Genomic DNA, 57,671 nt, shown 5'->3' with positions numbered 1-57,671 from the left:
TGCTGCCTCTGAGCAGGACCGTCTCGCTGGGGCTGACCGGCAGCTTTGCCCGCCAGTCAAATTACGGCAACAACACGCGGGCCTATAATGTGAAATACTACCTGGGCGATGCCGCGCTGACGGCCCACAACCAGACCCTCAACGCCGGTTATGAGCTGATGGGCGCCGATGCCAATGCGGTGGGCGGCACATGGTCGATGCAGACGCCGATGGCGACGCTTCACAAATTCGATGGCTGGGCGGATGTGTTTCTGACCACGCCCAACGCGGGCCTTGGCGACAGCTATGTCGGCCTGTCGGGCAAATTTCCCAAGGTGAAGGCGCTGCCGGGGCTCAACTACGCCGTCAGCTATCACTGGTTCGGGTCCGACGTGGGCAATGTCAAATTCGGCGATGAGGTGGACGCCTCGGTGGGCTTCCGCACGCGCAGGGTCAACTGGCTGGTGAAATATGCCAGCTATGTCGCCAAGGGCTTCGGCACCGACACGAAGAAATTCTGGCTGGAGGCTGATTACGCTTTTTGAGCCTGCCGATACCGCCTTCCTGCTGCGCTGCAAAAAAGTCCCTTGGCGGATGGCGCGGCAGGGGGTAGGATCATCGAACATCATCTGATCCGGCCGCCCAAAGGGGGGCGATTCGTCCGGTCTCAGATGTCACTTCATTCCATGCGTGGCAACGTCGCCGCCTCGGTCCAGCCTTATGGCTCGGTTCGTGGCGGTTTTTTGCGTTGTCTCGCACCCACGGGAGCATTTGCGAGCATGAACGCCCAAGGCAGCATCCATCAGCGCGAAAAGCTGGTCGTTATCGGCAACGGCATGGCCGGATGCCGCGCCGTGGAGGAAATTCTGGCGCGTGATCCTTCGCGCTATGCCATCACCATCTTCGGCGCCGAGCCGCGCGTGAATTACAACCGCATCATGCTCTCGCCCGTGCTCTCGGGCGAGAAGGCCTTCGACGATATCGTCATCAACGATGCGGCTTGGTACCTCGACAACGACATCACGCTGGTGTCGGGCGATGCGGTGGTTTCGATCGACCGCAAGGCCCAGACGGTGACGGCCCAGTCCGGTCGCGTCGAAACCTATGACCGCCTGCTGATCGCCACCGGCTCCGATCCCTTCATCATCCCGGTGCCGGGCAAGGATCTGGAGGGCGTGGTCACCTTCCGCGATCTCGATGACGTCGACAAGATGCTGACGGCGGCGCAGAAGGGCGGCCATGCCGTGGTCATCGGCGGCGGCCTGCTGGGGCTGGAGGCAGCCCATGGCCTCGCCCTGCGCGGCATGGATGTGACGGTGATCCATCTGATGCCCACGCTGATGGAGCGCCAGCTCGATGAGGCGGCAGGCTGGCTGCTGAAAAGCGAGCTGGAACGGCGCGGCCAGACGATCCTGACCGGGGCCGACACCGGCGAAATCCTCGGCCGCGACGGCAAGGTTGCGGGCGTGAAGCTGAAGGATGGCCGCGAGATCCCCGCCGATATCGTGGTGATGGCCGTGGGGATCCGCCCGGCCACCGCGCTGGCCAAGGCCGCCGGCCTTGAGGTTGAGCGCGGCATTCTGGTCGACGATCATATGCTCACCAGCGACCCGGCGATCATGGCCGTGGGCGAATGCGTGCAGCACAATGGCGCCTGCTATGGCCTTGTCGCGCCGCTGTGGGAGATGTGCCGCAGCCTGGCCGACAGCGCCACGGGCAAGCCCTCGGGCTACAGCGGTTCGGTGACCTCGACCAAGCTGAAGGTCTCTGGCATCGATCTGTTCTCGGCGGGCGATTTCAGCGGCGGCGAAGGCTGCGAGGACATCGTCATGCGCGATGCCGCCCATGGCATCTACAAGCGCGTGATCGTGAAAGACAACCGGCTGGTCGGCGCCGTGCTCTATGGCGATACGGCGGATGGCAACTGGTATTTCGACCTGCTCAAGCGCGGCGAGGACATTGCCGACATCCGTCAGGGGCTGATCTTCGGTCAGGCCTTCGCCATGGGCGGCGGCGCGTCCAGCGACCCGCATGCCGCCGTCGCGGCCCTGTCGGATGATGCCGAGATCTGCGGCTGCAACGGTGTGACCAAGGGCATGGTCGTCTCCACCATCGAGGGCGGCGCCTGTTCGCTCGATGCGGTGCGCAGCCAATGCAAGGCCAGCGCTTCCTGCGGCTCCTGCACGGGTCTGGTGGAAAGCCTGCTGGCGATCACGCTGGGCGATGAGGTGAAGTCGGGCCCCAGGACGGTCTGCAAATGCACCAGCTTTTCCCATGATGATGTCCGCCGCCTGATCCTTGAAAAGGAACTGAAGGCCATTCCGCAGGTCATGCAGGAACTGCACTGGACCACGCCCGATGGCTGCGCCTCCTGCCGCCCGGCGCTCAACTATTACCTGCTGTGCGCCTGGCCGGGCGTCTATGTCGATGACCAGAAGAGCCGCTTCGTCAACGAGCGCATGCATGCCAACATCCAGAAGGACGGCACCTATTCGGTCGTCCCGCGCATGTGGGGCGGTGTGACCACCCCCAATGAATTGCGCGCCATCGCCGACGCCGCCGACAAATATGGCGCCCGCATGGTGAAGGTGACGGGCGGCCAGCGGCTCGACCTGTTCGGCATCAAGAAGGAGGATTTGCCCCATATCTGGGCCGATCTGAACGCTGCGGGGATGGTCTCGGGCCATGCCTATGGCAAGTCGCTGCGCACGGTGAAGACCTGTGTGGGGTCTGAATGGTGCCGTTTCGGCACGCAGGATTCCACAGGGCTGGGCATCAAGACCGAGCAGATGACCTGGGGAAGCTGGATGCCTCACAAATTCAAGATCGCGGTCAGCGGCTGCCCACGCAATTGCGCCGAGGCGACGATCAAGGACTTCGGCGTGATCTGTGTCGACAGCGGCTATGAACTGCATGTCGGCGGCAATGGCGGCATCCATCTGCGCGGCACCGACCTGCTGTGCAAGGTGGCGACCGAGCAGGAGGCGCTCGATGTCTGCGCCGCCTTCATCCAGCTTTACCGCGAGCAGGCCTGGTATCTGGAACGCACCGCGCCATGGATCGAGCGTGTCGGGCTCGATCATGTGAAGGCGGGCCTGTTCGATGACCCCGATGCCATCGCCAGCCTCGCCGCCCGTTTCCGCTATTCGCAGCAATTCATGCAGGATGACCCATGGGCGCGCCGCGCCGCTGGCGAGGACTCCGAACTGCACCAGCATCTGGCGGAGTTCCGCCCCTTTCCCACCATGCAGATCAAGGAGGCCGCGGAATGATTGGCGATTGGCTCGATATCGGCCCGGTGACTCAGATCAGCGCGGGCAATGCGCGCACCCTGCCGGTACAGGGTGGCGAGGAGATTGCCATCTTCCACACGATGGGCGGCGAGTTCTTTGCGCTGGTCAACAAATGCCCGCACAAGCATGGGCCTTTGTCGCAGGGGATCGTGCATGGCACGGTCGTCACCTGCCCGCTGCATAGCTGGAACATCAGCCTGAAGACCGGCCATGCGCTGGGCGATGATGAGGGATGTGTGCCCACGATCCCGCTGCGGGTCGATGCCGGGCGCATCTATCTGCGCCGCGATGCGGTGATCGCCGCCACCGCGCCGGAGCGCGTCGCCTGATGGGCGGCGATTTCCCCTCCGGCATGGTCTGGCTGGTCGGGGCAGGCCCCGGCGATCCGGAGCTGCTGACCCGCAAGGCCGAAAGGCTGATCCGGCAGGCCGATGTCATCTTTTACGATGCGCTGGTCGGCCCCGAGGTGCTGGCGCTGGCTAAGCGGGGCACGGCGCTGGTTAGCGTCGGCAAGCGCTCGGGCCGCCACAGCAAGGCGCAGGGCGGCATCAACGATCTGCTCTTGGCGGCGGCGCTGGAGGGCAAACGCGTGGTGCGGCTGAAAGGCGGCGACCCGTCGATCTTTGGCCGCAGCGCCGAGGAGATCGACCATCTGGCCGCCGGCGGGGTGGTCTGCCGCGTCTGTCCGGGCATCACCACGGCCAGCGCGGCGGCGGCGCGGGGGCAAGCATCGCTGACGTTGCGCGGCGCGGCGCGGGGGATCACCTTTGTCACCGCTCATGTCCGTGCCGGCGAAAAGCTGAATCTAGACTGGCAGGCTCTGGCGGGTGACGCCACGCTGGGCATCTATATGGGGCGCGAGGCGGCGGGCGAGGTTGCGCGGCAGTTGATCGCGGCGGGGCGCTCTCCGGAGACGCCGGTGATGGTGGCGGTCAATGTCTCGCTGCCCAATGAGCGGTTGATCCGGGGCAATCTGGCCTCGCTGGGCTTTCTGGTGGCGACCATCAGCGACGATGACCCCACGCTGCTGCTGATCGGCGAGGCGGTGGCACCGCGCATGGCGGTGGCGCAAAGCGCCGTGGCGGTGGGCTGACGCTTCGATCAGGCTTGGGCAGAACGCGGCAGGATCATCCTGACCGCCGCCACCTCGCCCCCGCGTGCCAGACACGGGCGCATGCCCCGACCGGTCTCGACAAAGCCCAGCTTGCCCAGCACGCGGCCCGAGGCGGGATTGTCCGCGAAATAGCCCGATGTGATGGCGGGCAGGCCCAACTCTTCGAAGCCGAAGGCGATGACGGTTCTGGCCGCCTCGGTGGTTATTCCCCGCCCCCAATGGGTGGGGGACAGCCAGTAGCCCAGCTCGGCGCTATCGGCCTCCTCATCCGGTGTCAGGCCGATCCCCCCCAGCAGCGCGTTGCTCTGCAGCGTGATCGCCCAGACCCATTCGGCGGGCACGATCTGCTCCAGAAAGAAGCGGGCGTCGCCCGGCTCATAGGGATGCGGCACACGCGCCAGCCTTCGGGCGACCTCCCAGTTTCCCGCGATGCCGAGGATGGCCTCCGCATCGCCGTCGTCAGGGCGCCGCAGACGCAAGCGTTCGGTGACGAGATCGGGGCGGAACAGACCATGGCTCATCGAGCATGACTAGCCCGTGGCACGCGAAGACAGCAAGTCGCGATCCATCAGGAGGACAGATTGCGGATCAGCCCAACCAGCGCCAGCAACAGGCTGCGCTTGGCGGGTGACGGGGGCAGCCCATGCGCGCTGGCCAGCGCCCTGTCGATCGAGCGCCTGAGAGGGCCATCCGCCTCCAGCACGCCCCTTGTGCGCGCTGCCAGGCATTGCCGCCGCAGCCGCGCCCGGATGACGGTGATCTGCCGCGCCTGCCGCCCCTGCGCCCTCACGCCGACCCGCGCCAGATCGTCGAGCGCCATGCCGATCCTGATATCGCGCAGGCGATCGTCGGTCAGCGCATCATCATTGCCCAGCGCCGAGAGATGCGGGCCGAGCAGCACCATCCGGTCCAGCATGCGGCTGATCCACGCGGTTGTTTCGGGCGCGGTCTGTCCCTGTGCCTTGCGAGCCAATTCATTCCAGCCCGCGCGTGCCAGTCGGCGCGCCGCCGTGGCCGCGCCGGTGTCGCGCAGCAGTGCCAGCATCAGGCACGCCAGCAGCGAGCCCACCACTTGCGCCGCCGCCTGATTGGCGAAACTCTCGAAATTGCCGTCATAGGCAAGGTCCAGCCCCGCCAGCCCCGGAAAGGCCAGCGCCGCGCCCACGCCATAAGGCGCGCGCTCCGGGCGGGCCAGCAGCCAGCCCAGCAACAGCAGGAAAGGCGAGAGGAGCAGCGCCACCATCTCGAATGTATCGACCTGAGGCATCAGTCCGAAGGCAAGGACGCCTGCCGCCACCACGGCACCCACCGTGCCGAGGAAGACATGGCGCGCCGCCCGCAAGGGGGCGTCCAGATGGCTGAACAGCGCGCAGATGATTGCCGCGCTCACCACGGCGGCGGCGCCTTCGGGCCAGGCGGTGGCGATCCAGACGGCGCAGGCCACGATCACCGCCAGAGAGGTGGTGGCCGCCGCCCGCAGCGCCACGCGATGATCGCGGTGCAGCGCGCGCCGGCCGGCATCATCGCCGACATGGGGTTCCTCGGGGCGATGCTGTCCGCCCGCGAGCAGGCGGTCGCCCAGCGTGCGTGCGGCGACATGAGCCTCGATCAAGCCGACCAGCCGGTCGAGCAGGCTGAGGCGCAGCAGGTCGGGCCAGTCTTCCTCTCCGGCCAGCGCGGGCTCCAGTGCATGGGCCCGCTCGGTCAGGGCCTCATGCCCCTGTGCCAGGCCAGAGCGCAACCAGTGGCGCACATCCTCAATCAGTTCGGCAAGGTCGGCCTGCAGGCCGTCCCGCGTTTCGTTGAGCGCGGTGATGCGGTCCTCGACCGAACTGGCCAGCGGCAGCAGCCAGCCAAGCCGGGTCTCGGCATCGCGCAGCATCGCCGGGACCACCGCCGGGCTGGTCATGTCATAGGGCAGATGGGTGGAGAGCTGATGCAGATCGTGCAGGTCGCTCACCAGCTTGCGCCGGTCGCTCCACAACTGCGTTTCGGGGCGCGGGGGCAGGGCCAGCGCATCGCTCGACCAGCGGCAGGCATCGACGCGGATGCTGTCGAGCCGGTCGCGCAGCGGGTGCCATACCGGTCTGGGAAAAAGCAGCGCATGCACCAGCGAGACGCTCAGAATGCCGATGCCGATTTCCTGCACCCGCGCCGCGGCGACCTCGAAGAGGGCCTCGGTGTTGTCCACCGTGGGCAGGGCGACGATGATCGCGCTGTAACCGGCCAGCAGCGAGAGATAGGATTGTGGCCTGCGGTCCAGCGCGGCCAGATAGGAGCAGGCCCCCAGCCAGAGCGCCAGAGCCAGCACCAGCAGTTCGGGGGCATCGACCAGATGCGGCACCGCCAGCAGCGCCACGCCAGCGCCGATCACCGTGCCGACCAGACGGAACAGCCCTTTGGACAGCAGCGCGCCGGTCAGGGGCTGGGCCACGATGTAGCAGGTGATGATCGCCCAATAGGGCCGCTCGAGCTGGGCGGTAAGGGCGATGTAATAAGCCAGCAGCGCCGCGATCAGCGTCTTGAGCGAGAAAAAGGCATCGGTCAGCGCGTGATGACCGGCCGCCAGCCTGCGGATTGTTTCCGTCAGGCGCGGCGACCGGTCTCTCGCCATGGAGGGGATAGGCCCGGATATCCTCGGGATGGGGGGTGGGGATGCGAGAGACACCGGGCGGTCCATGGGAGATCAGTGGGCGGCGCGAGCGCGGAGCAGCAAACCGCTAAAGACGAGGGAGAGCGAGAGAATTTTCGCGTTGTGCATGCGGGGGATCCTGAGCGTGCCGATGCCGTCCCTTGCGGCGTCCGCCCGCTTCTGGCCAATATCGTCTTCCTTTGAAATTATACCAAGATGCTATAATGTTCATGCCTGTGGCGTGAAATCTGGCCGCATGGCGTCAATCGCCGTGGCAAGCTTGAGAGATCATATCGAGGCAGCATGAACATCGACATCCGCCAACTCCGCTATTTTCGCGCCGTGGCCGATGAGCGCAGCTTCACACGGGCCGCAGCCCGGCTGAACATGGCCCAGCCCCCACTCAGCCGGCGCATTCAGGAACTGGAGGCCGAGATCGGCGCTCTGCTGTTCGAGCGTGAGCAAAGGCCCTTGCGCATGACCGCCGTCGGCCATTTGCTCTATGAGCAGGCCAGCCTTGTCACCGAGGCGATGGAGCGCCTGCAGGCCGTGGTGCGGCAGGCCACCGAGCGCCCCCGGACCCGTTTCACCATCGCCATGGTGCCCTCCACGCTCTATGCGCGCTTTCCCCAGATCGTGGCGCGTTTCCGCGCGCGGTTTCCCGAGATCGAATTGCGTCTGGCCGAACTCGACAGCGCGGAGCAGGTCAGGGCGCTGGTCGAGGGGCGCATCGATCTGGGCTTCGACCGCATCGCCATCGACGATCCGCTGATCCGCCATGAGGTGATGCGCGAGGAGCCATTGTGGGCGGCGCTGCCCGAAGGCGATCCGCTGCTGGAATCAGGGCGGAAGGTGGCCTTGAAGGAGCTGGCCTCGCGCCCTTTGCTGCTGTTTCCCAAGCGCCCCCGGCCCGGCTATCCCGATCATGTGCTGAAGGCCTTCCGCGAGGCCGGTGCGGCGCCCGCTTCGGTGATCGAATTGCGAGAGCTGCAAACGGCGTTGGTGATGGCGGCGTCGGGGGCGGGGATCTGCATCGTGCCCGATGCGGTCACGCTGGCGACGCGGCCCGGCATCGGCTTTGCCCCGCTGGTCGAGGATCTGCGCGTGCCTTTGCTGATCCGCTTTCGCAAGCATGACCAGTCGCCCACACTTCGGGCGCTGATGGGCGTTTATGAGGAACTGCATCGCGAATGGGGGTGGCCTTTCCCGGAAACGCTGGCGGTTGAAGGCTTTGCGTCACCGGGGGCACCTCATCCGCCGTTGTGAGTGCCTGCTTCCTGCCCTGACAAAAGGCGATGGAGGCGCTCTATATGCGCGCGGCCCGATCGGGCTCTTTCCGCCGGAGGAAGCGTGATCCCCGCGCGCTGCATGCCGGAGAGAAAGTCGGAGAAAAGCGCGGCATCGTCGGGCGAGATGGCGGCGGTCGATCCCATCAGCAGATCCAGAACCTGGCGGCTGGTGCGCCCGCGCAGATAACGCAACTGGGGGGCAAAGGGCTGGAAGTTCGGATCGCGCGCCACGGCCAGCGCCAGTTCCTCGAAGGCCAGTCGGTTGGAGACGCTGATGTGTTCGCCCGTCAGCTTGGGAATAAGCTGTTCGAGGCTCTCTTCCGTGCCGGGAGCGGCGGTGTCCGGCTCCTTGTGATAGGGGCTGGCGGCGCGTTGGTAGATCGCCTCGAAAGCGGCCTTCACCAGATCGACGCTGGTGCGGAACCGGCTGGAGACCATGCCCAGCGTCACGCCCGCCGCTGCCGCCACCGAGCGATGCGTCAGTCGTGCAATGCCCTGATGCTCCACCACATCGGCGGCGGCCTCGGCGATGCGGCGGGTTGTCTCGTCATGGCGGGGCAGATCGGGCAGGGAGGCCAGCGCCTGCTCGCGCGCGATCGAGCGCCATGGGCAGGGGGGCACCAGCCGGCCCTGCAGCCATTGCTCCCAACTGTGGCACAGTTCCTCCAGACAGGCGCGATCCAGCGTGCGGCGCCAGCGCAGCATATGCAGCGCGGCCTCAGCCTCGAAGATGAAGCTGGTCCATTCGCCATAATCTTCCATGCCGCATAGCGCGCAGACCGCATGCCAGAAGTCGCGCCACAACCCATGCCATTCCCGGCCCGGATGCGGTTGGCCGGGATCGCGGCTGGCCAGCAGGAAGCCTTCGCGCCAGGCGAAGGCGAGGCGGCGCTGATGCTGCGCCCATTCATCGATCAGCGCGGCCATGATCGTGCCCAGCCCGCCCACCGGAAGGGGGTGGCCGGGTTGCGACAAGTGTTCCAATTGCTGCGCGCACCATTGCCGGGTCTGTGTCAGCGCCTCTTCCTGCGCCGTCAGGAACACCTGTTCCATCGAGGGGAAGCGATTGTACAGGGTCGACATCGGCAAGCCGGCATGCTGGGCCAGTGACCGCGCCGAAATGGCGGCATGGCCCTCGGTTTCCCAGAGCTGCCATAAGGCTTCCACCAGCCGCTGCTCCAGCGGGAGAGAAGTGCGGATATCCGCTATATTTTCCGAAATTCTGGTCCCCATGCCGCGCATGCCCTGCCGTATGATCCGCATTCGTGTGATCGGGGCGTTCCAGCCCCGGATGGAGCCGTCATAGCCATTTGCTGCGCCGGATACAAACGTTCCAAAAAATCGCGATGCGTCATGGGACTGAAATACAAACGTTCCATTTGGGGCTGCGAATCGCGGAGGGAACATCACCGCGATACCGATTTTCATGGGGATACATATGCTCGATCATCGCCGCGCCTGTCGCCTGTTGCTGTCATCCTCCGCTCTGGGCCTTGCGCTGTGGGCGCTGCCTGCCGCCGCGCATGAGGCCGATCCCGCGGCGACCGCTGCCGTCGCGGCCGACGCCGCCGATCAGGGCCTGACCGACATCGTCGTCACCGCCGAAAAGCGTCCTGAAAGCCTGCAGAAGACCCCGATCTCGATCTCGGTGATGAAGAGCGACGATCTGGCCAACCGCCATGTCACCTCGCTGCTCGATCTGGGCGATGGTGCGATCCCCTCGCTGCGCGTGGCGCCTTTCTTCGCGCGTCCCTCGGCGCTGATCCTGAATGTGCGCGGCATCGGCGTGCTGTCCGACAGCAATCAGCCCGCCCGCGATCAGGGCGTCGGCATCTACATCGACGGCGTCTATATGGGCCGCGCTCAAGGCCTTGGCACCGCCATGTTCGATGTCGACAGCATCGAGGTGCTGAAAGGTCCCCAAGGCACGCTGTTCGGCCGCAACACCGAAGGCGGCGCGGTGAACATCACCACCAAAAAGCCCAGCGGCAAGTTCAAGATGAGCACCACCTTCGGGCTCGGCAATTACGGCAGCTACAAGGCCGAAACCCATCTCGATCTGCCCGAATTCCACGACATCAGCGTGAAGTTCGACGGCATCGTCAGCCATCGCGATGGTCTGGTGAAGAACCCGCTGGTCGGGGCATCGGACTTCAACGCCTATGACAAGCGCGGCCTGCATGCCGAGGCCTTGTGGAAGGCGGCGCCCAATTTCACCGCCGACTATGCCTTCGATATTTCCTATGACGCGGCCACTTCGGCCTATGTGCAGGCGATCACGGCAGGCTCGCTGGCCCGCGCCCCGGCCCAGCCCTTGCAGCCCACCCGCGCCTCGGTGGCCACGGTGGGCGTGCCTCAGCTTCCCAGTGTGGGTCGCACCCATGGCCACCGCCTGACTCTGGACTGGGAGGCGGCGCCGCATCTGACCTTCAAGTCGATCAGCGCCTATCGCGAGCTGACCCAGTCGCAGTATGACAATGGCTCGGAAAACCTTTCGGTCTATGCGCCGAACGGCACCTTCAGTCGCGCCAGCCTCGCCCAGTTCCGCCAGAACCAGTTGAGCCAGGAACTCCAGATCATCGGCGAGACGCCCCGCCTGAAATTCGCCGCCGGCGCCCTGTTCTACGAGGAGCGCGTGCAGGACAATGCGCAGGCGCCCAACACCATGCAGTGGAACGCCACCGGCACCGCCGCCACTGTGCTGTCGATCGACTACAACACCGTCACCATCGACCGCGCCAGCCATGTGAAGACCGACAGCTACGGCGCCTATGCTCAGGCCACCTACACGCCGGATCTGGCGGGCGACATCCTGCATGTCACCGGCGGCCTGCGTTACAGCAACGACAAGAAGGTCGGCCAGCTCTTCACCATCAACGGCGCCACGCCGGTCAGCGTGACGGGTGTGGTCGCGCCGCTCAATCTGAACGCTTCGTGGTCGCGGGTCGATCCGATGATCAATCTGGCGGTGGATGCCTCGCGCGATGTGCATCTCTATGGCAAGTGGAGCACCGGCTACAAGTCGGGTGGCGCCAATTCGCGCTCGCTGACCTATCAGCCCTTCGCGCCCGAAACCGTCTCCATGTTCGAGGTGGGCGCCAAGACCGAGTTCTGGAACCACCGGGCGCGTTTCAATCTGGCGGGCTATGTGGGCACCTACAAGAATGTGCAGGTCGATTTCTCGGCCAGCTATCTGCAGTATGATGCCAATGGCAATCTGCAGAACAGCAACCGCACCACGCTGGAAACCACCAATGCGCCGGGCACCGGGCATCTGAAGGGCATCGAGGCGGAGCTGACGCTGAATCCGGTCGCGGGTCTGACGCTGAATGCCAGCTATGCCTACAATCACGTCACCATCCCCAACACCGCCAACCCCTATCCGGTGGTGTCGGGCGGCGTGGCCGTGATCAGCAACACGCCGGTCAAGATCTATCCGGTCTACACGCCGACCCAGTCGGCCAGCGGCTCGCTGGATTACGAAATGCCGCTGCGTGGCGCCAAGTTGCGCCTGCACCTCGATGCCAATTACGACAATGGCTTCTATGTCAGCGCCAACGATCCCACGCCCAACATCCAGCCCAAGGGCGACCCCAGCTTCATCGTCAACGGCCGCCTCGCGCTGGCTGACATCGACATGGGCGCGAGCAAACTGACCGTCTCGGCCTGGGCACGCAACCTGCTGAATGAGCAGCATATCTTCTACAAGGCCTTCAGCCAGTATCTGGGCACCTACGGCATGTTCAACGAAGCCCGCACCTATGGGCTGGAAGCCAACGTCAAATTCTGATCGGGAGAGATTTCATGACCACTCGTAATGTTCTGGCGCTGCTGGGCGCACTGACTTTTGCCGTTTCGCCTGCTTTGGTGCCGCATGCTCCGGCTCAGGCCCCCAAGGCGGAAAGCACCGCGCATCAGCGCCTGCTGCCGCTGCAGGGCGGGCGCAATTTCCGCGATCTGGGCGGCTATCGCACGCAGGATGGGCATATCGTCAAATGGGGCGTGCTGTTCCGCTCGGGCTCGATGCATGGGCTGACGCCTGCCGATTACGCCTATCTGGAAAAGCTGGGCATCCGCACCGTCTGCGATTTCCGCGACGTGAACGAGCGCGGCGCGGAACCCGCCAACTGGCCCGCCGCCCATGCGCCCAAGGTGCTGAGCGACGATTACCATATGGACATGGCCATGGCGATGCCCACCGGCGACATGGCCCACTGGACCGCCGAGCAGTCGCGCGCCGCGCTGGCGTCCAGCTATCCCCGGCTGCTGACCCAGTTCAACGGCCAGTTCCGCCGCATGTTCGGCGAGCTTCTGGCGCATCGCGTGCCGCTGGCCTTCAACTGCACCGCGGGCAAGGATCGCACCGGCATCGCCGCCGCGCTGATCCTCACCGCGCTGGGCGTGCCGCGCGAGACGGTGATCGAGGATTATCTGCTCACCAACCGCTATCTCGACGCCGCCAAGCTGATGAGCAAGGACAGCAAGGCCACCGCCAGCGCTCCCTGGGCGAAGCTGCCGCCCGAGGTCTTGAAGCCGATGATGGCCGCCGACCGCAGCTATATCGAGGCGGTGTTCAAGGTGGTGGACCAGCATCCCGGCGGCGCGGACGGCTATCTCAAGGATGAGCTGGGTCTGTCGCATGCCGATCTGATCCGCCTGCGCAGCCTCTACACGCAGTGAAATGCGCGAACCCCGCGTCGATTGGCGCGGGGTTTCCCCCAAACTGTCATGAAAGAGGCCAATAGGCGGGGGCTCAAGCTGACAAGGGTCGGATCGGGGTGGATTGAACGGCGATGGACATGGATCTGCGCAAGCCTCGTGAAACGCGACTGACCCTGTTTCAGCTTGGCGTCTTTCCCTGCCGGTCCTGACCTTTCAGGCCATCGAACTGCCCTGGCGGATCTATCTGCCGGGGTTTTTCGCGCAGGTGCTGGGCCTGCCTCTGGCGATGGTGGGCGCCCTGCTGATGGGCATACGCCTCTTCGATATGGTTCTGGACCCTTTCATCGGTTGGGCCAGCGACCGCTTCCCCACCCGTTTTGGCCTGCGCCGCCCCTGGATGGCGGTGGGCGTGCCGCTGGTGGTGATGGGCACCTGGCAGGTCTTTTTCGCGCGGAGCGGGATCGGCATGCCCGCGCTCACCGCATGGTGTCTGGTGATGCATCTCGGCTATACGCTGATGCTGACCCCGCATGGCGGTTGGGGGCTGGAAATCGCGGCGGACGCGCATCAGCGCACGCGGATCATGGGCGCCAAAGTGTGGATCGCGGCGGCGGGTATGCCGCTGATCATCGTCCTGCCCAGCCTGATGGAGCGCCTGTGGGGCGCGGGTCGCGCCGGGCAGATGGCGGCGATGGGCGTGCTGCTGATGGTGTTGGCGCCCGTGTCGGTCCTGTTGGTGTTGCGCCAGATCCCCGAGCCGCCGGTCGACCGGGTGATGGCGCGGCGCGCGGTCAACCCGCTGCGCCTGCTTGGCACCATTCTGCGTGACCGGGCACTGGTGCAGATCCTCGGCCTCTATGCGCTGGTCGGGCTGGCGGATGCTTCCAGCGCGGGCACGTTCGTGTTCTTTGTCGAGCAGGGGCTCGGTCTCAAGGGGTGGGGCAGCACGCTGGTGTTGGTGCAGGGGCTGGTGGTGATCGTCACTTTGCCTTTGTGGGCGGCGATGAGCCGTCGCATCGGTAAAAGGCGCACGCTGCTTCTGGTCTATGGCTGGCAGGCGCTGATGGCACCGCTGGCGCTGGTTTTGCCGGGCGGGCAGATGGCGCCGCTCGTGCTGTTTCTGGTGCTGCGCAATATGAGCTGGGGCGCGGACTACATGCTGCTGCGCGCGATGGTCGCCGATGTCTGCGGGCAGGAGGCGGAGCAAGGGCTGCGCCGCTCGGGCAGTTATTACGCGCTGTTCAATGTGACGATCAAGCTGGCCATGGGGATCGGGATCGGCATGGCGCTGTGGGCTTTGGAACGAGCCGGTTTTACGCCGGGCCTTGCGCCCTCCGGCCATGCCGTTCTGGCACTGAGGCTGGTCTACAGCCTGCCATCCGCGCTGGCGGGCCTTGTCGGCGTGTTGCTTCTGGCTGGAGGCGTCGGCAGCAGGATGCGCGCGGCGTCTCACCCTGGGGCGCTGGTCTCGCGATAACGCAAAGCCTCGATCAGCACCGCAAAGCCCGAGGAATGCTGCCGACGGCTCGGGTAATAGAGGTGATAGCCGGGGAAGGGCGGGCACCAGTCCTCCAGCACGCGGACAAGACGGCCCTGCGCGATCAGCGGCAGCACCTGATCCTCGGTGATGTAGGCGATGCCCAGCCCGTCCATCGCGGCCTGAAGGGCCAGCGTGGTGTCATTGACGATCATCTGCCCGTCGACCCGCGCATTGAGCGCGCGCCCATCCTTCTCGAACTCCCAGGCATAGAGCCCGCCATAGGTGGGAAAGCGCAGGTTGATGCAATTGTGGCGCGCCAGATCATGCGGTACCAGCGGCGCGGCATGCCGGGCCAGATAGTCGGGCGAGGCGGCCGCCGCCATCCGCATGTCTGGCCCGATGCGCACGGCAATCATGTCCTGCGCCACAGTCTCGCCAAGGCGCACCCCGGCGTCGAACCTTTCGGCGACGATGTCCACGAAACCGGCGTCCGCGCTCAGTTCGACTTTCAGATCCGGATATTGCGCCAGCAGCGGGATCAGCGCCGGTTCCAGAATGCTGCGCGCCGCATGAGCGCTGGTGGTGATGCGGATCGTGCCCGAGGGACGGTCGCTCAGCGCGCTCAGGCTGGCGAGTTCGGCCTCGACGCCGTCGAAGAGCGCCCCAACGCTGAGCAGCAGGCGGTCGCCCGCCTCGGTCGGCACCACCTTGCGCGTGGTGCGGTTGAGCAGGCGGATGCCCAGCCTCTCCTCCAGCCCGCGGATCGCATGGCTGAGCGCCGAGGCCGAGACGCCCATCTGCGCGGCGGCGCGGGTAAAGCTGCGCTCCACCGCCACGGCGCGGAAGGCGAGCAGGTCGTTGAGATTGCTGCGGGCCATTGTTGAATCCAGCTCATAACCTGTTGCACATTGCGCAGTCTAATGCCGATCCGCGCGCAGGCCTAGAAGCCAGTTCACCCCCCACCGCAGTTTCACAGGAAGCCACCGATCATGGCTGACACCGTCCCACCAACATCAGTGACACAGCGCTGTTCGATGATGTCTGGCAGCGCCCCGGCCTGTCCCCGCGCGACCGCAGCCTGATCTCGCTCTATCACGCGAATGAACTGCCCAGGCCTTGTGACTATGGAATCCGGTCGGATTGCTTCGACTCCCATCAGGCCATGCACACATGGCAAGCTCATTATCATTATAAAATTTTCGAACCTTTCCCCTGTTGCGATGAGGAAACGACGGCCCGCCCATCTGACGGGCCGTTTCCCGCAGCTTTAGTGCGATATGCAGACTTTTGGTTTGCCTGGGCCATATGACACACAAAGCCCCTGCGGTGCGCCCGCTCTGGACGGATCGGATGAGCCGGTCTGATTGGTCATGTCTGCGGGATCGACATCATTGTTCGACGACGCTGCCTGCACGTCATTGACGCTGCTCTGAGCGTTGCTCGCAAGCGTGTTCTGGCTGACCGTGCGCGATGCCGCATCGCTCGCGGCCGGATTGACCGTCAGCGCGATGGCATTGGCCGGTGCCTGCACGAACACATAATTGCCCGCGTTCAGGCCGGAGCCCACGATCCCGTAGAGCCCAGGCGCCGATTGCGGCGTGGCGCTGCTGGTGAAGCTCAGCGTACCGGTTGTGGCGTTGGCCAGCGTGTCCTTGAGCAGAAAACCGGACACGCTTCCGGAAAAGACCGGATTGGCGGTGTTGGCAAAGCGGGTGGCCGGATCGGCGACATAGGTCAGCGTCGCTGGCGTCACGGCCAGATTCGCTCCGGTGTAGGTCACGGTATAATTGCTGCCCGCGGCAAGACTGCCCTGACCGATCGCATAGTTGCCGACATTGGCCCCCTGAACGGCACCGGTTGCCAGCGCTCCGCTGATGCTGTCTCCGCTGACGAGGCCGGTTTGCGTGTAGAGCAGCACCGGCATGCTCGCGCCATAGACCATGGACTGCCCGCTGTTGGCCGCGATGTTGAGCGCGGCCCGGTTGACCGTGTAATTGCCCGTCAAACCGGAAAAGCTGTAATTGCCCGCATCGGCGCCGCCGATGGTCGAGACGCTTTGGATTCCGGTATAGCTTCCGGCGTTAAGATGCCCGCTGCCGCTCAGATTGCCCGTGGTGGCGATGGTCACGGCGCCTGATGTCACGGTGTCGCCCGTCACCAGATTGGCGAAACTGACGGCGCCCGGCGTCAGGGCCGCACCATAGGTCGAGGAGCCGTTTGCAAGCGTGCCGGTCAGGGCCAGCTGGTTGACGGTGTAATCACCCGTCAAGCCGGAGAAGCTGTAATTGCCCGCGTCCGCGCCGCTGATGGAGGAAACGCTCTGGATGCCGGTGTAGCTGCCCGCCTTGAGGTTGCCGCTGCCGCTAAGGTTTCCGGTCGTCGCAATGCTGACTGCGCCCGGCGTCACCGCATCCCCGGCAAGCACATTGCCGAAGCTGACCGCGCCGGGTGTCAGCGGCGAACCATAGATGGAGGAACCCGCTCCGATCGTACCGGTCAGTGCCAACTGGCTGACGGTGTAATCGCCCGTCAAACCGGCGAAGCTGTAATTGCCCGCGTCCGCGCCGCTGATGGAGGAAACGCTCTGGATGCCGGTGTAGCTGCCCGCCTTGAGGTTGCCGCTGCCGCTAAGGTTTCCGGCCGTCGCGATGGTGACCGCGCCCGGCGTCACCGCATCCCCGGCAAGCACATTGCCGAAGCTGGCCGAACCGGGTGTCAGCGGCGAACCATAGGTCGAGGTGCCCGCCCCGATCGTGCCGTTCAATGCCAACTGGCTGACGGTGTAATTGCCGGTCAGCCCCGCAAAGCTGTAGTTGACGGCATCCGCGCCGCTGATGGCAGAGATGCTCTGAAGACCGGTGTAGCTGCCTGCCTTCAGATTGCCGCTGCCGCTGGTGTTGCCGCTGGTGGCGAAGGTCACCGGGCCTGCGGTCACGGCGTCACCCGTCAGCAGATTGCTGAAACTGACCGCCCCGGCGTTCAGCGCCGAGCCATAGGTCGAGCTGCCCGCGCCCAGCGTGCCGGTCAAGGCCAGAGGGCTGACGGTGTAATCGCCCAGCAGCCCGCCGAAGCTGTAATTACCGGCATCCGCCCCGCTGATCGTCGAAAGGCTCACGATACCGGTGTAAGTTCCGACCTTGAGGTGACCGCTGCCGCTGGTGTTGCCCGTTGTGGTGATCGTGGCCGCGCCCGCGACCACCGCATCACCCGTGACGAGATTGGTGAAAGTCGCCGCCCCCGGCGTCAGGGCGGCGCCATAGACTGACGAGCCTCCGGCCAGCGTGCCGCTCAGCGCCAATTGGTTGACGGTGTAATCGCCCGTCAAACCGGCGAAGCTGTAATTGCCCGCATCCGCGCCGCCGATGGAGGCGAGGCTTTCGATGCCGGTGTAGCTGCCCGCTTTGAGGTTGCCGCTGCCGCTGAGGTTTCCGGTCGTCGCGATGGTGACCGCGCCCGATGTTACCACATCCCCGGCAAGCACATTGCCGAAGCTGGCCGCACCGGGTGTCAGCGGCGAACCATAGGTCGAGGTGCCCGTCCCGATCGTGCCGGTCAGTGCCAACTGGTTGACGGTGTAATTGCCGGTCAGCCCCGCAAAGCTGTAGTTGGCGGAATCCGCTCCGCTGATGGCAGAGATGCTCTGGAGACCGGTGTAGCTGCCTGCCTTCAGATTGCCGCTGCCGCTGGTGTTGCCGCTGGTGGCGAAGGTCACGGGGCCTGCGGTCACGACGTCACCCGTCAGCAGATTGGTGAAGCTGGTGGTGCCAGCCATCAGCGCCGAACCATAGGTCGAGGAACCGGCGCTCAGCGTGCCGCTCAGCGCCAGCGGATTGACGGTGTAATCGCCCGTCAGCGTGGCCAATGTGTAATTGCCCGCGTCCGCGCCGCTGATGGTGGAAACGCTCTGGATGCCGGTGTAGCTGCCCGCCTTGAGGTTGCCGCTGCCGCTGGTGTTGCCGCTGGTGGCAAAGGTCACGCCCCCGGCGGTGACGACATCGCCCGACATCAGACTGGTCAGGATAACCGAGCCCGGTGCCAGTGGCGAACCGTAGGTCGACATGCCTGGGGACACCGAGCCGGTCAGCAGCCTTGGCGTGACGACATAATCGCCCGTCACCCCGGCGAAGGTGTAATTGCCCGCATCCGAGCCGGTCAGGCCCGAAATGCTCTGGATGCCGAGGTAGCTGCCCGCTTTGAGATAGCCGCCGGTGCTGGTGTTGCCGCTGGTGGCCACGGCGACGGTGGCCGAGACATTGCTTGCCCCACCAACCAGATTGGTGAAGTTGACCGCGCCCGGCGCCAGCGTGGCACCATAGGCTGAGCTGCCCGTGATGATGCTGCCGGTCAGCGCCAGCTTGTTGACGGTCAGCAGGCCGACGATATTGCCGGAGCTGGCAATCGAATAATTCGCGGCAGCAGAACCGGTGAGCGCTGAAACGCCTTGATAATAGACCCCTGCGGCCAAAGTGGCGGACAGGCTGACCAGCCCTGACAGCACACCACCGAGATAGGACGTATACAGGCTGACCGTTCCACTGACATTGGCCGGGTTGCCCGACAGGGTCACCGTTCCGGTCACAGCCTGCGTGCCAAATGTGCTGGAGGCATCGCCGACGATGTAGGTCAGTGGGGTGAGGACGGCCGAGGATTGGACCAACGTCGGATAGGATCCACTGCTGGCGCGCCAGAAGGATAAGGAGAAGCCGTTGGGCAGTCCGCCATTCTGAAGCTCGGCCGTGGTCAGCGGGGTGCCCGCGCCGTGATTGACCGTGCCGATGCCGGAGCTGGTGGCATCCCAGTAACCGTTGGTCACGGTTCCCGGAGATATATTCTCGCCCACCAGACCGCCGATATAGGTGCTGGCCCCGGCCGTGACCGCCCCGGTCGCATAGACATTCGACACGGCGCCGAAGTTGACGCCGATCAGCCCGCCCGTATCGCTGCCCGCGCCGGTGCCACCCTGCAGGCCGCCGCTTCCCGAACCGCCCCGCACCGCACCGGTTGCATAGGCGTTGGTGATGGTGCTGCCGGTCTCATTGAAGCCGACCAGCCCCCCGGCCCAGCTGTTGGGGCCGATGGCGGTGACGGTGCCGCTGGCATAGGCGCCGTTGATCGTGCCCCAATTGAAGCCGACCAATCCGCCCGCTTCGGCTGCGAACTGGTTGCTCGACAGGTTGACCGACGACCAGACGTTGGTCAGCGTTCCCGAATTGCTGCCTGCCAGCGTGCCGAGAAAAATGTTGCCGACGGCGTTGTTGATGACGCTGCCGCCATCAAGGCCGAGGTTGGACACGGTTCCGATGGAATTGGGGGTCTGCTGCGTGCCGATCGCACCGAACAGGCCGATGCTGGTTTCAGAGGGGTTGGTGACATTGATCTTCAGATTCTTGATCGTGTTGTTCAACCCGTTGAAATTGCCGGTGAACACATCTGGCCCGTTGATCCAGGGCGCGATGGGGCTTTGCGTATAGGTGTTGCCGCCCATGTCGATGGGCTGGGCCAGGGCGTAATTGCCCGCCAGATTGGTGTTGATGTTGAGCAGATCGGCCACACTGTGGATCAGCGTATAGGTGGTGCTGTTGATCGACAGTGAGGCATTGCTGCCCAGCATTTGGACCCGGCCGCCGCTGTTGAAGGTCAGCATGCCGCCGCTGCTGGTGCCGTCAGCATTGTTGTTGGTGGTCAGGCTCAACCCGCCATTGCCGGAAGCGGTGACAGGTGCGTTGAAAATGATGCTGTGGAAGGCGCTGAGCGTCAGGCTGTTGCTCGAACTCCAGGTGATCGCGCTGTTGACGTAGATGTCGCCGGGGCCAACTGAGATAGGGGGAGCGCTCGAGAGTCCGCCGCCGCTTACAGAATTCGCTGCTGTTTGCAGAAAAACATTGTTGTTGGCCAGATTGTTGGAGATGTCGCTGGCGGTCGTTGCATCAATTGTAACATCGGCAGGGTCGATCAGCCATGTGCCCGTGCTGCCATGTGCCGCGCTGGTGTCGACATGGATGCCGGTGAAATCGACGGTGTTGCCGGAGGTCTCGACCAAACCACCCTTGCCAGTCGCTCCCAGGGCGCGAGCGGTCAGCGTGCCATTGGCGGTCACCTCATGGCCCAGCACCATGATGTGGCCGGCATCGCCGCTGGCGCTGTCGACATTGATCGTGCCGCTCAGCAGCACATTGCCGCTCTCGCCCGAGACATTGCGGGCATTGATGCTGCCCGGCAGGTTGACGATGTTGCGCACCGCATCGCGCGCCTGAGCGCCCGTCAGCGCCGCTGCCGCGCCATTGGTGGTCAGCGCGGCGTCGGTGGGCAGGGCGACCTGCAGAAAGCTGTCGCCATTGAGGTCGAGCGTTGCGGTGGTGCCCGCGCCGATCACCACCTGCCCGGCGGGGGCCAGGATCAGGCCCGTGTTGCTGACGCTGCCGCCCAGCAGGCCGACATAGCCGCCGGTCTTCGTGGTGATCGTGCCAGCATTGCCGATGGCGCCGCCCGTGCCGCCAAAGGCGCCCTTACCCGCCAGAAAATCGGCGTCCGCGATGTCCAGCGTGGAGGCGACGAAGCCGCGCCCGACATTGACCACGCCCGATTTGGTGATCTGGATGCCATTGGGGTTGATCAGATAGACGCTGCCATTGGCGCTGATCTGGCCCGCGATGGTCGAGGCGGTGGTGCCCGTCACGCGGTTGAGCGTGGCGCTGCCCGCGTCAGGCTGGTTGAAGGTCACGCCATGCCCGGCGGCGACGTCGAAACTTTGCCAGTTGATGATGGCCTTGGCGCTCGACTGGTTGATCGACAGGGTGCCGCCCGTGGGTACGCCGATCTGCGCCTGCCCAGAAGCGACCGTGCCGCCCACCGGTAGCGACGCCTGCGCCAGGGCCGGGCTGGAGGTCATCGTGGCCAGCAGGGCCAGGACGCTGCTGCTGGCGCCAAGTGTGAGCTTTGTGAAACGCTGCATCTGCCGCCCCCTCAATACCGAACCGTGAAGCTGAACGAGACCCGCGTGGGGTTCTGCGGCAGCGTCGTGCTGTGGCCATGGCTGACTTCGACCATGCTGAAACCGGTCAGGCCCGTGTCATAGGCCGCCACCAGCATGCGCAGGCCGCCGCCAAAGGCCCATGTGTTGATGTTCTCCGCCTCCAGCACCGTCGGGTTGCTGACATGGCCATAGCCCACCGCGCCAAAGGCATAGGGGGTGATCAGGCTGCGGTTCTGCCGCCCATAAGGCATGGCCCGCGCCAGCTCGGCGCGGCCCGTCACGCCGCTGTCGGCGTTGACCGAGCCTTGCGAGAAGCTGGAGAGCGCATCGCTGCCATCGAGCGAGAACTGGGCCGGGGCGGGGAGCACGCCCGAAAGCGAGGCCTGCCCGCGCGCGATGGTCGTCAGGCTTAAACCCTCGCCCAATTGCGTGTCGCTGCGCCAGTGGCCGCCCAGCTTGCTGAAATCAGGCTTGGCCCCCTGCCGCGTGAAGGGGATGTTGGTGGCGATGACATCGCTCAGCTTGCGTGCGCCCAGTCCGGCGATGCCTTGCGTGAACTGCGCATCGGTGGCGATCACCGTGCTGGCGGCCAGCGATCGCGACCAGTTGAGGCCAATGTTGGCCATGCGCAGCCGGTCATGGTTGAGGGTGAGGCCGAAAGCCTTGGCTTCCTCGGTTTCGGCGAGCAGATCGAAGCTGGCCGACAGGCCGAGCCTTTCCCGCCGCGTGCGGATCAGGGGATAGGCCGCCCGGAAGGACAGGCGTTCGAAATGGCCAGTGACCTGAACGCCGCCCTGCGGCACGCGCGGATTTGTATCGACCACCGTATATTCGGGGTTGAAGGTCAGCCCGTTGTCGCCCAGCGCGAAGATGGCGCCAAGGCCCAGCACGCGGCGGCGCGGCGCGCCGTCGAACAGCGTGCCGATGTCCGGCCCGGTGGTCGCCTGAGCGTAGAGCTGTTCGCCCAGCCCCAGCACCGAATTGAGCGCCACCTGTGCAGAAAGTGCCTGGTTCTCATAAGCATAGCCCAGATCGTTTTCGAGACTCAGGGAAGCCGAGATCGGGCGATATTTAGCTTCGAGGATCAGGCGGGTGGCCCCTACCGCGCTGCCCCGTATCAGGGTGGTGCGCAATTGCACCCCCGGCACATCGCCCGCCAGCAGCACGCGCCGCTCGATCTGCGCCAGGGTCAGGCCCTTGGCTCCGACCAGACTGCCCACCCGCTTGCGGACCGCCGTGCGCACGCGGGCCGGAACGCCGCTGGCATCGACATCCTCAATATAGCCATCGACGATCAGGAAGCGTACATCCCCGCCATCGACAATGCGCTGCGGCGGCAGGGTGACACGGGTCAGCACGAAACCGGCCCGCGCATAGGCGGCCTCGATCCGTCCCGCGGCGGCGTAGATTTCAGAGACCTTCACGCTGTGCCCGGCCAGCTCGGCGGTGACTTGCCGGGAGATTGCGGCGAATTCCGGGCGACCGCCTTCCACCAGAACCTGGCGCAACGTCACATTCAGCCGATCCGCGCCCGGCGGTGCATCGGCCGTGGCGTGTTCGGGCAGAGCGATGGCGCCCGTTTCATCAGCCTTCAAGGGGGCCAGACTTTCAGGTGCCACGCGGCTTGCCGAAGGCGCCGTCTGGGCGATGGCAGGCGATGCCGTAAGAAATGCAGCCGCGAACACGACAGACGCACGCCACATGGCGCGCGAATCGCGCGTTTGACATTTCTTCATTGTATAGATGCCCCTACTATAAAAAATATATTTAGGCGTGGCAATATCGACAGGCCCGCTTTCGGCGTTTCACTTACTTGTCAGATGTTACCTAATGCTGAATTTCAACATGAGGATATTTTTACGTAAGGTGCTGGATTTACTGTCAAGGCCGATGGACCAGCCGTGACAAGCATTCTTCATTTCTAAGTTTTGAGTATGCGTCAATCGCTGGAGACAGGGGCACCCGCGATCAAGGTTCTGCGTCGGAAAATAGTGTCGCCGCAACAGGTGAAAGCTCTGATGGCGGGAGAGATCGATCTCGGCATGGGGGTGCTACTGGGGCAGGAGGATGCCACCCAGCCCCGGATCCGCCTGACCATGGCCGAGGACGATGCAGGGCTGATCGAACAGGCCGGGTCGGCAACAGTGATTACCGGGTAATCGCTTTGCAGAGTAGGTCTTGCGCCGGCTTGAGCCGCGCCGCCACTGACGCGGGAATCCCATAGGTCTCCAGCATCGGCGCGACCGGATGGAAGGCCATGATGGTTCGACCATCGGCATCCTGTCTTACCAGCACACGCAGGGGTAGATCCAGAGCACTTGCCGGGGATGCCAGCATGATCATCGTACCGCCCTCGGCCTTCCCATAGATGAGGACTGTGCTCGGCGGCATCTCAAGCCCTGCCGCCCCTGCATTTGCAGCATGATCTATGACCGCGAACAACTGCATGCCGGCCTTGATGATGGCTTCGGAGAGGCGGTCCACTGTCTGGTCGAAAGCGAACGAACTCTGATGTTCGGATAACACCTTGTCATCAATGGGAAGCATACATCCCTCCAGAAAAACGCATACCGGTCAGCCTGATTTTGTTGTTCAGAGCCCTAGTCAACAAGATGGAATGAATGGCGGCTTTTAGGAAGGTAAATCGAAATGTTGGATAACCGCTTTGTCCGCGGGCGGTGGCTGAGTTTGGACTTGGGCTCCCGCAGGGCGAGGCGTGTGATGACGAAGCCACCCTGCGCCAACACCTGCACGAAATAGGCATAGTCATTGAGATCATCGCCCATCATCGTTCCCTGTATGGAACGATAAGTCTCATTTTTGCCGACTACAGCGCCAATCGTTCCGGGTTCATCTCCTCCTCACCGGCGCAACACCGCGCCGCTTCGATCAGAAGGAGCATGAACCATGGCACAGGATTTCAACAACAAGGTGGTGGTCGTGACCGGCGGCACCTCGGGCATCGGTCTGGCAACCGCGCAGGCCTTTGCGGCGGCTGGCGCATCGGTGTTCATCACCGGCCGCCGTCAGGAGGCCCTCGATGCGGCGGTCAGGGCCATCGGAGGACGGGTGACCGGCGTGCGCGGCGACATGTCCAATCTGGCCGACATCGACCGGCTCTATGATGTCGTCCAGCAGCAGCATGCGCAGATCGACGTGGTCTTCGCCAATGCCGGCGGCGGTGAATTTGCCCCCCTCGGCGCGATCAGCGAGGAGCATTACCAGAGCACCTTCGACACCAATGTGAAGGGCGTGCTCTTCACCGTGCAGAAGGCGCTTCCGCTGCTGCGCGACGGGGCCTCGGTGGTGCTCACCAGCTCGGTGACGGCGATCACCGGCACGGCGGCCTTCAGCGTCTATTCGGCCACCAAGGCGGCGGTGCGCAATTTCGCGCGCAGCTGGATCCTGGATCTGAAGGACCGCCATATCCGCGTCAATGCCGTCAGCCCCGGCCCGATCGAGACCGCCGGTCTGGTCGAGCTGGCGGGCCCCGATGCCGCCGCCCAGCAGGGCCTGCTGGACTTTATGGCGGGGCAGGTGCCGCTGGGCCGCGTCGGCCAGCCCGAGGAGATCGCCAAGGCGGTGCTGTTCCTCGCCTCGGATCAGGCCAGCTTCGTCAATGGCATCGAGCTCTTCGTCGATGGCGGCATGGCCCAGATCTGAACTGACGGGCAGCGGGCGGCGCACTGGCGCCGCCCGCCCCCATCAAGCCCCCTTTCGAAGGAGATTGATCATGATCCAGTCCACCGAGAATCCCGACCGCATCCGCACCCTGCTCACCCGCAATCTGCAGGAGGTCTTTGGCGAAGGCGACGATGCCCGCCGCCGCGCCGCCATTGCACAGCTCTGGGCGGAAGATGGCGTGCTGTATGCCCCTCCGGGCATGATTGTCGGGCATGAGGCGATTGACAGCTTTGCCGGTGCCTTGCGCGCCACCCATCCTGATTTCGTCTACACGCCCCATGGTGCCTCGCAGGTGTTGCAGGATGCCGGGCGTCTGGCCTGGGGTTCGGGGCGTCCGGGCGAGGCTCCGGCCTACACCGGTTGGGATGTGATCATCGTGAAGGACGGAAAGATCGCGGCACTCTATGTCTTTCTGGACGAAGCTTCGGATGAACATCGCCAGACTGCTTCGCGGCCCGGTCTCTGATCACACCTCTCCGGGGTTTCATATTGCTGACGCGTTGTGGATTTGGCCGCCTCATGCGTATGACGGACATATGCCGGAGCATGCTTCCTCCTATCCCGCCGCATGGCTGACGGATCTCGATCGGCAATATCGCGCCTCGCTACTGGCGTTTTTCCGTCGCCGCACCGGCAACCCGGCCGAGGCCGAGGATATGGTGCAGGAGGTCTTCGCCCGCATCTATGCCACCGCCGGGCTGGAGCGCGAGACGGCGGGGGCCTATATTTTCCGCGCCGCGGGCCAATCTTCTGCATGACCGCGCCAGACGCGAGGGCGTGCGCGCGGCCTGGCGCGAGGAGGCCATCACCCAGAATGAAATCGCGGTGGAAAGCCGCGATCCCGAGCGGGTTCTGGCCGGGCAACAGGCCTTGGGCGCGATCCAGCGGGCATTGAACAGCCTGCCCGAGCGGACGCGGGTCATCTTCGTGCTTTATCGGCTGGAAGGCATGGCCCGCAAGGATATCGCCGAAAGCTTCGGCCTCTCGGTCAGCGCGGTGGAGAAGCATATCGCCAAGGCCATGAAGCTGCTGATGGCGCTGCGCGAGGACTGGCAATGAGCCCGGCTCTCCCTGATGTCGAGGAGGTGGCCATTGGCTGGGCGCTGCGCCATGTCGAGGGCGAGATGGGCTTCGAGGAGATCGAGCGCTTTGCCGACTGGCTGCAGCAAAGCCCCGATCACGGCGAGGCCTTCGACCGCGCCATGGCCGGTTGGGCCATGCTGGAAGGCCCGCGCTTCGAGCCGGAAATCCTCGCCCTGCGCAGCGAGGCGCTCGATGCCCTGCATGCGGTGCAGAGCAGGCGTTGGCGCGCGCGCTGGCGCCTGCCTGCGGCCAAACACATGGCGCTGGCGGCGGCAGGCCTCTCGCTGGTGGTCGGCGCCGGGCTGTGGTTGTGGCTGAAGCCCGACCGCTATGAGACCGGCACCGGCGAGCGGCGCGTGGTGGCGCTGGCGGATGGCTCGCAACTGGCGATGGATGCACAGACCAAAGTCACCGTGGACTATCGCGCCGATGGGCGGCATCTGGTGCTGGAGCAGGGCAGGGCCACCTTCACCGTCGCCAAGGACCCGCTGCACCCTTTCTCGGTGGCCAGCCATGGCAGTCTGGTGGTGGCGACGGGCACGCAATTCGGCATGGAATGGCTGGGCGACCAGACCCGCGTGGTGCTCTACGAAGGCCATGTGGCGATCCTGCGCAACCAGGGCGACCGGCTGGTGCCGGGCCTGTTGGCAGGCCGCCAGCACGGCATCACCGCCGACACCATGCTGATCCCCGGTCGCGAGGCGGTGGTGCCCGAAAGCAAGGCGGCGGTCAGCGTTCATGATCTGGCCGATCCCCGTAGCGAAAGGGCGTGGGAGCAGGGGCAGATCGATGTTGCCGACGAGCCTTTGGGCGTGGTGGCGGCGCGGATGAACCGCTATCTGCCGGGGCCGCATCTGCTGGTGGCGCCCGACGCCGCGCAGGTCCGTATCAGCGGCCTGTTCAATGCCGGGGATCTTGAGGCCTTTGTGGGCGGCGTGACCCATGTGTTCCCTTTGGTGGCCGAAAGGCAGGGGGATGGAAGTTTCTGTTTGCGGGGGGCAAGCAACTCTACGGCGCCCTGTCGCTGAGGCTTTGGTGGACTGACGCGTATTCCCAAGTAGTTTGGTAGACTTCAGGGGAAAGTGGACGTGAGAAGCAGGATCAAGGCGGGGTTGAGGCTGGCAGGCTGCATGGCAGTGCTGGCCGTGGCGCAGGGATCATGGGCCGCCCCGGCCATGGCGCAGGCCGCTGCCAGCTATGAATTCGACCTTCCGGCGCAGGGCCTGGGTCAGGCCCTGCGCGCTTATGGGCGGATCACCCGCCAGCAACTGGTGTTCGATGCCGGGCAGGTGGGGCGCATCGAAACCCATGGGCTGAAAGGCCGCTTCTCCGCCGAGGCCGCGTTGGCGCAACTGCTGGCGGGCAGCCATCTCACCGCCCGGCACGGCGCCAATGGCATCATCATCATCGGCCTCCAACAGGCAGAGACTGTTCCCCCACTGACCCCCGCCGTGGCGCAGGGCGACGACATTGTGGTGACCGGCACGCGCATCAAGGGCGCGTCGGGCGGGCCGAGCCCGGTGCGCCGCGTCTCCAGTCAGGAGCTGGCCGATCTTTCGCCCCAGAGCCTGCCCGCGGGCCTCGCCAAGATCCCGGTGTTCTCGCCGATCAAGAGCAGCGACAGCGCCTCGGATGGCGGTTATCAGCCCACCGGCAACTATCTCGACCTGTGGGGCCTTGGCCCGATCCGCACGCTGGTGCTGGAGGATGGCCACCGCGTGCCGCCCACTTATTTCGACGGCACGACCGATATCAACACATTGCCGCAACTGCTGGTGAAACGTGTAGAAGTGGTGACCGGCGGCGCTTCGGCGGTCTATGGTTCGGATGCCGTTTCGGGCGTGGTGAACTTCATCCTCGACAAGGAGTTCAACGGCATCAAGGGGCAGGTGCAGGACGGCATCTCGACCTATGGCGACGGGCGCTCGATCCGGGGCAGCATCGCTCACGGGTTCAAGATCGGCGATCGCGCCCATTTCGAATGGAGCGCGGAATATTTCCACCGTGACGGCATCTCGGCCATGCCGCGACCTTTCGGCAATTCTTCGGTCTCGATCGTGGGCAGCGGCACGGCAGCAAGTCCTCTGGCGCAGGTGGCCAACACGCGGCTCAACACCTCGGCCTTCGGCGGGCTGGTGACCAATGGGCCTTTCGCGGGCCAGCAATTCCTCTCCGATGGCACGCTGGCCGCCTTCAACAAGGGCACGCCCACCAACACTGCGGGCGTTTCGGTGGGGGGTGATGGCTCCTATCGCCGCGATACCAATCTGCTGCCCTCGCTGACCACGGCGCAATTCTTCGGGCGCTTTGATTACGATGTGAGCGACCATACAAAATTCTATGTGCAGGCCAGCTATGCCAACACCGCGACCTTCTCGCATGAGCAGAATCTGATCAGCACGGCCAGCTCCACGCCGCTCACCATCTACAGCGGCAATGCCTATCTGCTGCCGCAGTATCAGGCGGCGCTGACGGCCACCAACACCTCCAGCTTCAACCTTGCCCGCTACAATGAGGATTTCGGCAACATCCTTGGCCTGCATGACCGCACCACCGCCTTTTCGGTGCGCGCGGGACTGACCGGCGCAGTGTTCAAAAATTTTGACTGGGAACTCTACTATACCTATGGGGTTGGGCGCACCTCGCAGCTCACCACGGGCAATGTGAACACCGAGAGGCTCTATGCCGCGCTGGATGCGGTGAGGGATGGCTCAGGCAACATCGTGTGCCGCGCCAGCATCGTGTCGCCCGGCGCCTTTCCGGGTTGCGCGCCGCTCAATGTGCTGGGCAATGGCAACGCCTCTGCGGCGGCGATCAACTACATCACCGGTGACACCTATTGGGCCGCCACCAATTACATGCACGATCTGGGCGGCAGTCTCAGCGGCACGCTGGCGCAGGGTTGGGCCGGGCCCATCAAGCTGGCGGCGGGCGGCGAATACCGCCACCAGATCCTGCGCGAGGTCTCGACCGTCACCGACAATACCTTCGATCCCACCGGCCTGCGCGTGGGGGCCAATGGCAGCACCGTGGCGGTGGGCACGCAATTGTGGACCAAGAATGTCTCGGCCCCGGCCTATGGCACGCAATCGGTCTATGAGGGCAATCTGGAACTGAGCGTGCCGCTGCTGCGCGATCTGCCGCTGGTGCGCCAACTGACGGCCAGCGCGGCGGGGCGCTATACCCATTACAGCACCAGCGGCTCGGCGGAGACCTGGCGTCTGGGGCTGGAATGGCAGCCCGCGCCGGGGCTGAACATCCATGCCACGCGCTCGCGCGACATTCGCGCGCCCACGCTTTATGAGCTCTATCAGGGGCAGACGGCGACGATCTCGGGCTATACCGATTACCTCACCGGCGCGAATGGCCAGATCCTGAATGTGAGCCAGGGCAATGCCGATCTCAAGCCCGAGGTGGCGCGCAATCTGACCATCGGGGGCAGCTACAGTCCGCCGGCGATCCGGGGGCTGTCGCTGTCCCTCGACTATTACGACATCAAGATCAGCAATGCGATCAGCTCGCTCTCGGGCCTGACGACATCGGTGGAGAAGATCTGCATCGCCTCGGGCGGGGCATCGCCCCTGTGTTCGCTGGTGGCGCGCCCGCTTGGGCCCATCGACAGCAGCGCCGCCAATGCGCCGACCGCCAATTACAAGGAAAACGAGAACATTGCTCAGGTCTTCTCGCGCGGCTTTGTGGTGGGCTTCGATTATGGCTTCGATCTGGAGCGTCTGTCCTCCGGCCTGGGCGGGCATAGCGGTTTGAACGTGCAATGGACGCATGAGCCGATCCTGAAAACCCAGAGCCTGCCGGGCGCGGTCATCACCAACACGGCGGGCACGGCGCTGGCGCCGGTGGACCGCATCACCGCGGTGCTGCGTTATGGCATCCAGCGTACCAATGCCGCGCTGACGCTGCGCTATTTCTCGCCGTTCCATTATAGCGCCGATCCCACGCTGATCGTGGCGGATGCGCCGTCCAAAGCCTATGTGCAGACCGACCTGAACCTGTCGCAGGGGCTCTCCATCGGGACTTATCCGGTGACAGCCTTCTTCAACATCAACAACCTCTTCAATGTGACGGGCGGCTATTACGAGGCCAGCTCCTCCAACCCCGGCCTGATCTATCCGGCGGCGCCCTTTGCCGACCAGATCGGGCGCTATTTCTCCATCGGCCTGCGTTTCGGCCATTTCTGAAGGAGGCATGCCTGATGCGAAACATGATCAAACACGGTCTTTCCGCCATCGCGCTGATGGGCGCGGTGCTGCCCGCAGCCGGATATGCGGCGGCGCCTCCGCCCGCTCTGGAGGCGGCCCAACCTGCGCCGCCCAACATCATCATGATCCTCTCGGACGACAACAGCGCTCCGCATGACGGCTGTCACACCGATGCGGATATGAAGCGGAACAACATCACCCCCAATTTTGAGGCTTTTGCCGCGCAGGGCATGTGTTTCGACCGGGCCTATGACACCAGCCCGCAATGCGCGCCCTCTCGAGGGGCGATCTTTGCCGGGCGCAACCCGGTGGCCATCGGCATCACCCGCTTTGGCGAGCCGGCGGGTCTCGATGTGCGTTATTTCTCCGATATTCTGCGCAATGGCGGCTATTGGACGGGGCTGGAGGGGCGCATCCATCATCTGGGCGGGCGTGAGGGCGATCCGCCGCATGTGAAACAGGCCCTGCTCGACAGCGGGCTGACCCGTCTGACCGACCGCTTCGATTATGTGCATGTCTTCGGCACCAAGGGCAATCCGCCCGAGCAGATCGTCGAGCGGCTGGGCAAGACCTTCGATCATATTCCGCAGGGCAAGCCGTTCTTCCTCTATTTCGGCTTCAACCAGACGCACCGGCCCTTCATCACCGATCACCACGACATCGATTCCAGCAAACTCGCGATCCCGAAAGACTGGCCCGATCTGCCCGCCGTGCGCGAGGATTATGCGGGCATGCTCTCCGATTTGCGCAATATGGATCGCCAGTTCGGGGCGATCATGGCGATGCTGAAAGCGCGGGGTTTGGACAAGAACACTCTTGTCGTTTTTATGGGCGACAATGGCGAGTCCATGTATCGCGGCAAGGGCACGCTTTACGAGCGCGGCAATCATGTGCCCCTGATCATCCGCTGGCCCGATGTGGTGAAGCCGGGCTCGCGCAGCGACGCGTTGGTCAGCAACATCGATCTGGCCGAGACCTTTGTGGAGGCCGCCCGTCTGAAGCCCGACGTCCATATGGAGGGCACCAGTCTGGTGCCGATCCTGCGCGGCGCCAATTTGCCGGGTCATGACTATGTCTTTACCGAGAGAGGCGTGCATCCCGGCTCGCTCACCGTTTCCGAAGGCGTGGATTACCAGCGCGCGATCACCGGCCGGCGTTACAAGCTGATCTACAATGCCCAGCCGGGTCAGCCCTATTCGCCGGTCGATCAGGGCGGGCGCTTCCTCGATCCCGCGCAGGACACTAGCGAAATCGGCAAGCATGAGGTGCTGCCCGCGATTTCTCGCAACGATGAGGAGCGCGCTTTGGGCCCGTGGAAGGACATCGTGCAGGCGCATCGGGCCGGAAAGCTGCCCGCGCTGTATGAGCGTATCTATTTCCAGCGCCCAAGGCCGATCTTCGAACTCTACGACCTCCAGAACGATCCTTATGAGCTGACCAATCTGGCCGGAAAGCCCGATTACAAAGCCATCGAGATCGAACTGCGGGAAAGGCTGGATACGTGGATGGTGCTGAGCCATGACTATCTGCCGATGGCCACCGATGCCTTCCGCGAAACGCCCGATCCGGCGCGCTGATCCGAAAGGGGCGTGGGCTTGTCCCGGCCCCAATCTGAGGGTGTGGCGATCATCAGGCTTCCGGATGCGCTGCACAGGGGCGAACGTTCCGGAGGCCGGGTGGGACATGCTCCACCATCATCAGCCCCGGAACGACAAGGCATGGTGGCCGGAAGGGCAGCTTGCCATGTTCCAATTCGGCTGAGCGGACCTAGGCAAAGTCCAGCTTTTGTGACGATTGTTTCCTGCCCAGAGCAAGGTTGCGAGCGGGCTCGACGCGGATGGGAAACCATCGCGCCGAGCCATCATTGAGATTTAAGGAATGACCTTCTCAGCGCGCAATTGGTGAAAGAAGGTCCGGAACATCTCCTCGCTGTCGATGCAGCCGTTGAAGTCGGCTTTGCGCACCTTTATGGTGCTGGAGACATTGTCGAAGCCGCTGCGGAAAATGAAGTCGGCAAAGTTCCAGGCGACGAGCTTCTCATAGGGGGTGTTCTGCAAGCAATATTTGGCCATGATGGATGCCCAGAGGTCGGCCTTGTCGGTCATATAAGAGGCCGGCGGCGTGGGAACCGGCTCGGCGATCTCCATATCGAACATTCTCGTGATGTGCGGCCAGATGTAATGCCAGCGGAACTGGTCGCCATTGGTCAGATTGAAAATATCATCCTGTGCGCTTTCACTCCTGCCCGCCCATACGGTGGCGTCAGCCATTAGATCGGCCGCGCTGACCTGATAGAGCGCGCGATAAGCCTCGGGCGTGCCCGGAAAGCGGAGCGGGACGCCAAGCTCCATGGAGATCGTGGCATAAACGGCGATGGCCACGCCAAGGTTCATCGGATTGCCCGATCCTAACCCGCTTCTGTTGCTGGGCCTGTACCATGTCGGTATCGTCGGATCGAAAGCTTGAATGGCCGCTCTGTCAGCCAGGCTTGTCGGCAGCAATCCAGTGCTTCGGCTGTGGTCATGGATGAGAGCTCACCATTGACAGCACACGGCTGACCGCCTCGATTGTTGCGCTGACGTCGTCATGGCTCGTGCGCCAGTTGACGACGCTGATCCGCATCGCTCGGCGGCCCTGCCACAACGTGCCGCTAAAAAAGGCGGTCCCTTCGGCATTGATCGCCGCGATCACGGCATCGGTGTGGCGGTCATGATCCGCATCCGACCGACCATGAGGATCGGGAAAGCGGATCAGCGCCTGATTCATCGTCGGCGCGGCGACCAGTTCTGCCCCTTCGAGAGCGCCGATCCCCCGCGCCAGCGCCAGAGCATGCTCACAGCAGCCGTCGATCATGGCGGCCAGGCCATCCCGCCCCAGTTCGCGCAGGGCTGCATAGACGGCGTAGCCCCTTGCGCGGCGGGTCCAGTCGGGCGTCCAGTCGATGGCATCGCGGGCGTCTCCGCCTGCCACCAGATAGTCCGCGCTCAGCGTCATGGCAGCGCGATGGGCGGCGTGGTCGCGCACGATGGCGATGCCATTGTCCTGCGGCGTGTTGAGCCATTTATGCGCATCGGTGGCCCAACTGTCAGCGCGTTCCACCCCCTCGACCAAATGCCGGTGCCGGTGGCTGGCTCGTGCCCACAGACCGAATGCGCCATCGACATGCACCCAGGCGTCCGCCGCATGCGCCACGGGGATCAGATCGCTGAAGGGATCGCAAGCACCGATGTTGAGATCGGCCGCATCGAGCACGAGGATCGTCGGCCCGCTGCCGCCCGCCAGCGCCTCGCGCAGGGCCTCGACGCCCAGGCGCCCGTCCTCGCCCGTCGCCAGCGGGATCAGTGACCTTGTGCCCAATCCCAGAAAACGCAGCGCGCGCAGGATCGAGCCATGGTGCTGCTGTGTGGCCAGAATGCGGATCGGTGGCGCTCCGGCCAAGCCGTCACGTTCGACATCCCAGCCGACGCGGGCCAGAACCGCATGGCGCGCTGCGGCAAGGCAGGTCATATGGGCCAATTGGCATCCGGTGGTGAAGGCGAATGATGCCTCACGCGGGAGGTCGAGTACCTCCTTGACCCAGCCCCCGGCGATCTCCTCGGTGACGGCGGCGGCCGGACCGCAGGCATACATCGCCGCATTGACGTCCCAGGTGGAGGCCAGCCAATCCGCCGCCAAGGCCGAGGGCAGCGCTCCGCCGATCACCCAGGCAAAGAACCGCCCGCCCGCCGAACCGAGATGGCCGCCCTCTGTCGCGGCCACCAGGTCGTCGATCACGGTTTGCGCCGGCGTGGCTGTCGCCTCAAGCGGGATGTTCAGGCGGGCACGCAGTTCGGCAAGGCTGGCTGTCGCCGCCACCGAACGGCTGTCGAGCTCTTCGAGATAGGCAACCGCGTGTTCGTAGGCGCGGTTCAGGACGGCTGCTTCGGCACGCATATCATTCCCTTTGGTATGAGGGACGATCATGGCACGAAAGCCGGTGAATGACGTTCCGTTTCTTGCTGCCAAATTCGTTCTGCCGAGACATTCGTGCAATGGTGGCGCGCCGGCGACGGTCATTCAAAGCCGTGAGCAGCGAGGTGAAGGATCGTCGGCTTATGACGGCCCTGTCTTAGGCAGAGATGGAGGTCAGGCTGAGGGTTTCAGGATGGTCTGCGCAAGAATGCGGTCATCCCCCTCATCGAATGCGGATGTACCGTGGCCGAGACTGCAAGCGTGAACGGTCAGAGCTATCAGCTTGGGGAATACCATGCCCGACAGGCCGATCAAAAAAGACTGTCCAGCGGCGGGATCTTGAAGTCCGAGAATGTGAACGAAAGGGGGATTTTCCGGCCAATGGAAAACACTTGGGAAAAGCGGCGGAAAAGCTAACTTCTCGTTAATTCCTGGAACTTACGGATGGGCAACGTGCTTCGCTCGTGCCCGTCTGGGAGCGTCGGTGCGCGGGTGTGGGGATGCGCCCGTCAATGTGTCGGCGTCGTCGATTGTGGCGGGCGCATTTCCCACCAAAATTCAGGCCCGGCGCTTGAACAGGGGCCAGAACGAAGCCGCGGCAGCGCCGAGAATCGCCATCGCCATATCCTTCTGACTGTCCCACGGATCGCCTTGCTGGCCGTTGTAGTCGTCGGCCAGACTGGCGGGCGCCAGCAGCGTGAGCTGCCATTCGAAGATTTCATAGGCTGCGCTGAAGGCGCCCACGAAGAGGAACGCCATCATCACGGCTGCCCGCCGGGGCAGGGCGGCATGGCGTTCGACCGCTTCGGCAAAGGGGGCGACCCACAGCAGGCCGAAGCTGAGATGCACCAGCCGGTCGAAATCATTGCGGGCAAGGCCGAAGGTGGTCGAAATGTCATGGCCGGTCAGGGCGCGAGACCAGGCATCGTAAGGCACATTCGAGTAGGTGTAGCGCCCCGCCAGCGTGTGCAGCAGGAAAAAGGCGGTCAGCGATGCGACGGCGCCATCCGACAGGGGAAACCGACGCAGCAGCAGCGGCGCGGCGACCAGCAGCAGCACCGTGGGGATATGCTGCAGCGGCGCGAGATCCGGATAGGGCTGGCGAATGTTGGCCAAGACCAACGCGAGGATCAGCAGGAGAAGCAGCATGAGCTGACGGGGAGGAAGGGCCTGCCATGCGCGAAAATAGGATGCCATGCCAAGGATATGGCATGGTCGAAACGGGTTTGGCAATTTGCATCCTTGCCGCAGGGGCCTTCGCCCGGATTGTTCGGGACGCTCCGGGCGAAAGCCAGACCTGCGGGCTTGAGGGAGGCTTGTTCAGTCCTGAAACAGGAAGTCCTTTGCCGTCAGGGGCTGGCCATCGATGGGAACGTGATCGGTCAGCGCAATCGCCCGAATGTCTGCGGCCAGTTGGTCGACGCGCGCGGGCTGGGCATCCCAGGCGAACATGAAACGCGCCCCGCCACCGATGAAGGTGTAAAACCGCCAGCCCAGCGCCGACAGCGCCTCCAGCACCTCTGTCGGTGCCTCGAGGAAGACCGCATTGGCCTCGACCGGAAAGATCGGGCGGACCTGCGGCAGGTCACCCAACTGCCCGAGGAGGCGCTGCGCGCAGGCATTGCCATGCTGTGCGTTGCGCAGCCACGCGCCGCTCTCCAGCAGCCCGACCCATGGGGCGGAGAGAAAGCGCATCTTGGAGGCCAACTGCCCGGCCTGTTTGCAGCGATAGCCAAAATCCTGCGCCAGATGGCGATCGAAATAGATGATGGCCTCCCCCACCGCCATGCCGTTCTTCGTGCCGCCAAAGCACAGCACATCGACGCCCGCCTTCCAGGTGATATCGGCCGGATCGCAGTCGAGCGCGGCGCAGGCATGGGCAAAACGCGCCCCGTCCATATGCAGCTTCAGCCCCAACTCGCGGCAGGTGGCGGCAATCGCCTCGATCTCGGCGATGGTGTAGACTTGGCCCGTCTCGGTCGGCTGGGTGATCGTCACCGCACGGGGCTTGGGGTAATGGATGTCCGAGCGGTTGGTCAGGGCGCGGATCGCCTCGGGCGTCAGCTTGCCGCTGTCCGACTGGGCGACCAGCAGCTTCGAGCCGTTCGAGAAGAACTCGGGCGCGCCGCATTCATCGGTCTCCACATGGGCCGAGGAGGAGCAGATCACGCTGTGATAGGACTGGCACAGCGAGGCCAGCGCCAGCGAATTGGCCGCCGTGCCGTTGAACACGAAGAACACCTCGCAATCGCTGGCGAACAGGGTGCGGAAGGCATCGGCGGCGCGGCCCGTCCATGCGTCGTCGCCATAGGCGACCGCGGAGCCGTCATTGGCCGCGGTCATGGCGGCCAGCGCTTCGGGGCAGATGCCCGCATAGTTGTCGCTGGCGAATTGCTGGGGTTCTGCGGTGGTCACTCGATGCTCCAATCTTGAACGGTCAAGCATCGGAGGCGATGTGAAATATGGCGCTGGGGTCCCGTTTTTTGCCGGTCCGGCCACATCCCTCTTCTCAGAGGCACCACCTTGCTCGGGAGCAGGTTGGTGTCGGACGCTCGCTTCCGACTCTTGATGTTGGAGCGGCCACTAGCTGGCCTTCCACAGGGGATCAAGGGTTTTTAGCAGGCGCCCGATAGCATTGGGGCGGGGAGGGTTTCCGTCAGTCGGGCAATTTGTCGGCAGCGATCATCGACTGCATGATCTGATCGGAGATCGCCTGCACCGCGCCGGGCGTATGCGAGACGAACAGCGTGTTGGCCTTGCCTGTCTCGCCGATGGCCTTGAGCGTGTCGAAATATTGCGTCACCAGCACCATCTGCATGGCATCGCGCGCGGTGGCCTCGCCCAGCGCTTTCTGGAACCCTTCGATCGAGGTGCTCAGCCCCTCGATGATGGCCCTGCGCTGGTTGGCGATGCCCTGGCCCTGCAGCGCCTTGCTTTCGGCCTCCGCCTCGGCCTTCTTGACGACGAGGATCTTCTCGGCCTCGCCGCGCGCATTGGCGGCGACCTGCTCGCGCTGGGCGGCGTTGATGTCGTTCATCGCCGATTTGACCTTCTGGTCGGGCACGATGTCGGTGACCAGCACATTGACGATCTCATAGCCGAAGGCGGCCATGTCGGTGTCCAGCTCCTTCTTGACCGCCAGAGCGATGCTCGACTGATTGGCGAAGACCTCATCGAGCGACATGCCCGGCACATGGCCCAGCACCACCTGCTCGACATAGGCCTGGATCTGCGCATTGGGGTCGGAGAGGCTGTAATAGGCTTCGAACACCTTCTCGGGCCGCACGCGCGCCTGCACGCAGACCGGGATGGTGATGAAGACATTGTCCCGCGTCTTGGTTTCCATGGTGAGGGCGATCTGCTGCACGCGCAGGCTGACGCGACCCTGCACCTTGTCGATGAAGGGCACTTTCCAGCCAAGGCCGGGCCCGGCGCTGCGCAGGAACTGGCCGAAGCGGGTGACGATGGCGACTTCGGCGGTCTGCACCGTGTAGAAACTGCCGAGCGCCGCGATCACCGCGATGAACAACAGCACCGTACCAAAGCTTGACAGGAAGGTGCCCATGTTTTCAGCCTCTCATCTTGCGGAAACTTGCCGGTTTCCACGATTTTCAGGATAGAGGCGATGAATACAATGATCCGGCAGCTTCCGCAATTGGCGCCGATCTTCAAGGCGTTGCTGCCGCCTTCGACCGGGGCCGTCGCGTAACATCCCGGCGTCCTCCTGCCGCAGGGTAAGGCGAGGCGTCCACTCCGGCGCGTGATCCCCCATCCTGCCCCGCCAGTCTGATCCGCCCGGTCATGAATATGCGCCGCGCGGTGATCAACGGCGCCTGCCGTCGAGGGTACATATGGGTCATCAAACAAGGAGTAGATAATCATGCATATGATCGACTGGAACACCTATCGTCAGCAAATCGTCGCCGGTGTCGGCGGGGTCGCCAAGCTCAGCCCGGACACGGTCAAGGGCTATGCGCAGCTCAGCCAGGCCGGCGCCAGGACCGGAACTCTCGATGCCAAGACCCGCGAACTGATCGCACTGGCCGTGGCGATCACGCTGCGTTGCGACGGCTGTATCGCGGTCCACACCGCCGAGGCGAACAAGCTGGGGGCCAGCAAGGAAGAACTCGCCGAGGCGCTGGGCGTGGCGATCAGCGTCAACGCCGGGGCGGCATTGGTCTATTCCGTGCGCACCATGGATGCCTTCGACGCAGCCGCTCAGGCCTGAGCCTCGATGAGCCAGGGTGGCTGACCGGCCACCCGGTTCTCCCGACAAAGGATCTTGCCATGACCCAATCCATACGCATGGCACATGTTTCCTTCACGGCCGCCGATCGCGCTTCACAGCCGTTCCAGCGCTCCCTGCTGGTGAGCGGCACGGTGGATGATGCCGTTGCTCACCTGCGCAATGCCATCGAGGCGGAGGGTGTCTGGGTGCTTCACGAAATCAATCCGCAGATGCTGCTCGCCCGTGGGGGCTATGCGATTGATGCGGCGCGTCAAATCCTCTTCTTTCATCCTGACCTGATGGCTCGGTTGCTGACGGCGGATTCAGCCGCGCTGATCGAGGCCCCGCTGAAATTCGCCCTGACCCAGGCCGGAGAGGGGCAGGTCATGATCCGCTGGTCCGACACCGCCGCCGCTTTCGCGCGCTATGGCAATGAGGATCTGGCGCAACTGGGGCGTGATCTGGCGGCCCTGACCGATCGTATCCTCGCGGATCTGCCGGTGGTGTGATCCACGGTGCCAAGGGGCGCGCCGCAAAAGCAGCGCTTGCGAATCGCGGGCTATCACATCATACTGAACCACATGGTTCAGTGTTCTGCCCCGCATCTCGATGCTTCCTTCGCGGCGCTTTCGGACGCTACGCGGCGCAGCATCCTTGAGCGGCTGGGGCAGGCCGATGCGTCGATCTCCGTGCTTGCGGAAAGCTTTCACATGACGCTGACGGGCATGAAAAAGCATGTCAGCGTTCTCGAACAGGCGGGGCTTGTCGCGACCGAGAAGGTCGGGCGGGTCCGTATGTGCAGGCTGGGCGGCCGAGGGCTGGAGGCGGAAGCGGCATGGATGCAGCGGCACAAGGCGCTGTGGGATGCGCGCTTTGCCGCGCTGGATCAGGTGATCGAGGACTTGCAACGAGAGGAGAGATAACATGGGCCTGAACGACAGCAATGCCGCCGGCATGACGGTGGAGCGTAGATCCGACCGCGAACTGGTGGTGACGCGCAGGGTGAATGGCCCGCCGGCTCTGGTGTTCCGGACATGGGCCGAGCCTGAGCTGTTTCGCCGGTGGTGGGCCCCGGCCTCTTTCGGTCTGACGATTATCTCCTATGAGGCCGATGTCCGCAGCGGGGGAACCTATCGGCTGGTCATGGGGCATGCATCCTCGGACCAGCCCATGGCTTTCTTCGGCAAATATATCGAGGTCGTGCCGGGCGCGCGGATCGTCTGGACCAACGACGAAGGTGATGAGGAAGGCCCGGTCACCACGGTGACCTTCGAAGAGAAGGACGGGCAGACGCTGGTCGTGGTGCACGACCTCTATCCCTCCAAGGAGGCGCTCGATGAGGCGATCGCCTCGGGCAGCACAAGCGGATGGGGCGAGCAGTTGGACCAGCTCGAAAAGCTGGTGCTGGAACCCGGCATCTCCGCGCCATCCTCGTGATGGCCGCTTTGCCCTTGGGGCCACACATGGGCCTGTGCTGACAGGCCGATCGGGTCCTCCTCATGCGGTGGCGCGGGAGGGGGACCGGACTATTCAGAGCATGCCGACATGAGGCCTGCCTATGGCTCCCCCAACCTTGCCGCAGCCATCAGCGGTGCCCCCCGTTTGATCGTTTTCATGCAGATTGTCGTGGAAAAGCGCTGCACGCCGGGCAGGCGGCTGAGATTGCCGCGCAGCAAACCGTCCAGCGCTTCGACGTCGCTGGTGACGACATGCAGCAGATAATCACCGTCGCCCGCCGTCGTGTAGCAGGTGAGGACGGCGGGATGGTCCATGATGGCGGCTTCGAAAGCGGGATGCTGGGCGAACTCGACCGAAACCTCGACAAAGGCGCTGAGCTTGAGGCCAATGGCATAGGGATCGATCGCAGCAGGATAGCCCGTAATAACGCCCTGCTGTTCAAGAGATTGCACCCGGTTCCAGCACGGCGTTTTCGACAGCCCGACCTTTTCGGCGACGGCCCCGAAACTCTGCCGGGAATCCTGTTCCAGCTCGGCCAGAATGGCGCGATCGAACCTGTCCATCTCAACACCCCTTGCTCGCTATTGGCCTGTCAGACCGCGTGGCTGCGTGGTCAATATTCCTGAAGAATGCAGTAATGGAGAACATTGTTCTCCGCAACCTGTGCGCCGACGCGGCTTAAAGGACAACATTCGCCACTGGAATGCCTAGAATGCCCGCAGAGGGAGCCAAGGCCATGACCGATCCACAAAACCGCGACACGTTTGCCGGGCCATCCGCGCGGAACCTGTTTCACCGGCCGGAAGGCGGGCCCTATCTTCTTGCCCACAGCGTTGGATGCCTCCCTCTTGCCGCCCGCGACAGCGCCGAACAGGCGTTCTTTGCGCCCTGGGAAAGCGCTGGAGGCGATGCATGGCCGCAATGGCTTGGCGCGATCGATGCTTTCCGATCCGCGCTGGTCGATCTGTTGGGCGGCGAGGCGAACCAATGGTGCCCTCAACCCGGCGTTTCCGCCGCTATCTCGCGGATCATCAGCGGTCTGCCCTGCCGCCCGGAGCGCAATGTCATCCTGATCTCACAGCAGGCGTTTCCCTCCGTGGTCTACGCGGTGGAGGGGCTTTCGCGCCTCGGCTTCCGCATGGAGCTGGTGACAGGCGACCCTTCTGACCTTGCCAGTTGGCGGCGCATCGGTGATCCCGACATCGCCGTCGTGGTGATGATGCATGTCCACTCGAACACCGGCATCCTCAGTCCGGTGGCGGAGCTGACGGCGATGGCGAAGGCCCATGGCGTCTTCTCGATTGTCGATATCGCCCAGTCGGCGGGTGTCCTGCCGATCAGCGTCGAGGCATGGGATGCCGATGCGGTCGTTGGCACCTCGGTGAAATGGCTGAGCGGCGGCCCCGGCGCCTGCTTCGCGTGGATCTCGCCTGAGGTGATCGAACGCATCATGCCGGTCGAGCGCGGATGGTTTTCGCACGCAAACCCCTTTGAGATGGATATCCGCCATTTCGCCTTCGCGCCCGATGCAAGGCGGCTCTGGGGTGGGACGCCCTCCGTGGCGCCCTTTGTGATCGCGACGGCGGGATTGCGGACGATCGCCGGGATCGGCGTCCCGGCCATTCGCGCCCATAATCTCGCTCTTTCCGGCAGGCTGTTGGCGGAGATGGACGGCAAACTCGCCGATCCCGGCGCCTTGGCCCAACGCGGCGGCACGCTGTGCCTTACCCTCGACGAGCATCATGAGGCTGCGTTGAAAGCGGGCGGTGTCCGTTTCGACCGGCGGGGCACGCGCCTGCGCCTGTCCTTCGGCATCTGGAATGACGAGGCGGATGTCGATCGGGTGGCCGATTGCCTGCTTTCGGCGACGCGCGGTTGAGGAGAGGGCGATGACACAGAACGCAGAAGCCTTTGATCGCTGGATCCGCACGGATTTCGTCGCGATGAACACCGAGCTGGAGGAATTCTATTTCGCCCGCGAGGACCGCTCCGCGGTCGAGGGGATCGGCGACGGCATCAAGCAGCATTTGTGCGAGGAGGGGCGTCTGCTGATCGCGCCGCTGCTGGCGGAGGGGCGGACCACCGATGGCTTTGGCTCGGCGTTCCATCTGCTCGGCAATGTCGGTCTCTATCTGGGGGCGCTGCGCCGCCATGAACTGACCAACCCCGATCGCGAAGAGCAGTCTCCCCACAAGGAGGCCTCCGCGCTCGCGCTCCATGTTGGCGCGGCGGCAGGCATGGCCCCGCGCTTTGCGACCGCCCATCTGGCCACGCATAATCTGGCCGTGAACGGGGTGCGCAAGAGCTTTACGGCGCTGCCTGACGAGTTCCTGTTTATCGACGAGAACACGCGCGGCATTCTGAGTTTCCAGGGCGCGGCGGACGCCTTGCGGCGACTGGTCGCCATCGGTGTGAGCAGTCCGGTCGCGGATGTGCTCTTCGAACAGGCCGGTGTCGCGCTGGAGGCGGTCATTCGCTTCAACCAGCGTCTGTTCGAGACACTGGATATCGATCGGTTCTTTTACAGCGTGCGCCCCTATTACAAGCCCTACAGGGTCGGCCGGAACGTCTATCGCGGCGCCAATGCCGGGGACTTCCCCGGCATCAACGAGATCGACCTGCTGCTTGGCCTCTGCCGGGCCAGCGATCCCTATTATTCGCAACTGCTGCTTGAGAAGATGCCCTTCATGATGCCGGGCGATCAGGCACAGTTGCGGGATTGCATGGCGACGCCCAGCATGCTCGACGCCTTCCTGCTCGCAGCCGTCAGCTATGCGGATCAGCCCTGGTTCCAGACCAACGCAAGGGCGTTCCTCAGGCTTTGCGATACGTTCGGGCGGACGGCGCGACAGCATCACGATATGCTGGTGGACCGCTTCATCACCCGCCCCGCCGCGCAGGTGAACACACGCGCCCTGGGCAGCCTTACCGCGAGCGGACCGCCGCTCGAGGTCCTGCTGCGCAGCCTGGAGCGGTTGCGGGACTATCGCTGCGCGGCACCGCGTGACGACATTCCCACCCGTCACCGGGATATCGAGCGCCTGCGCGCGCTTGTCGACATCAGGTGAGGCTGCGCACCGGCCGGGCCGGTGGGCGGTGTTGAAGACCTCGAAACGGATGCGTTCGGCCACCCTATGGCGCGGGGGCCCTTTTCGCTGATCGTCCGGATCGTCCGGCGGGGTGGCAGGCCTCTGCGATGCCAGTCACCGTCATGACGGCATGGGCCGGGGATCAGACCCGGCTCGTGCTTTCCGCATTCATCAGCACCGTGCCACCGGGCAACTCGACGGCAACAACGCTGCCTGCCGGGCTGCCGTCTTGATCTTGTCTCTGGGCTCACCCTCGTACAGGCGATCGCCTGGCTGCATCATAGGGAGATCGCGATAGGGTGGCGCGATCCCGGCACTGCTATCGTCTTGAGTTACGGCGCTTGATGGCTTTTGAAAGGGTACTCCCCTGCATAGGGCAAACTATGCAGGGGAGCGTTCCGGATCAGCGCGGGGATAGTGCGAGAATCCGGAAACTGCCGGTCACAACCGTCTTGGGCTTGCCCTTGACCCCAGGATTCAACCGGGCCGAGGGCAGATAAATCCGCCCCGTCGCCGGATCGAACGCAGCGGTACGGGCATTGGGCCCGGTGGCCACGGCGGGCTGCACATGAGCGCCGGCCTTGTCCATGGCGATAATCGAGAGCGAGCCGCTCTCGCCGCAAGGCACCAGGAAGCGATGATGCGCCGCGTCCCAGATCACGGTGTCGGGCCCCATGCCGATCGGCAGCATACGCACCACCTTGCGATGGGCGATGTCGACCAGCGCGGCCTTGCCATTGGCACAGGCGCTCAGCGCCAGCCCGCCATCGCCCATCGCAAGGCCGGTGGGGCCTTCGCAGCCGGGCAGCGGGATGGTGCCGGCCGGCTTGTTGGTGGCCAGATCGGCCAGTTCGATCTCGTTGAAATCCTCGGTGTTCACCGCCAGCAGCGTGGGGCTGGCCAGCACCGCCACTTCAAGCCCGGTCTTGAGCGGAATGCGCCCGGTTTCCTTCATGCTGTCGAGATCGACCACCGAGATCGCCCCGGCCTTGGCGGCCATGACATAGGCCTTGTGGCCATCGGCGCTCAGCACCGTGGCGTCAGGGTCCTTGGCGACGGCGATGCGGTTCACTTCGGCGCCGCTGGCGCCATCGAGAATGCGCACGCTGTCGTCGAATTTGCTGGTCACCAGAATGCGGTCACGTCCAGGCAGCGGCACCACGGCGTGGGCATACTGGATCTGGCCGATGGCGCGCACATGGCGGGTGGCCGGATCGATCACCAGCACATCCTTGCCATGGGCGACCAGCAGACGGTGATGTTCACCATCCCATTGGGCGAAATCCCAGAGATCGTCCGGAGCCTGAATGGCGGGCAGGGGCTTAAAGGCCGGAGCGGCGGGCGCGGCCATCGCGGCAGGCGCGGCCAGCACGCTCAGCAGCGCGCTGGTGGCGGCCAGCAGGGAACGGAAGGAAGAAGGCATGGCAGGGGTTCCTTTCTGCATCAGAATTTCAGCTTCACGCCGGTCTCGATGGTGACATCGTAGAACTCGCGCTGGATGGGGCGATTGGGCGAACCCTCGTAGAAGCGCAGGGGCGCGTTGGTCAGGTTCTTGACGTTGAGATAAAGCTGGGCGCGATGCGTCAGGTCATAGCTGCCGTTCAGATCCAGCGTGTAGCGGCTGTCCTGAAAGACATCGGTGGCGCGGCTGGAGCCGACACCGAACAACACGCTGCTTTCGAACTGCGAGGCGAGGCGGACCTTGGTCTTGCCGCGCTCATAGAACAATGCCGCGTTCCACGATGTGCCGAAGGTGCCGGGCAGGGTGACATTGCCCTCGCCTGAGCGCAGCCCGACGCCGCTGTTCACATGGGTGAAGTTGGCATCGATGCCGAAGCCGCTGAGCAGGCCGGGCAGGGCGGTGAATTTGTCGACGAAATTCAGCTCGAAACCGCGCGCATGGGCGTGGCGGGCGTTCTCATAGGTCGAGACCAGGAAGATCCCCGCATTGCCCTGATAGCCGTTCACCCGGTTGGTGCGGGTGACGACATAGTCGAGCAGTTCCTTGTCGAAACCGGTGATCGAGATCACCCCGGCATCGGGCAGGTAATATTCCAGCGAGGCATCGAAATTATGGCTGTAGGTCGGCAGCAGATTGGGGTTGCCGGTGCTGACCGTCAGTCCGCCGAAATCGACGCTGGTGGACTGCTGCGTCTGGTAGAAGCCGGGCCGCGCGATGCCGGTGGAATAGGTGGCACGGGCGACCAGCTTCGGGCTGGCCTGATAGCGCAGCTGCAGCGTCGGGAAGACGTTGTCGTAATTGCGCCCGGTGGAGAGCGGGGCGAAGGTGGTGTTGCCATTGGCATCGGTGCTGCTGCCGATGCCGCGATAGACGGCATGGGTGTGTTCGAAGCGCAGCCCGGCCAGCACGCCCAGCTTGCCAAACGTGCCCTGATATTGTGCGAAACCGGCGGCGATGTTCTCGGTATCGTCGAAATAACCGCCCGGATTGAGCGCCAGACCCGAATTGCTCTGCGCGAAGAGTGAACGCAGCGCCGGGCCATTGATCACCGGGCCGATGTCATAACCGGCATGGTAGAAATCGGTGACATTGCCGCCCACAGCATCCTGCGAGAGCGAACGCGTGCCGGTCAGCGTGGCGCTGGCCGTATAGGGGCGGGCGACCTTGTCGCGGAAGCGCAGCTTGGCGCCGACCTTGATCTCGTCGCCCGGCGTCAGGCCGATCGGCAGCGACAGGCTGCCCGCGCCCGACCATTCCTGATCGACATCATGCTCGGACTGATTGCCGATCCCGCTCAGCGTGTAATTGGCGGGGTTGGTCAGCCCGGTGCCCTGTGTGACGCTGTAGCCCGGCAGATTGGGGTTGGTGATGTTGTCGTAAGCGATGGTGTAGCTGTTGGTGTTGTCGTAGGTCGAATTGTAGTCGTAATGCTTGTCATAGCTGGCGCGCGAATAGGCTCCCCAATACTCCAGATGCGCATTGCCAAGATGATTGTCAGCGCCAAGCTGCACCACGATGTTGCGATGGGTTTCGTCATAATCGCGCAGCGTCTTCTGCGCCGAGCCCGTGTCGGTCAGCGTGTTGCCGCTGGCAGTGGGGTTGCCGTCGAAATTGATGACCATGCGGTTGCGATAGGCATGCTCATTGTATCCGGCCATGCTGGCGCGCAGATAATAACGCTGCCCTTCCGAGGGCACGAAATCCATCTCGCCCGAATAGCCGAAGCGCTGGCGATAATAATCATACTTGCGCAGTTCCAGCGCGGAGAAAGCCTTGTCGGGTGTACCTGCGGCATCGACATAGCCGGCTTCCATATCGTGGAAGCTGCGATGATCATTGTAGAGGAACTGGCTGAGCACGAAGGACACCTTCGAGTCCTGCCCGCCGATCGGTCCGCCGACCACTACCTCGTCGCGATAAAGCCCCTTGCCGGCAAAGGTTTCCACGCCGCCGCCCAGCGTGACGTCGGCGAAGAGACGGTTGGCGCCGATGGCGGTGCGCGGGGTCAGTTCCACCGATCCGCCGATGCCCTCGGCGTCGTGATCGGGCAGGCCGGTCTTGATGATGGACATGCGGTCGACCGCGCCGATGGGCACGGTGTCGAATTCCACCGCGCGGCCTGCCGCGTTGAAATAGGTGCCACCGGGCTGGGTGTTGAGCAGGACGACACCGCCCATGGTCGAGCCGTTGAAATTACCGTCCAGGCCGCGGATGTTGATGAAGCGGCCTTCGCCGGTGTCGATCGACAAGGCAACACCGGGCATGCGGCTGAGCGCTTCGGCGGCGTTGACATCGGGATATTTGGCGATGGCTTCGGCTGCCTGCACATTGATGAGATTGGGCGCGGCCTTTTGCTCTTCACGCGCGGTATGCGCCAGTCGCCCCGAGACGACGATGCCGCCTTGATCCGAGGTGTCATTGGCAGGTGCGTCAGTGCCTGTTGCCATGGCCGCGGCGGGCAGCATGGCAAAGGCAAGGGCGGTCAAGGAGATGAGTCTGGTATGCATGTTAGTCCCCGGCTTTTATGAAAATTTATGCCGGTCATTCAATCGAAATGTTACAGTTATGGTGTCGATAATTATTGATTATTGCCAACATGATTTATCATTAAATTTATTCAATGTTCTGATTTTGTGTTTTTCAGCTATATACTAAAATATAGATGATGAAATAAATGATGATAATTTAATTTCATGACGGATTTAATTTTATAAATTAATATGACCGGCCTTGATGATGTGCTCAGATCTGATATGATACAGATCAATTTCGAGCACGATTCTAGTTTTCATATTTCCAAGGTGGCGAATGAGGCCTCGTCGGGCTGGATGGTCGTCACATGCTTTAGGAGTGCAGCGTGAGCAGCCCGGCAAGTTCGGTAACACTGCTCTGCGCCCAAGCCTGGACCGCCTGAGGCTGGAGTTTTGAACCTTGCCCGGTCCCGGTGGGCTGGTGGCGAATGAAGGTACCTCCCAAACAAAACTGCATGGGGTTCGTGCAACATCGTTGATTTTCGTTTGGGCTCATCGGGCCGATGATGCGGGCCATGGGAAACAGCCCACACATCAGCGAGAACCATCATGCAAGCAGCCATTCTTGAAGCCAACGGAGCCCCCTTCACCCTCACCACGATCGAGCTGCCGCAGCCCGGCCCCGGACAGGTGCGTGTCCGCATCGCCGCCAGCGGTGTCAATCCGCTCGATCTCAAGATCCATCAGGGCCAGGCCGCCCATGCGAAGCATCCCGTCCCCGCCGTACTCGGGCTCGATCTGGCCGGCACGGTCGAGGCTGTCGGCGAGGGTGTCACCCGCTTCCGCCCCGGCGATGCGGTTTATGGCATGACCGGCGGCGTTGGCGGTCATCAAGGGTCGCTGGCCGAGGCCGCGATCGTCGACGCCGATCTGCTGGCGATCAAGCCCGCCAATCTGTCGATGCGCGAAGCCGCCGCCCTGCCGCTGATCACCATCACCGCCTGGGAAGGCATGGTGGACCGCATGGACGTCAAGGCCGGTGACACGGTGCTGGTTCAGGGCGGAGCGGGCGGTGTCGGCCATGTCGCCGTCCAGATCGCCCTGTCGCGCGGCGCGGAGGTCTTCGCCACGGGTTCGGCAGAGCAGCGGGGCGTGATCGAAAGGCTGGGCGCGATCTTTATCGACCGCCATGAGCCCGTCGCCGATTATGTCGCGCGCCTGACCGCCGGAGAAGGCTTCGATCGCGTGTATGACACGGTGGGCGGCGTGGGGCTCGATGCCTCCTTCCAGGCCGTGCGGCGCTTTGGCCATGTGGTCAGTTGTCTGGGCTGGGGCGCGCATGCGCTGGCGCCGCTGTCCTTCAAGGGGGCCAGCTATTCGGGCGTGTTTACCCTGATGCCGCTGCTGTCGGGCGTCGGTCGCGCCCATCATGGCGAGATTTTGGCCCAGGCCGCACAGCTTGTCGAAGCGGGCAGCCTGCTGCCGATGGTTGATGCGCGTCATTTCACGCTGGAGACGGTCTGCGATGCCTATCGCACGCTGAGCGCCGGAGAAGCGCGCGGAAAGATCGTCGTCGATATCGCGGAAGGCGCCTCTCGCTAAAGGCTGATCCCCAGCACGGTAAGGCAGCCGCTCTCACTTGGGTGAGGGCGGCTGCTGTCGCGTTGGGTCCGGACCTTTCCACCCGGCGCGGCTCTCGGCGCTCTATCCGCAGGTGCTGCATCGGGTGCGGGTGCTCCTCGACTGGATCGCCGGGATTTTCCAAAAGGCATCCTTGTGATCGCGGCGCATGCTGCGGTATGGGGCTGTGACATGACGACGATCTCGCTTCGCGCCGATTGCGCGAATTGCTCTGCCCTGTGCTGCATGGCGCTCGCTTTCGACCGCTCGAGCCTGTTTGCGATCGACAAGCCTGCGGGTGAGCCGTGCCCCAATCTCGATGCATGTGGCCAGTGCAGGGTTCATGATCAGCGGGCGGATCTGGGGTTTGGCGGCTGCATCGCTTTCGATTGCCGGGGCGCGGGCCAGCGGGCCACGGACCTGTTCCGCGCGGAGGGGGGCTGGATGAAGAACCCCGCTCTCATCGGACCGATCTCGCGTGTGTTCAGCGATTTGCTGCGGGTGCATGACTATCTCTCGCTGCTGGAACAGGTTGAGGCCTTCGACCTCTCGCCAGGCGAGCGCGACACCCTTGCGGAACTGCGCATGGTGCTGGAACGCGATGACGCCAGCCATGCCGAGGTGAAGGCCGCACAGGGGCAGATCGACACCTTCCTCAAGAGCCTCAGAAGTCATGTCGAGGCGAAGCGCTGACGCCTCATGGCTTATGGGTAAAGCGTTTCGACCGCTGGAGAACGAGAATCTCCGAAGCTGATCTGTTGCAAAAATTCATCACCATCCTTGTATGCCGGGCCGGATCAGGGCGGGTTCGAGCATGTCTGATGATGAGATTATGTGGCAGAAGATCGGCATAAGATCATGAATTCACGTCGTAAAAATTCATTCACGATGCCGACGCGCGAAAATTGTGCAATCAATTGCAAAACAGATTGCAATCGATTGTCTTTGGGCTAGACAGAGTGCCAAGCCGACTCCAGAACAGGAAGGAGCGGCAGGATTTTTTCCGGGGGAGGATCTTATGAAGCAGTCTCTGCTCGCGCCCTGCGCATCGCTTGTTGCCGTTACCCTTTCGCTGCTGGCCGCGCCCGCTTTCGCTCAGGATGCGAAGCCCGCCGGTGATAGCGACGTGAAGGACATCGTCGTCACCGCCTCATCGGCAGGCAAGACGGCGCAGAACAGCTCGATCTCGGTCACGCAGGTCAGCCAGGATTCGATCCTGAACTTCACGCCCCGCTCGCAGGCCGAGGCGCTGCGCAGCATTCCGGGCCTCAACATTCAGGACACCGCCGGGCCGGGCGGCAATTCGAACATCGGCGTGCGCGGCATTCCGGTCAGCACCGGCGGCTCGGAATATGTCGCGCTGCAGGAGGATGGCCTGCCGGTCACGCTGTTCGGCGATATTTCCTTTGGCAACAACGACTACTGGATCCGCTTCGACAACAATGTCGACCGTGTCGAGGCCGTGCGCGGCGGCAGCGCCTCCACCTTTGCCAGCCAGGCGCCCGGCGCGGTGATCAACTATGTGTCTAAGACTGGCACGCAGGATGGCGGTTCCATCGGCCTGTCCAAGGCGCTCAACTACCGCGAGACCCGCGTCGATTTCGACTATGGCGGCCATCTGTCGGACAGCGTGCGCTTCCACATCGGCGGCTATGCCGTCGATGGCAACGGCCCGACGCATCTGCCCTACACCGCCGAAAAAGGCTATCAGATCAAGGCTAACATCACCAAGGACTTCGCCGACGGCAAGGGCTACATCCGCCTGAATTTCAAGCGGATGGACGATCAGGAGCCGACCTTCACCTCCATGCCCGCGCTGGCCACCCTGTCGGGCAACAAGGTCACCGGTTTTTCGATGATCCCCGGCATCGATCCGCGCCAATATGCCTCCACTGGTCTCTACAACCAGAGCTTCCGTGTGCTGGCCGCCAATGGCACGCTGCAGACGGTGCAGATGCAGGGCATCCATCCGGTCGTCACCTCGGTGGGCGGCGAGTTCCATTACGAATTCGCCCATAACATCACCGTCACCGACAAATTCCGCTGGACCGACATGAGCGGTACCTTCAGCAACCAGTGGACCGGCGAAGCCTCGACCTCGGCCATCGCGGGCACCGGCACCTTGCGCTATGCCGATGGGCCGCTCAAGGGTCAGGTCTACACCAGCCCCTTCGTGTCGAACAGCGCGCAGGCCTATGTGAACATGAATGACATGGGCAGCCTGGCCAACGATCTGACACTGGCCAGCAAGTTCGATGTCAGCAGCATCGCCAAGGTCAACGCCCGCGCGGGCTGGTTCCATATGCGCCAGACCATCGCGCAGGACTGGCGGATCAACAATGTCACCCAGTCGCTCAACAGCACGGGCAATCCGGTGCCGCTCGATCTCTTCTCGGCCAGCGGGGCGCAGCTTTCGGCCAGCGGGTTGACCGGCTTCAACAACCAGTGGGGCGGCTGCTGCGGCGGACGGGTGTACAACGTCAACTACACCGATGACGCGCCCTATTTCGAGCTGGAATCGGACATCGGCCGCCTGAATGTCGATGGCTCGGTGCGCGTCGATATCGTCCATGCGGGCGGCTATGCCTATGCTCCGGTGGCGGGTGCCAACATCACCATCAGCGACGCGCTGGGCAGCGCCAGCGTGCCGACCTACAACACCTCGGCCACCCCGACCGAGCGCCTGAACTACACCAAGAGCTATGCAAGCTGGTCGGTGGGCGCGCTCTACAAGCTGACGAACACCACCAATGCCTTCGTGCGCGTCAGCAGCGGCGGGCGCTTCAACGCCGACCGCCTGCTTTACAATGACAACAACTTCACCAGCGACGGCAAGCTGACGGCGGGCGGCGACCACCTCTCGGTCAACACCGTCACCCAGCAGGAACTGGGCGTGAAGCACACCAGCCACTTCGGCGAGGTGCGCGTGCATGGCGAGGCGACGGTCTATCGCGCGCAGGTCAAGGAATCGAACTACGATTTCACCGCGCCGAGCCGCGGCCAGAACCCCTTCATCGACACCGTCTATCACGCCAGCGGTGTCGAGCTGTCGGGCAACATGGGCTGGGGCAAGTTCAGCATGAACGGCTATGTCGTCTACACCGACGCCAAGGATGCCGTCTCGAAGAAGACCGCCTTTGCCATGCCCAAATGGACCTGGCTGCTCTCGCCCACCTATGACGCGGGCTTTGCGGCGATCGGCGCCAGCGTCAGCGGCCAGTCCAGCTTCTATCTGGGCGATATGGTGACGCAGGCGCCCGGCTCCACCTTCGTCAATGCCTTCGTGAAGGTGCGCCCGGTCGAGCGGCTGGAGATCGGCTTCAACGTCAACAATCTGTTCAACACGCTGGGCTTCCGCGCCAACAACGGCAGCCTTGCGGTGACCGGGCCGGTGCCGGGTCTGGCCGCCAATCAGGCGATCTTCGACAATTCGGCGATGCTGGGCCGCACGATGACCGCGTCGATCAAATACCGCTTCTGAGCAAAGAAGCCCTGCGGGTCGCATCGCGGGATAGAGGCGGGCACGGAAGGGCAACTTCCGGCCCGCCTTTTTCATGGTACAAAGACGGTGAGGGGAGAGATGATGGACAACAAGCCTATCCGTTCGGTGCTGATCGTGGGGGGTGGCACGGCGGGCTGGATGAGCGCGGCGATGCTGGCGCATGCTCTGCAGCGTGACTGTACCGTCACGCTCATTGAGTCCGAAGAGATCGGCACCGTCGGCGTGGGCGAGGCGACCATTCCGCCGATCCGCATGTTCAACCAGACGCTGGGCGTGGACGAGCGCGCCTTCATGAAGGCCACGCAGGGCACCTTCAAGCTGGGCATCGAATTTGTGAACTGGGGGCGGCAGGGGCATTGCTATTTCCACCCCTTCGGGCCGCATGGGCGCGATTTCGATATGGTGCCGCTGCATCAGCACTGGCTGAAGGCGCGGGCCGAGGGCGAAACCGCCCCGCTCGATGACCACGCCATGGCCTGGGCGCTGGCGAAGGAGAACAAGTTCACCCATCCCTCAGCCGATCCGCGTTCGGTGCTTTCCACTTTCGACTATGCCTATCATTTCGACGCCGGGCTCTATGCCCGCTTCCTGCGCAGCTATGCCGAGGCCAAGGGCGTGCGCCGCATCGAGGGCAAGATCGCCGGTGCCCGCCTGCGCGGCGAGGATGGCTTTGTCGCCGCCGTCGGCATGGAGGATGGCCGCAGTTTCGAGGCCGACCTCTTCATCGATTGCTCGGGCTTTCGCGGGCTGCTGATCGAGCAGGCGCTGGGCACCGGCTATGAGGACTGGACCCACTGGCTGCCCTGCGACCGCGCCGTGGCCATGCCCTGCGAAAATGTCGGAGAGCCCACCCCCTACACACGCTCCACCGCGCAGGAGGCCGGGTGGCAATGGCGCATTCCGCTGCAGCATCGCACCGGAAATGGCTATGTCTTCTGCAGCCAGCATCTGAATGAAACCGAAGCCGCCGATCTGCTGACGCAAAGGCTGGACGGCAAGGCGCTGGGCGATCCGCGTGCCCTGCGCTTCACCACCGGGCGGCGCAAGCTGCACTGGAACCGCAATGTGGTGGCGGTCGGCCTGTCCTCGGGCTTTCTCGAACCGCTGGAATCGACCTCGATCCATCTGATCCAGGCCAACATCGCCAAGCTGATCGCCCTCTTCCCCGACCGCGACTTCGATCCGGCCACGCGCGACGAGTTCAACCGCATCGCCGCCACCGAAATGGAGCGCATCCGCGACTTCATCATTCTGCACTACAAGCTGACCCAGCGCGACGACACCGAGCTTTGGCGTTACTGCGCGGCGATGGACATCCCCGACACGCTGGCGATGAAGATCGACCACTTCCGCCGCCATGGCCGCCTGATCGCGCGCGAGATGGATCTCTTCGCCCCGCCAAGCTGGCTCTCGGTGCATATCGGCCAGTTCAACGATCCTGTGGGCCTCGACCCACTGCTCGATCACCGCAGCGTTGATGCGCGCGGCTGGCTGGCCCGTCTGCGCGCCGCCATGGCCGAAGAAGCCGCCCGCGCCCCCACGCACCGACAGGTGATCGACCGCCACTGCCGCGCCTGAGAATTGCCTTGCAATTCCCGCCATGGCGCCGACAACAGCAACATGAACGGCAGGAGCAAGATCCGCAACATCAAGGAACTGGCCGAGCTGGCCGGTGTCTCGACCGGCACCGTGTCGCGCGCGCTGGCCGGGTCGCACCTTATCAGCCTGAAAACCCGCGAGCGCATTCAGGCCCTGGCCGACGAGCACAATTTCCGCCCCAACGCGCTGGCCCGCAATCTGCGCACCCAGCGCACCGGGGCCATCGGCGTGCTGATCCCGCTGGGCCACGAAACCGGGCAGCACATGTCCGACCCCTTCTTCATCACCATGCTGGGCCTACTGGCCGACGCCCTGACCGAACGCGGCTATGACCTGCTCCTCAGCCGCGTTATCCCCACCGACGACCTCTGGCTGGAGCGCATGACTTCGTCAGGCCGCGTTGACGGGGTCATCGTCATCGGCCAGTCGGACCAATCCGCCACCATCGATGCCGTCGCCGCGCATTACCATCCACTGGTGGTCTGGGGCGGTTACAGCACCGGCCAGACGCATTGTTCGGTCGGCTCGGACAACCGCCTCGGCGGCGATCTGGCCGCAAGCCATCTGATCGCCCAGGGTTGCGAGCGCATCGCCTTCTTCGGCGACCCCAAGGCGCAGGAAATCGCCCACCGCCTCGACGGCTGCCGCGATGCCATGGCCCGCGCGGGCCTGCTCGACCAATTGACCGTGCTGCCCGCCCACCTTGTGGCCGAAGCCGCGCATCCCGATATCGCCAGCTTCCTCGGCCATGCCGACCAGCGCCCGCAAGGCATCGTCGCCGCCTCCGACGTGATCGCCATGAGCGCCCTGCGGGTGCTGGCGGAACAAGGCCTGTCCGTGCCGGAAGACATGCGGGTGATCGGCTATGACGGCCTCGCCATGAGCGAACAGACCGTGCCGCGTCTCACCACCATCAGTCAGGACCTGAACGAAGGCGCGGGCCATCTGGTGGACATGCTGTTGCGCCGGATCGCGGGTGAGGAAACGGACAGTGTGGTGATGGAGCCCCGGTTGATTGTGCGGATGTCAGGGTAGGGGATTTCAGGAAGGAAGATGCGAGGGGGTTACCCCCTCGCGCTCCCATGACGTCTTCCGGCGACAGGGCGGCCTTTCCTCTGATCCTCGCGCCTGACCTCTCCACCTGCGCAACCTAAAGCGCCGCAGGCAGTCTTTCCGTCGCGCGAGGTATGGAGTGCAAGCCTGCGGCGCGGCAAGCCGAGCGCAAAGGCCGAACCCGATGCGCCAAGGCAGACAACTAAAGGGAGCGCGAGGGCGATGGCCCTCGCATCTTCTACTTTTCTTCCTTCAAAACCAGAGCCAAAGCCCCCAGCAACCCGGCATTATCCCCCAGAGCAGGCGCGACAACCACCTCCTGCGGATCACCGATAAAATACCCCGCGCCCAGTTCGCGCGCCGCCGCGCGGATCTTGTCGAGGATGCCGGGCGCATGCATCACTCCGCCGCCCAGCACGATCCGCGCCGGGTCCATAATCGCCTGAAAGCTGCAGATCGCCTGCCCGATATACCAGGCGATGATCGTTGAGGCGGGATGATCGGCAGGCAGCTCGGAAAGAGACGCGCCCCAGCGGTCCTTGATCGCGGGGCCGGCGACCAGCCCCTCGAAGCAGTCGCCATGGAAGAGGCAGAAACCGGGGTAATCCTGATCCAGCGGATGGCGCTTCATGCGGATATGGCCCATTTCCGGGTGGGTCAGCCCGTGCAGCAGGCCTCCGCCCGCGCCGACGAAACCCCCGCCGACCCCCGTGCCGATTGTCAGATACAGCAGCGAGTCATGCTCTATGCCCGCGCCCCAGCGGTGCTCGGAAAGGGCCGCGCCGTTCACATCGGTATCGATCACCACCGGGCAGTTGAAGCCTCGCGCGAAGGGCGTCACCAGATCGGCGCCCGACCAGTGAGGTTTGGGCGTGCGGGTGATATGGCCCCATGTGGGCGAGGCGCGGTTGAGATCCAGCGGGCCAAAGCTGGCGATGCCAATGGCCTCGGGGTTGCGCAACCCTTGCTCGCGGAACCATGCGACGCAGGCCTCCAGCGTTTCCTGCGGGGTGGTGGTGGGGACCTGATGGCGCGCCGAGATGGCGCGGGTTTCGTCGGCGATGCCCAGCACGAATTTCGTGCCACCCGCCTCGATCAAGCCATACTGTGCCATCAGGCCTGCTCGACCCATGCGCTGGTGCCATCCAGCGTGATGCTGAACAGCGGGGCGGGGCGTCCGGCAAAATGGGCGCGGCGCCATGCGGCATCGTCCACCTGTCCGCCGGGGGCGACGCCGGGCAGATCGGCGAAACCGGCGGCGGTCAGATTTTCGTCGATCCACCAGCTATAGGCCTGATAGGGCGTGTTTTCCGGATTGGCGGCGACCAGCCCCGTGCCGTTGAGCGGCTGATAGGGCCCGAGAATATCGTCTGCCACCATGCCATAGATGCCATTGGGGCCGCTGGGGCCATCGGGAGCGAAGACTTTGCGCTGGGTCGACCAGAACAGGTAATAGCGCCCATCGCGCGGGATCAGCAGCGGGCGTTCCTGTTCGTTGTTCAGCCCGTCGGCGCTGATCAGCGGAGGCAGGATGGTCCATTGCGTCAGCGCTTCATTGTCGGCGCGGGCGATGCCGATGCAGGCGTTGAAGGCCTCGATGGACTGCTTGAGCGAGCCGGTGAAGAGGATGTAGGTCGCCCCGTCGCGTGGATCGCGGACATGGGCGGGATCGCGAAAGCCCTTGATAAAGCCGGGTTTACCCTCACGCTGATTGACCAGCATGTAATGGTCATCGTCCGAGGTGAAGCTTTCCTGCGGCGTGGACCAGTCGGCGATGTTGGTTTGGCCATCCTTGCAGGTCAGGGTGCCCGTGGTCTGGAACAGGCGCTGGGCGAAGCTGGGGCGTGTCTCGGCCGGCCAGCCTGCCACGGTGTAGAACAGCGTGACCTGACCGCTTTGGGGATGCCACAAAGCGCTGCCCGCCCATTCGCGGCTGCCGGGGTTCAGGCCATCGGGCAGAGCATTGCCGCAATCCTGCCAGACGCCCTCGCGCTGGGTCATCAGGCGGATGCGGGCGATATGGTGGCGTTCCTCGGGATCAGGCAGAACAGGGGCCGAGAGCACAAACCACAAGGACCAGCCATCGAACAAGGCGGTGGAGCCATCCGCATTCTGCAGCGGCCACAGGTCCCACAGGTCGAGGCCGGGCAAGGCCGGGGGCAGGCTGGCCGGGTCGATGGTGGGAATGGTGAGGCGCGCTCTTTCCTCCGGGGACAGGGCGTCGATCGCGGCAACATGATCGGCGCGCCATGGCGAAGTCTGGACGCTCTGGACCGTCTGTGTCACGAAATCTGCTCCCGGAAATAGTCTTGTGGCAATGAGGCTAGGCGTGAAGGCATAAGATTGCAACAATCGTTTGCATTTGTTGATTGCATGGGAAGATTTTGCATTGTCGGGCGGCCGGTCAGAGGGCGGTCAGGCGATAGATCAGCACGGCTTCGCCCTTCATCGGCGGCAGGGGCAGGCCGCTCCGGATCAGCCAGCTTCCGGCGATCTCTCGCGCTTCGCCCTGTTCGGGCGCCACGCGATAGGAGCGCTGCGGATCGAGCATCGGCAGCCGCAGATGGGGCGCATGGCGCCAGCTTGTCGGGGCGGTGCGGGTAACATGCAGCAGCAGGTCGTGTGGTTCGCCATGGGCCTGCCACAGGATATGGTCGTCCGCCTCGCCCTGCCAGACGGCGCCGTGATGGAATTGTTCGCGAATAGCCTTGAAACGCGCGATGGCCCCGGCCAGCTCATCGCGATCCTTCTGATCGAGGCGGCGCACATCCAGTTCCACGCCGAAATGGCCGGGCAGGGCCACGCCGCTGCGAAATGCCATGCCCTGCATCC

General features: G+C 64.1%; 46 protein-coding genes and 1 riboswitch (2 of these 47 running past the window's edge). Of the genes, 27 read left to right on the top strand and 19 right to left on the bottom strand.

The window, feature by feature from the left end; translation table 11 throughout:
* The 4 genes from ABDW49_RS24705 to cobA all read left to right on the top strand — a co-directional run.
* A protein-coding gene (locus ABDW49_RS24705) for an alginate export family protein (RefSeq protein WP_343616140.1) crosses the window boundary here: on the top strand, nt 1-524 show its 3' portion. It extends 784 nt beyond the left edge of the window; the window shows 524 of its 1,308 coding nt (coding positions 785-1,308); the start codon falls outside the window, past its left edge; its stop codon occupies nt 522-524.
* 234 nt (nt 525-758) lie between these two features.
* Nucleotides 759-3,251: a nitrite reductase large subunit NirB gene (gene nirB, locus ABDW49_RS24700; protein ID WP_343616138.1), complete on the top strand. Its 2,493-nt coding sequence runs from the start codon at nt 759-761 to the stop codon at nt 3,249-3,251.
* Nucleotides 3,248-3,601, top strand: a complete 354-nt coding sequence (nirD, locus tag ABDW49_RS24695; protein WP_343616136.1) for a nitrite reductase small subunit NirD — start codon at nt 3,248-3,250, stop codon at nt 3,599-3,601. Before nirB ends, nirD begins: the two co-directional genes overlap by 4 nt.
* Nucleotides 3,601-4,365: a uroporphyrinogen-III C-methyltransferase gene (gene cobA / locus ABDW49_RS24690; protein WP_343616134.1), complete on the top strand. Its 765-nt coding sequence runs from the start codon at nt 3,601-3,603 to the stop codon at nt 4,363-4,365. Before nirD ends, cobA begins: the two co-directional genes overlap by 1 nt.
* 8 nt (nt 4,366-4,373) lie before the next feature.
* Here cobA and ABDW49_RS24685 read toward each other — a convergent pair whose 3' ends face one another.
* Entirely contained in the window at nt 4,374-4,907 is a 534-nt protein-coding gene (locus ABDW49_RS24685; RefSeq protein WP_343616132.1) for a GNAT family N-acetyltransferase, read from the bottom strand.
* Nucleotides 4,908-4,954: 47 nt separating this feature from the next.
* Complete coding sequence (locus tag ABDW49_RS24680) at nt 4,955-7,000, bottom strand: FUSC family protein (RefSeq protein ID WP_343616130.1); 2,046 nt, start codon at nt 6,998-7,000, stop codon at nt 4,955-4,957.
* Between the two features lie 321 nt (nt 7,001-7,321).
* Between ABDW49_RS24680 and ABDW49_RS24675 the strand changes: the two genes are divergently transcribed.
* On the top strand, nt 7,322-8,284 hold the full coding sequence (locus tag ABDW49_RS24675) for a LysR family transcriptional regulator (RefSeq protein WP_343616129.1): 963 nt from the start codon (nt 7,322-7,324) through the stop codon (nt 8,282-8,284).
* On the opposite strand, the gene ABDW49_RS24670 is transcribed toward ABDW49_RS24675, so the two are convergent.
* Nucleotides 8,269-9,540, bottom strand: a complete 1,272-nt coding sequence (locus ABDW49_RS24670) for a TetR family transcriptional regulator (RefSeq protein WP_343616127.1) — start codon at nt 9,538-9,540, stop codon at nt 8,269-8,271. The genes ABDW49_RS24675 and ABDW49_RS24670 overlap by 16 nt on opposite strands.
* Nucleotides 9,541-9,745: 205 nt before the next feature.
* On the opposite strand from ABDW49_RS24670, the gene ABDW49_RS24665 reads away from it, so the two are divergent.
* The 3 genes from ABDW49_RS24665 to ABDW49_RS24655 all read left to right on the top strand — a co-directional run bounded on the left by ABDW49_RS24665 (nt 9,746) and on the right by ABDW49_RS24655 (nt 14,446).
* Nucleotides 9,746-12,097 (top strand): TonB-dependent receptor, encoded by a 2,352-nt coding sequence (locus tag ABDW49_RS24665; RefSeq protein WP_343616126.1) that lies wholly within the window; start codon nt 9,746-9,748, stop codon nt 12,095-12,097.
* A 14-nt stretch (nt 12,098-12,111) separates the two neighbouring features.
* Entirely contained in the window at nt 12,112-12,987 is an 876-nt protein-coding gene (locus ABDW49_RS24660) for a tyrosine-protein phosphatase (RefSeq protein ID WP_343616124.1), read from the top strand.
* Nucleotides 12,988-13,165: 178 nt separating this feature from the next.
* Entirely contained in the window at nt 13,166-14,446 is a 1,281-nt protein-coding gene (locus ABDW49_RS24655; RefSeq protein ID WP_343617389.1) for an MFS transporter, read from the top strand.
* Here the strand turns inward: ABDW49_RS24655 and ABDW49_RS24650 are convergent.
* The 3 genes from ABDW49_RS24650 to ABDW49_RS24640 all read right to left on the bottom strand — a co-directional run bounded on the left by ABDW49_RS24650 (nt 14,419) and on the right by ABDW49_RS24640 (nt 23,158).
* Nucleotides 14,419-15,327, bottom strand: coding sequence for a LysR family transcriptional regulator (locus ABDW49_RS24650; protein ID WP_343616122.1), 909 nt, complete (start codon nt 15,325-15,327; stop codon nt 14,419-14,421). The two genes, ABDW49_RS24655 and ABDW49_RS24650, sit on opposite strands and share 28 nt — an antisense overlap.
* Before the next feature lie 389 nt (nt 15,328-15,716).
* Nucleotides 15,717-21,401, bottom strand: a complete 5,685-nt coding sequence (locus ABDW49_RS24645) for an MBG domain-containing protein (protein ID WP_343616120.1) — start codon at nt 21,399-21,401, stop codon at nt 15,717-15,719.
* An 11-nt stretch (nt 21,402-21,412) separates the two neighbouring features.
* Nucleotides 21,413-23,158 (bottom strand): ShlB/FhaC/HecB family hemolysin secretion/activation protein, encoded by a 1,746-nt coding sequence (locus ABDW49_RS24640; protein ID WP_343616118.1) that lies wholly within the window; start codon nt 23,156-23,158, stop codon nt 21,413-21,415.
* Between the two features lie 282 nt (nt 23,159-23,440).
* Here ABDW49_RS24640 and ABDW49_RS24635 point away from each other — a divergent pair, with 282 nt between their 5' ends.
* Nucleotides 23,441-23,581 (top strand): hypothetical protein, encoded by a 141-nt coding sequence (locus ABDW49_RS24635; protein WP_343616116.1) that lies wholly within the window; start codon nt 23,441-23,443, stop codon nt 23,579-23,581.
* Here the strand turns inward: ABDW49_RS24635 and ABDW49_RS24630 are convergent.
* Nucleotides 23,571-23,969, bottom strand: a complete 399-nt coding sequence (locus ABDW49_RS24630) for a DUF302 domain-containing protein (protein WP_343616114.1) — start codon at nt 23,967-23,969, stop codon at nt 23,571-23,573. The genes ABDW49_RS24635 and ABDW49_RS24630 overlap by 11 nt on opposite strands.
* A gap of 53 nt (nt 23,970-24,022) precedes the next feature.
* On the bottom strand, nt 24,023-24,211 hold the full coding sequence (locus ABDW49_RS24625) for a hypothetical protein (RefSeq protein ID WP_343616112.1): 189 nt from the start codon (nt 24,209-24,211) through the stop codon (nt 24,023-24,025).
* Nucleotides 24,212-24,329: 118 nt separating this feature from the next.
* Between ABDW49_RS24625 and ABDW49_RS24620 the strand changes: the two genes are divergently transcribed.
* The 7 genes from ABDW49_RS24620 to ABDW49_RS24590 all read left to right on the top strand — a co-directional run bounded on the left by ABDW49_RS24620 (nt 24,330) and on the right by ABDW49_RS24590 (nt 31,983).
* Complete coding sequence (locus tag ABDW49_RS24620; protein ID WP_343616110.1) at nt 24,330-25,085, top strand: SDR family oxidoreductase; 756 nt, start codon at nt 24,330-24,332, stop codon at nt 25,083-25,085.
* A 70-nt stretch (nt 25,086-25,155) separates the two neighbouring features.
* Nucleotides 25,156-25,572 (top strand): nuclear transport factor 2 family protein, encoded by a 417-nt coding sequence (locus tag ABDW49_RS24615; RefSeq protein WP_343616108.1) that lies wholly within the window; start codon nt 25,156-25,158, stop codon nt 25,570-25,572.
* Between the two features lie 70 nt (nt 25,573-25,642).
* Nucleotides 25,643-25,864, top strand: a complete 222-nt coding sequence (locus tag ABDW49_RS24610) for a sigma factor (protein WP_343616106.1) — start codon at nt 25,643-25,645, stop codon at nt 25,862-25,864.
* Nucleotides 25,865-25,883: 19 nt separating this feature from the next.
* On the top strand, nt 25,884-26,165 hold the full coding sequence (locus tag ABDW49_RS24605; protein ID WP_343616104.1) for a sigma-70 family RNA polymerase sigma factor: 282 nt from the start codon (nt 25,884-25,886) through the stop codon (nt 26,163-26,165).
* The gene (locus tag ABDW49_RS24600; protein WP_343616102.1) at nt 26,162-27,217 is read left to right on the top strand and encodes a FecR domain-containing protein; all 1,056 of its coding nucleotides are present in this window, start codon (nt 26,162-26,164) and stop codon (nt 27,215-27,217) included. Before ABDW49_RS24605 ends, ABDW49_RS24600 begins: the two co-directional genes overlap by 4 nt.
* A gap of 60 nt (nt 27,218-27,277) precedes the next feature.
* Nucleotides 27,278-30,385: a TonB-dependent receptor gene (locus ABDW49_RS24595; protein WP_343616100.1), complete on the top strand. Its 3,108-nt coding sequence runs from the start codon at nt 27,278-27,280 to the stop codon at nt 30,383-30,385.
* Between the two features lie 14 nt (nt 30,386-30,399).
* Nucleotides 30,400-31,983, top strand: a complete 1,584-nt coding sequence (locus ABDW49_RS24590; protein WP_343616098.1) for a sulfatase — start codon at nt 30,400-30,402, stop codon at nt 31,981-31,983.
* Between the two features lie 294 nt (nt 31,984-32,277).
* Here ABDW49_RS24590 and ABDW49_RS24585 read toward each other — a convergent pair whose 3' ends face one another.
* The 5 genes from ABDW49_RS24585 to ABDW49_RS24565 all read right to left on the bottom strand — a co-directional run bounded on the left by ABDW49_RS24585 (nt 32,278) and on the right by ABDW49_RS24565 (nt 37,922).
* Nucleotides 32,278-32,799, bottom strand: coding sequence for a hypothetical protein (locus tag ABDW49_RS24585; protein WP_343616096.1), 522 nt, complete (start codon nt 32,797-32,799; stop codon nt 32,278-32,280).
* A 127-nt stretch (nt 32,800-32,926) separates the two neighbouring features.
* Complete coding sequence (locus ABDW49_RS24580; protein ID WP_343616094.1) at nt 32,927-34,339, bottom strand: pyridoxal-dependent decarboxylase; 1,413 nt, start codon at nt 34,337-34,339, stop codon at nt 32,927-32,929.
* A gap of 576 nt (nt 34,340-34,915) precedes the next feature.
* Complete coding sequence (locus tag ABDW49_RS24575) at nt 34,916-35,506, bottom strand: DUF2238 domain-containing protein (protein ID WP_343616092.1); 591 nt, start codon at nt 35,504-35,506, stop codon at nt 34,916-34,918.
* 171 nt (nt 35,507-35,677) lie between these two features.
* Nucleotides 35,678-36,772 (bottom strand): low specificity L-threonine aldolase, encoded by a 1,095-nt coding sequence (locus ABDW49_RS24570; protein ID WP_343616090.1) that lies wholly within the window; start codon nt 36,770-36,772, stop codon nt 35,678-35,680.
* 54 nt (nt 36,773-36,826) lie between these two features.
* Nucleotides 36,827-36,934: riboswitch (SAM-I-IV-variant riboswitch) on the bottom strand.
* Nucleotides 36,935-37,013: 79 nt separating this feature from the next.
* Entirely contained in the window at nt 37,014-37,922 is a 909-nt protein-coding gene (locus ABDW49_RS24565) for an SPFH domain-containing protein (RefSeq protein WP_343616088.1), read from the bottom strand.
* Nucleotides 37,923-38,243: 321 nt separating this feature from the next.
* On the opposite strand from ABDW49_RS24565, the gene ABDW49_RS24560 reads away from it, so the two are divergent.
* From ABDW49_RS24560 to ABDW49_RS24545, 4 genes are read left to right on the top strand one after another with little or no spacing between them, the layout of a single operon-like run.
* Nucleotides 38,244-38,585, top strand: a complete 342-nt coding sequence (locus ABDW49_RS24560) for a carboxymuconolactone decarboxylase family protein (protein WP_343617388.1) — start codon at nt 38,244-38,246, stop codon at nt 38,583-38,585.
* A 59-nt stretch (nt 38,586-38,644) separates the two neighbouring features.
* Complete coding sequence (locus tag ABDW49_RS24555; protein ID WP_343616086.1) at nt 38,645-39,094, top strand: DUF302 domain-containing protein; 450 nt, start codon at nt 38,645-38,647, stop codon at nt 39,092-39,094.
* A 36-nt stretch (nt 39,095-39,130) separates the two neighbouring features.
* Nucleotides 39,131-39,508 carry a metalloregulator ArsR/SmtB family transcription factor gene (locus tag ABDW49_RS24550; protein WP_343616084.1) on the top strand — a complete coding sequence of 126 codons (378 nt, stop codon included), beginning with the start codon at nt 39,131-39,133 and terminating at the stop codon, nt 39,506-39,508.
* 1 nt (nt 39,509) lies between these two features.
* A complete protein-coding gene (locus tag ABDW49_RS24545) occupies nt 39,510-40,022 on the top strand; it encodes an SRPBCC domain-containing protein (protein ID WP_343616082.1) in 513 nt (170 codons plus the stop codon).
* Between the two features lie 119 nt (nt 40,023-40,141).
* Here the strand turns inward: ABDW49_RS24545 and ABDW49_RS24540 are convergent, their stop codons facing one another.
* On the bottom strand, nt 40,142-40,606 hold the full coding sequence (locus tag ABDW49_RS24540; protein WP_343616080.1) for an Lrp/AsnC family transcriptional regulator: 465 nt from the start codon (nt 40,604-40,606) through the stop codon (nt 40,142-40,144).
* 173 nt (nt 40,607-40,779) lie between these two features.
* On the opposite strand from ABDW49_RS24540, the gene ABDW49_RS24535 reads away from it, so the two are divergent.
* Both ABDW49_RS24535 and ABDW49_RS24530 read left to right on the top strand, forming a co-directional pair.
* Entirely contained in the window at nt 40,780-41,922 is a 1,143-nt protein-coding gene (locus ABDW49_RS24535) for an aminotransferase class V-fold PLP-dependent enzyme (protein ID WP_343616078.1), read from the top strand.
* Between the two features lie 10 nt (nt 41,923-41,932).
* Nucleotides 41,933-43,111, top strand: coding sequence for a monodechloroaminopyrrolnitrin synthase PrnB family protein (locus ABDW49_RS24530; protein WP_343616076.1), 1,179 nt, complete (start codon nt 41,933-41,935; stop codon nt 43,109-43,111).
* Nucleotides 43,112-43,535: 424 nt separating this feature from the next.
* On the opposite strand, the gene ABDW49_RS24525 is transcribed toward ABDW49_RS24530, so the two are convergent.
* Complete coding sequence (locus ABDW49_RS24525) at nt 43,536-44,555, bottom strand: YncE family protein (protein WP_343616074.1); 1,020 nt, start codon at nt 44,553-44,555, stop codon at nt 43,536-43,538.
* Between the two features lie 20 nt (nt 44,556-44,575).
* The gene (locus ABDW49_RS24520; RefSeq protein ID WP_343616072.1) at nt 44,576-47,101 is read right to left on the bottom strand and encodes a TonB-dependent receptor; all 2,526 of its coding nucleotides are present in this window, start codon (nt 47,099-47,101) and stop codon (nt 44,576-44,578) included.
* 573 nt (nt 47,102-47,674) lie between these two features.
* Here ABDW49_RS24520 and ABDW49_RS24515 point away from each other — a divergent pair.
* From ABDW49_RS24515 to ABDW49_RS24495, 5 genes are all read left to right on the top strand, one after another.
* Nucleotides 47,675-48,667 carry a zinc-dependent alcohol dehydrogenase family protein gene (locus ABDW49_RS24515; protein WP_343616070.1) on the top strand — a complete coding sequence of 331 codons (993 nt, stop codon included), beginning with the start codon at nt 47,675-47,677 and terminating at the stop codon, nt 48,665-48,667.
* Between the two features lie 210 nt (nt 48,668-48,877).
* Nucleotides 48,878-49,378 (top strand): hypothetical protein, encoded by a 501-nt coding sequence (locus ABDW49_RS24510; RefSeq protein ID WP_343616068.1) that lies wholly within the window; start codon nt 48,878-48,880, stop codon nt 49,376-49,378.
* A gap of 325 nt (nt 49,379-49,703) precedes the next feature.
* Nucleotides 49,704-52,166, top strand: coding sequence for a TonB-dependent receptor (locus ABDW49_RS24505; RefSeq protein ID WP_343616066.1), 2,463 nt, complete (start codon nt 49,704-49,706; stop codon nt 52,164-52,166).
* A gap of 99 nt (nt 52,167-52,265) precedes the next feature.
* Nucleotides 52,266-53,765 (top strand): tryptophan halogenase family protein, encoded by a 1,500-nt coding sequence (locus ABDW49_RS24500; RefSeq protein ID WP_343616064.1) that lies wholly within the window; start codon nt 52,266-52,268, stop codon nt 53,763-53,765.
* Between the two features lie 42 nt (nt 53,766-53,807).
* On the top strand, nt 53,808-54,821 hold the full coding sequence (locus tag ABDW49_RS24495; protein WP_343616062.1) for a LacI family DNA-binding transcriptional regulator: 1,014 nt from the start codon (nt 53,808-53,810) through the stop codon (nt 54,819-54,821).
* 256 nt (nt 54,822-55,077) lie between these two features.
* Here the strand turns inward: ABDW49_RS24495 and ABDW49_RS24490 are convergent, their stop codons facing one another.
* The 3 genes from ABDW49_RS24490 to ABDW49_RS24480 form a co-directional block, all read right to left on the bottom strand.
* A complete protein-coding gene (locus ABDW49_RS24490) occupies nt 55,078-55,971 on the bottom strand; it encodes an ROK family protein (RefSeq protein ID WP_343616060.1) in 894 nt (297 codons plus the stop codon).
* Nucleotides 55,953-57,125 (bottom strand): glycoside hydrolase family 68 protein, encoded by a 1,173-nt coding sequence (locus ABDW49_RS24485; RefSeq protein ID WP_343616058.1) that lies wholly within the window; start codon nt 57,123-57,125, stop codon nt 55,953-55,955. The genes ABDW49_RS24490 and ABDW49_RS24485 overlap by 19 nt, the downstream gene beginning before the upstream one ends.
* A 118-nt stretch (nt 57,126-57,243) precedes the next feature.
* Nucleotides 57,244-57,671, bottom strand: partial view of an alpha-galactosidase gene (locus tag ABDW49_RS24480; protein ID WP_343616056.1) — the final stretch only. Its footprint extends 1,636 nt past the window's final position; the window shows 428 of its 2,064 coding nt (coding positions 1,637-2,064); the start codon falls outside the window, past its right edge; its stop codon occupies nt 57,244-57,246.

This window comes from Novosphingobium sp., from assembly GCF_039595395.1.
Classification (GTDB): domain Bacteria; phylum Pseudomonadota; class Alphaproteobacteria; order Sphingomonadales; family Sphingomonadaceae; genus Novosphingobium.
The sequence above is the reverse complement of the archived record's forward strand: the minus strand, read 5'-3'. Positions and strand labels throughout refer to the sequence as shown.

Bases quoted from the DNA above. Each gene is read 5' to 3' on its own strand.
- ABDW49_RS24560 (WP_343617388.1), top strand. From the start codon at position 38,244: ATGATCGACTGGAACACCTATCGTCAGCAAATCGTCGCCGGTGTCGGC.
- ABDW49_RS24510 (WP_343616068.1), top strand. From the start codon at position 48,878: ATGACGACGATCTCGCTTCGCGCCGATTGCGCGAATTGCTCTGCCCTG.
- ABDW49_RS24610 (WP_343616106.1), top strand. From the start codon at position 25,643: ATGCCGGAGCATGCTTCCTCCTATCCCGCCGCATGGCTGACGGATCTC.
- ABDW49_RS24580 (WP_343616094.1), bottom strand. From the start codon at position 34,339: ATGCGTGCCGAAGCAGCCGTCCTGAACCGCGCCTACGAACACGCGGTT.
- ABDW49_RS24525 (WP_343616074.1), bottom strand. From the start codon at position 44,555: ATGCCTTCTTCCTTCCGTTCCCTGCTGGCCGCCACCAGCGCGCTGCTG.
- ABDW49_RS24530 (WP_343616076.1), top strand. From the start codon at position 41,933: ATGACACAGAACGCAGAAGCCTTTGATCGCTGGATCCGCACGGATTTC.
- ABDW49_RS24630 (WP_343616114.1), bottom strand. From the start codon at position 23,969: ATGCTTCCCATTGATGACAAGGTGTTATCCGAACATCAGAGTTCGTTC.
- ABDW49_RS24625 (WP_343616112.1), bottom strand. From the start codon at position 24,211: ATGATGGGCGATGATCTCAATGACTATGCCTATTTCGTGCAGGTGTTG.
- ABDW49_RS24575 (WP_343616092.1), bottom strand. From the start codon at position 35,506: ATGCTGCTTCTCCTGCTGATCCTCGCGTTGGTCTTGGCCAACATTCGC.
- ABDW49_RS24620 (WP_343616110.1), top strand. From the start codon at position 24,330: ATGGCACAGGATTTCAACAACAAGGTGGTGGTCGTGACCGGCGGCACC.
- ABDW49_RS24540 (WP_343616080.1), bottom strand. From the start codon at position 40,606: ATGGACAGGTTCGATCGCGCCATTCTGGCCGAGCTGGAACAGGATTCC.
- ABDW49_RS24665 (WP_343616126.1), top strand. From the start codon at position 9,746: ATGCTCGATCATCGCCGCGCCTGTCGCCTGTTGCTGTCATCCTCCGCT.
- ABDW49_RS24670 (WP_343616127.1), bottom strand. From the start codon at position 9,540: ATGGGGACCAGAATTTCGGAAAATATAGCGGATATCCGCACTTCTCTC.
- ABDW49_RS24565 (WP_343616088.1), bottom strand. From the start codon at position 37,922: ATGGGCACCTTCCTGTCAAGCTTTGGTACGGTGCTGTTGTTCATCGCG.
- nirD (WP_343616136.1), top strand. From the start codon at position 3,248: ATGATTGGCGATTGGCTCGATATCGGCCCGGTGACTCAGATCAGCGCG.
- ABDW49_RS24680 (WP_343616130.1), bottom strand. From the start codon at position 7,000: ATGGCGAGAGACCGGTCGCCGCGCCTGACGGAAACAATCCGCAGGCTG.
- ABDW49_RS24650 (WP_343616122.1), bottom strand. From the start codon at position 15,327: ATGGCCCGCAGCAATCTCAACGACCTGCTCGCCTTCCGCGCCGTGGCG.
- ABDW49_RS24685 (WP_343616132.1), bottom strand. From the start codon at position 4,907: ATGAGCCATGGTCTGTTCCGCCCCGATCTCGTCACCGAACGCTTGCGT.
- ABDW49_RS24675 (WP_343616129.1), top strand. From the start codon at position 7,322: ATGAACATCGACATCCGCCAACTCCGCTATTTTCGCGCCGTGGCCGAT.
- ABDW49_RS24545 (WP_343616082.1), top strand. From the start codon at position 39,510: ATGGGCCTGAACGACAGCAATGCCGCCGGCATGACGGTGGAGCGTAGA.
- nirB (WP_343616138.1), top strand. From the start codon at position 759: ATGAACGCCCAAGGCAGCATCCATCAGCGCGAAAAGCTGGTCGTTATC.
- ABDW49_RS24640 (WP_343616118.1), bottom strand. From the start codon at position 23,158: ATGAAGAAATGTCAAACGCGCGATTCGCGCGCCATGTGGCGTGCGTCT.
- ABDW49_RS24535 (WP_343616078.1), top strand. From the start codon at position 40,780: ATGACCGATCCACAAAACCGCGACACGTTTGCCGGGCCATCCGCGCGG.
- cobA (WP_343616134.1), top strand. From the start codon at position 3,601: ATGGGCGGCGATTTCCCCTCCGGCATGGTCTGGCTGGTCGGGGCAGGC.
- ABDW49_RS24515 (WP_343616070.1), top strand. From the start codon at position 47,675: ATGCAAGCAGCCATTCTTGAAGCCAACGGAGCCCCCTTCACCCTCACC.
- ABDW49_RS24645 (WP_343616120.1), bottom strand. From the start codon at position 21,401: ATGCAGCGTTTCACAAAGCTCACACTTGGCGCCAGCAGCAGCGTCCTG.
- ABDW49_RS24500 (WP_343616064.1), top strand. From the start codon at position 52,266: ATGATGGACAACAAGCCTATCCGTTCGGTGCTGATCGTGGGGGGTGGC.
- ABDW49_RS24615 (WP_343616108.1), top strand. From the start codon at position 25,156: ATGATCCAGTCCACCGAGAATCCCGACCGCATCCGCACCCTGCTCACC.
- ABDW49_RS24660 (WP_343616124.1), top strand. From the start codon at position 12,112: ATGACCACTCGTAATGTTCTGGCGCTGCTGGGCGCACTGACTTTTGCC.
- ABDW49_RS24555 (WP_343616086.1), top strand. From the start codon at position 38,645: ATGACCCAATCCATACGCATGGCACATGTTTCCTTCACGGCCGCCGAT.
- ABDW49_RS24600 (WP_343616102.1), top strand. From the start codon at position 26,162: ATGAGCCCGGCTCTCCCTGATGTCGAGGAGGTGGCCATTGGCTGGGCG.
- ABDW49_RS24585 (WP_343616096.1), bottom strand. From the start codon at position 32,799: ATGAACCTTGGCGTGGCCATCGCCGTTTATGCCACGATCTCCATGGAG.
- ABDW49_RS24490 (WP_343616060.1), bottom strand. From the start codon at position 55,971: ATGGGTCGAGCAGGCCTGATGGCACAGTATGGCTTGATCGAGGCGGGT.
- ABDW49_RS24495 (WP_343616062.1), top strand. From the start codon at position 53,808: ATGAACGGCAGGAGCAAGATCCGCAACATCAAGGAACTGGCCGAGCTG.
- ABDW49_RS24635 (WP_343616116.1), top strand. From the start codon at position 23,441: ATGGCGGGAGAGATCGATCTCGGCATGGGGGTGCTACTGGGGCAGGAG.
- ABDW49_RS24520 (WP_343616072.1), bottom strand. From the start codon at position 47,101: ATGCATACCAGACTCATCTCCTTGACCGCCCTTGCCTTTGCCATGCTG.
- ABDW49_RS24590 (WP_343616098.1), top strand. From the start codon at position 30,400: ATGCGAAACATGATCAAACACGGTCTTTCCGCCATCGCGCTGATGGGC.
- ABDW49_RS24505 (WP_343616066.1), top strand. From the start codon at position 49,704: ATGAAGCAGTCTCTGCTCGCGCCCTGCGCATCGCTTGTTGCCGTTACC.